40 protein-coding genes, 1 tRNA gene and 1 rRNA gene are annotated in these 57,642 nt (G+C 49.3%); 20 read left to right on the forward strand and 22 right to left on the reverse strand.

The window, feature by feature from the left end:
* The 8 genes from F4X88_19790 to F4X88_19825 form a co-directional block, all read right to left on the reverse strand.
* Positions 1 to 1,949 (reverse strand): 23S ribosomal RNA (locus F4X88_19790); the annotation flags it as partial.
* A gap of 351 nt (positions 1,950 to 2,300) precedes the next feature.
* A tRNA-Ala gene (locus tag F4X88_19795) sits at positions 2,301 to 2,373 on the reverse strand.
* Positions 2,374 to 2,502: 129 nt separating this feature from the next.
* Positions 2,503 to 3,945 carry a proteasome accessory factor PafA2 family protein gene (locus tag F4X88_19800; GenBank protein MYA58525.1) on the reverse strand — a complete coding sequence of 481 codons (1,443 nt, stop codon included), beginning with the start codon at positions 3,943 to 3,945 and terminating at the stop codon, positions 2,503 to 2,505.
* Positions 3,946 to 4,078: 133 nt separating this feature from the next.
* On the reverse strand, positions 4,079 to 4,849 hold the full coding sequence (locus F4X88_19805) for a hypothetical protein (protein ID MYA58526.1): 771 nt from the start codon (positions 4,847 to 4,849) through the stop codon (positions 4,079 to 4,081).
* A gap of 284 nt (positions 4,850 to 5,133) precedes the next feature.
* Positions 5,134 to 5,982, reverse strand: coding sequence for a proteasome subunit alpha (locus F4X88_19810; GenBank protein MYA58527.1), 849 nt, complete (start codon positions 5,980 to 5,982; stop codon positions 5,134 to 5,136).
* The gene (locus F4X88_19815; protein ID MYA58528.1) at positions 5,982 to 6,179 is read right to left on the reverse strand and encodes a ubiquitin-like protein UBact; all 198 of its coding nucleotides are present in this window, start codon (positions 6,177 to 6,179) and stop codon (positions 5,982 to 5,984) included. The genes F4X88_19810 and F4X88_19815 overlap by 1 nt, the downstream gene beginning before the upstream one ends.
* Before the next feature lie 15 nt (positions 6,180 to 6,194).
* Positions 6,195 to 7,721, reverse strand: a complete 1,527-nt coding sequence (locus F4X88_19820; GenBank protein ID MYA58529.1) for a proteasome accessory factor PafA2 family protein — start codon at positions 7,719 to 7,721, stop codon at positions 6,195 to 6,197.
* A gap of 186 nt (positions 7,722 to 7,907) precedes the next feature.
* A complete protein-coding gene (locus F4X88_19825) occupies positions 7,908 to 9,728 on the reverse strand; it encodes an AAA family ATPase (protein ID MYA58530.1) in 1,821 nt (606 codons plus the stop codon).
* Positions 9,729 to 10,023: 295 nt separating this feature from the next.
* On the opposite strand from F4X88_19825, the gene F4X88_19830 reads away from it, so the two are divergent.
* Complete coding sequence (locus tag F4X88_19830) at positions 10,024 to 11,802, forward strand: long-chain fatty acid--CoA ligase (protein ID MYA58531.1); 1,779 nt, start codon at positions 10,024 to 10,026, stop codon at positions 11,800 to 11,802.
* A 122-nt stretch (positions 11,803 to 11,924) separates the two neighbouring features.
* On the opposite strand, the gene F4X88_19835 is transcribed toward F4X88_19830, so the two are convergent.
* The 4 genes from F4X88_19835 to F4X88_19850 form a co-directional block, all read right to left on the reverse strand.
* Positions 11,925 to 12,188: a hypothetical protein gene (locus tag F4X88_19835; GenBank protein MYA58532.1), complete on the reverse strand. Its 264-nt coding sequence runs from the start codon at positions 12,186 to 12,188 to the stop codon at positions 11,925 to 11,927.
* A gap of 473 nt (positions 12,189 to 12,661) precedes the next feature.
* On the reverse strand, positions 12,662 to 13,672 hold the full coding sequence (locus F4X88_19840) for a diacylglycerol kinase family lipid kinase (GenBank protein ID MYA58533.1): 1,011 nt from the start codon (positions 13,670 to 13,672) through the stop codon (positions 12,662 to 12,664).
* Positions 13,669 to 17,835 (reverse strand): S8 family serine peptidase, encoded by a 4,167-nt coding sequence (locus F4X88_19845; protein MYA58534.1) that lies wholly within the window; start codon positions 17,833 to 17,835, stop codon positions 13,669 to 13,671. The genes F4X88_19840 and F4X88_19845 overlap by 4 nt, the downstream gene beginning before the upstream one ends.
* A 175-nt stretch (positions 17,836 to 18,010) precedes the next feature.
* Positions 18,011 to 20,257: an ABC transporter substrate-binding protein gene (locus F4X88_19850; GenBank protein MYA58535.1), complete on the reverse strand. Its 2,247-nt coding sequence runs from the start codon at positions 20,255 to 20,257 to the stop codon at positions 18,011 to 18,013.
* 555 nt (positions 20,258 to 20,812) lie between these two features.
* On the opposite strand from F4X88_19850, the gene F4X88_19855 reads away from it, so the two are divergent.
* The 3 genes from F4X88_19855 to lysA all read left to right on the forward strand — a co-directional run bounded on the left by F4X88_19855 (position 20,813) and on the right by lysA (position 24,692).
* Positions 20,813 to 22,180 carry a sulfatase-like hydrolase/transferase gene (locus tag F4X88_19855; GenBank protein MYA58536.1) on the forward strand — a complete coding sequence of 456 codons (1,368 nt, stop codon included), beginning with the start codon at positions 20,813 to 20,815 and terminating at the stop codon, positions 22,178 to 22,180.
* A gap of 103 nt (positions 22,181 to 22,283) precedes the next feature.
* Positions 22,284 to 23,429, forward strand: coding sequence for a mandelate racemase/muconate lactonizing enzyme family protein (locus tag F4X88_19860; protein MYA58537.1), 1,146 nt, complete (start codon positions 22,284 to 22,286; stop codon positions 23,427 to 23,429).
* A 21-nt stretch (positions 23,430 to 23,450) separates the two neighbouring features.
* Complete coding sequence (gene lysA, locus F4X88_19865; GenBank protein ID MYA58538.1) at positions 23,451 to 24,692, forward strand: diaminopimelate decarboxylase; 1,242 nt, start codon at positions 23,451 to 23,453, stop codon at positions 24,690 to 24,692.
* A gap of 64 nt (positions 24,693 to 24,756) precedes the next feature.
* On the opposite strand, the gene F4X88_19870 is transcribed toward lysA, so the two are convergent.
* Positions 24,757 to 25,773 (reverse strand): prolyl oligopeptidase family serine peptidase, encoded by a 1,017-nt coding sequence (locus F4X88_19870; protein ID MYA58539.1) that lies wholly within the window; start codon positions 25,771 to 25,773, stop codon positions 24,757 to 24,759.
* Between the two features lie 314 nt (positions 25,774 to 26,087).
* Here F4X88_19870 and F4X88_19875 point away from each other — a divergent pair, with 314 nt between their 5' ends.
* Together F4X88_19875 and mutL are read left to right on the forward strand one after the other, a co-directional pair.
* Positions 26,088 to 28,175, forward strand: coding sequence for an ABC transporter ATP-binding protein (locus tag F4X88_19875; protein MYA58540.1), 2,088 nt, complete (start codon positions 26,088 to 26,090; stop codon positions 28,173 to 28,175).
* Positions 28,176 to 28,338: 163 nt separating this feature from the next.
* A complete protein-coding gene (gene mutL / locus F4X88_19880) occupies positions 28,339 to 30,228 on the forward strand; it encodes a DNA mismatch repair endonuclease MutL (protein ID MYA58541.1) in 1,890 nt (629 codons plus the stop codon).
* A gap of 136 nt (positions 30,229 to 30,364) precedes the next feature.
* Here mutL and F4X88_19885 read toward each other — a convergent pair whose 3' ends face one another.
* Together F4X88_19885 and F4X88_19890 are read right to left on the reverse strand one after the other, a co-directional pair.
* Positions 30,365 to 31,051: a hypothetical protein gene (locus F4X88_19885; protein MYA58542.1), complete on the reverse strand. Its 687-nt coding sequence runs from the start codon at positions 31,049 to 31,051 to the stop codon at positions 30,365 to 30,367.
* A gap of 59 nt (positions 31,052 to 31,110) precedes the next feature.
* Positions 31,111 to 32,130, reverse strand: a complete 1,020-nt coding sequence (locus F4X88_19890; protein ID MYA58543.1) for a Gfo/Idh/MocA family oxidoreductase — start codon at positions 32,128 to 32,130, stop codon at positions 31,111 to 31,113.
* Positions 32,131 to 32,383: 253 nt separating this feature from the next.
* Between F4X88_19890 and F4X88_19895 the strand changes: the two genes are divergently transcribed.
* The 12 genes from F4X88_19895 (at position 32,384) to F4X88_19950 (ending at position 45,824) form a co-directional block, all read left to right on the forward strand.
* The gene (locus F4X88_19895) at positions 32,384 to 32,800 is read left to right on the forward strand and encodes an IS1 family transposase (protein MYA58544.1); all 417 of its coding nucleotides are present in this window, start codon (positions 32,384 to 32,386) and stop codon (positions 32,798 to 32,800) included.
* A gap of 31 nt (positions 32,801 to 32,831) precedes the next feature.
* Positions 32,832 to 33,722: an MBL fold metallo-hydrolase gene (locus F4X88_19900; protein MYA58545.1), complete on the forward strand. Its 891-nt coding sequence runs from the start codon at positions 32,832 to 32,834 to the stop codon at positions 33,720 to 33,722.
* Between the two features lie 88 nt (positions 33,723 to 33,810).
* A complete protein-coding gene (locus F4X88_19905) occupies positions 33,811 to 34,845 on the forward strand; it encodes a Gfo/Idh/MocA family oxidoreductase (GenBank protein ID MYA58546.1) in 1,035 nt (344 codons plus the stop codon).
* 144 nt (positions 34,846 to 34,989) lie between these two features.
* Positions 34,990 to 35,208: a hypothetical protein gene (locus F4X88_19910; protein ID MYA58547.1), complete on the forward strand. Its 219-nt coding sequence runs from the start codon at positions 34,990 to 34,992 to the stop codon at positions 35,206 to 35,208.
* 119 nt (positions 35,209 to 35,327) lie between these two features.
* Complete coding sequence (locus tag F4X88_19915) at positions 35,328 to 36,476, forward strand: alanine--glyoxylate aminotransferase family protein (protein ID MYA58548.1); 1,149 nt, start codon at positions 35,328 to 35,330, stop codon at positions 36,474 to 36,476.
* A gap of 116 nt (positions 36,477 to 36,592) precedes the next feature.
* The gene (locus F4X88_19920; protein MYA58549.1) at positions 36,593 to 37,930 is read left to right on the forward strand and encodes a hypothetical protein; all 1,338 of its coding nucleotides are present in this window, start codon (positions 36,593 to 36,595) and stop codon (positions 37,928 to 37,930) included.
* Positions 37,931 to 37,939: 9 nt separating this feature from the next.
* Positions 37,940 to 39,550 (forward strand): bifunctional phosphoribosylaminoimidazolecarboxamide formyltransferase/IMP cyclohydrolase, encoded by a 1,611-nt coding sequence (purH, locus tag F4X88_19925; protein ID MYA58550.1) that lies wholly within the window; start codon positions 37,940 to 37,942, stop codon positions 39,548 to 39,550.
* A gap of 76 nt (positions 39,551 to 39,626) precedes the next feature.
* Positions 39,627 to 39,944 (forward strand): type II toxin-antitoxin system HicB family antitoxin, encoded by a 318-nt coding sequence (locus tag F4X88_19930; protein ID MYA58551.1) that lies wholly within the window; start codon positions 39,627 to 39,629, stop codon positions 39,942 to 39,944.
* Between the two features lie 127 nt (positions 39,945 to 40,071).
* Positions 40,072 to 41,214, forward strand: a complete 1,143-nt coding sequence (locus F4X88_19935; GenBank protein ID MYA58552.1) for an iron-containing alcohol dehydrogenase — start codon at positions 40,072 to 40,074, stop codon at positions 41,212 to 41,214.
* Positions 41,215 to 41,226: 12 nt separating this feature from the next.
* Positions 41,227 to 42,189, forward strand: coding sequence for a phosphoglycerate dehydrogenase (locus F4X88_19940; GenBank protein ID MYA58553.1), 963 nt, complete (start codon positions 41,227 to 41,229; stop codon positions 42,187 to 42,189).
* Position 42,190: 1 nt separating this feature from the next.
* The gene (locus F4X88_19945) at positions 42,191 to 44,449 is read left to right on the forward strand and encodes a hydantoinase/oxoprolinase family protein (GenBank protein MYA58554.1); all 2,259 of its coding nucleotides are present in this window, start codon (positions 42,191 to 42,193) and stop codon (positions 44,447 to 44,449) included.
* Between the two features lie 181 nt (positions 44,450 to 44,630).
* On the forward strand, positions 44,631 to 45,824 hold the full coding sequence (locus F4X88_19950) for a starvation-sensing protein RspA (protein ID MYA58555.1): 1,194 nt from the start codon (positions 44,631 to 44,633) through the stop codon (positions 45,822 to 45,824).
* On the opposite strand, the gene murB is transcribed toward F4X88_19950, so the two are convergent.
* The 6 genes from murB to F4X88_19980 form a co-directional block, all read right to left on the reverse strand.
* Entirely contained in the window at positions 45,811 to 46,731 is a 921-nt protein-coding gene (murB, locus tag F4X88_19955; protein ID MYA58556.1) for a UDP-N-acetylmuramate dehydrogenase, read from the reverse strand. The two genes, F4X88_19950 and murB, sit on opposite strands and share 14 nt — an antisense overlap.
* An 18-nt stretch (positions 46,732 to 46,749) precedes the next feature.
* Positions 46,750 to 47,586 carry a DNA adenine methylase gene (locus tag F4X88_19960; protein ID MYA58557.1) on the reverse strand — a complete coding sequence of 279 codons (837 nt, stop codon included), beginning with the start codon at positions 47,584 to 47,586 and terminating at the stop codon, positions 46,750 to 46,752.
* Complete coding sequence (locus F4X88_19965) at positions 47,579 to 48,721, reverse strand: hypothetical protein (protein MYA58558.1); 1,143 nt, start codon at positions 48,719 to 48,721, stop codon at positions 47,579 to 47,581. Before F4X88_19965 ends, F4X88_19960 begins: the two co-directional genes overlap by 8 nt.
* 133 nt (positions 48,722 to 48,854) lie before the next feature.
* Positions 48,855 to 49,268 carry an ISAs1 family transposase gene (locus F4X88_19970; GenBank protein ID MYA58559.1) on the reverse strand — a complete coding sequence of 138 codons (414 nt, stop codon included), beginning with the start codon at positions 49,266 to 49,268 and terminating at the stop codon, positions 48,855 to 48,857.
* Between the two features lie 12 nt (positions 49,269 to 49,280).
* On the reverse strand, positions 49,281 to 49,757 hold the full coding sequence (locus F4X88_19975) for an ISAs1 family transposase (GenBank protein ID MYA58560.1): 477 nt from the start codon (positions 49,755 to 49,757) through the stop codon (positions 49,281 to 49,283).
* Positions 49,751 to 50,029 carry a transposase family protein gene (locus F4X88_19980; GenBank protein ID MYA58561.1) on the reverse strand — a complete coding sequence of 93 codons (279 nt, stop codon included), beginning with the start codon at positions 50,027 to 50,029 and terminating at the stop codon, positions 49,751 to 49,753. The genes F4X88_19975 and F4X88_19980 overlap by 7 nt, the downstream gene beginning before the upstream one ends.
* A 304-nt stretch (positions 50,030 to 50,333) precedes the next feature.
* Here F4X88_19980 and F4X88_19985 point away from each other — a divergent pair, with 304 nt between their 5' ends.
* Positions 50,334 to 53,135, forward strand: a complete 2,802-nt coding sequence (locus F4X88_19985) for a hypothetical protein (GenBank protein MYA58562.1) — start codon at positions 50,334 to 50,336, stop codon at positions 53,133 to 53,135.
* On the forward strand, positions 53,089 to 54,570 hold the full coding sequence (locus F4X88_19990; protein ID MYA58563.1) for a hypothetical protein: 1,482 nt from the start codon (positions 53,089 to 53,091) through the stop codon (positions 54,568 to 54,570). The genes F4X88_19985 and F4X88_19990 overlap by 47 nt, the downstream gene beginning before the upstream one ends.
* A 329-nt stretch (positions 54,571 to 54,899) precedes the next feature.
* On the opposite strand, the gene F4X88_19995 is transcribed toward F4X88_19990, so the two are convergent.
* Positions 54,900 to 57,128, reverse strand: a complete 2,229-nt coding sequence (locus F4X88_19995; GenBank protein ID MYA58564.1) for an NACHT domain-containing protein — start codon at positions 57,126 to 57,128, stop codon at positions 54,900 to 54,902.
* Positions 57,129 to 57,642 lie beyond the last annotated feature (514 nt).

Below are 57,642 nucleotides of genomic sequence, written 5' to 3' on the forward strand. Positions count from 1 at the left end.
CTCCTCACCTTAACTTTTTGGCACCGGGCAGGCGTCAGTCCCTATACATCATCTTGCGATTTAGCAGAGACCTGTGTTTTTAGTAAACAGTCGCATGGGCCATTTCACTGCGGCTTTTTTCAGAAACCCTACTCAAAGCACCCCTTCTCCCGAAGTTACGGGGTAATTTTGCCGAGTTCCTTAGCGAGAGTTCTCTCGAGCGCCTTAGGATTCTCTCCTCGCCTACCTGTGTCGGTTTACGGTACGGTCACCATGAGTTGTCCACTCGAGGTTCTTTTCTTGGCAGACCGTGGAGACAGTTTGCATCCTTACGGAATCCTGTTCACCCTGAGGAGCATAATGCACCGGATTTGCCTGGTGCGCTCCGACGGGCTTAACCCAGCATATCCATCAGCTGGTAGTCCTTATTGTCTGCGTCTCCCCTAGTTTCGTCCGTATCATGGTGGTGCAGGAATATTATGCCTGCTTCCCATCGCCTACGCCTTTCGGCCTCGGCTTAGGATCCGACTAACCCTGAGGGGATTTACCTTGCTCAGGAATCCTTAGGCTTTCGGCGAACAAGCTTTTCACTTGTTTTATCGTTACTCATGCCGGCATAATCACTTCTAATTCGTCCAGAGCACCTTACGGTTCTCCTTCAGTCCTACTATAGAACGCTCCCCTACCACACCCCATACGGGCCCCTGACGGAACCCTTCTGGAACATCCACAGCTTCGGTAACACGCTTAGCCCCGGAAATCTTCGGTGCAAAGTCGCTCAACCAGTGAGTTATTACACACTCTTTAAATGATTGCCACTTCTACGCCAACATCCTGGCTGTCTCAGCAACAAAACATCCTTTACCACTTAGCGTGTATTTAGGGACCTTAGCTGGTGGTCTGGGCTGTTTCCCTTTCGTCAATAGAGCTTATCCCCTACTGACTGACTCCCATGCTTAGGACAATGGCATTTGCAGTTTAACTGGAGTTGCTAACCTGGTGGGGCCGCGAGTCCAATTAGAGCTCTACCGCCACTGCCGAACGCATAAGGCTAGCCCTAAAGCTATTTCGGGGAGAACCAGCTATCACCAAGTTTGATTAGCCTTTCACTCCGATCCACGGGTCATCCCCCAATTTTTCAGCATTGGTGGGTTCAGGCCTCCACATATTTTTACATATGCTTCACCTTGCCTATGGATAGATCACTTGGTTTCGGGTCTACTCCATGCAACTCAACGCCCTATTCAGACTCGCTTTCGCTACGACTCCACATCAAAGATGCTTAATCTTGCTACACAGAGTAAGTCGCCGGCTCATTATGCAAAAGGCACGCGGTCATGCATGTCACTTGCGTGACTTAGCACTACCACAGCTTGTAAGCTATACGGTTTCAGGGGCTTTTCACTTCCCTAATGGGGGAACTTTTCACCACTTCCTTCACAGTACTTCGTTCACTATCGGTCGCCAGGGAGTATTTAGCCTTAGGAGGTGGTCCTCCTAGATTCCTACAGGTTTGTCTATCCCGTAGTACTTGGGGTACTCGTTGAAAGGCGCCACTTCTTTCGTCCACGGGACTTTTACCCGCTCCGGTTGCTCTTTCCAGAGACATTAGACTAGAAGCACGGTCCTCTCCGGCGTGTCTGAACCCACACCTAACGAACCCCACAACCCCCGATATACAACGCGTTCAGGCTTGAACATATACCGGGTTTGGGCTCTTCCCTTTTCGCTCGCCGCTACTGGGGGAATCGAGGTTTTCTTTCTTTTCCTCAGGGTACTGAGATGTTTCACTTCTCCTGGTTGTCCCTCGTGTAAACACGAGTAGCAGGGATTAACCTGCTCGGTTGCCCGATTCGGGAATCTCCGGATCAAAGCCTATTAAGCGGCTCCCCGAAGCTTATCGCAGCCTGTCACGCCCTTCGTCGACTCCTGGCACCAAGGCATCCACCGTAAGCTCTTAGTAGCTTGATAAGTAATATCAATTATTCTACCGATTTACCCTCTATATACAATTGTCAAAGAACAACACCTATTTAATTATAGGCGATGGAGCTGAACGGGATCGAACCGCTGTCTGTCATACTTATGACAGATGCTCACCTAAATGAGCGACTCCTATGTGCGTCAATGGTAAGTATACCACAAAAAAATAACTTTGTCAAATTTATTTTGCAAAAAAACCTAATTTTCGCCAAAATTCGACCAACTATCGTTTTTTTTTAGCGTGAGAACCGAATCTGCCGTTCGGTCTCCGAGCCTGCCCACCTTGTTCCTCTCGTACTAAAGGCAATTATGCCTCTCCTGAAGACAGCTAACCCGGATGGAGATGAGCGGATTTGAACCGCTGACCTTCTGGTTGCAAACCAGATGCTCTCCCAACTGAGCTACACCCCCAAACGATAGTATGTAGTATACTACAAAAAATTAACTTCGTCAAATTTATTTTGCAACAGAGTTAAGTATACCACAGGAAACGCTGAATGTCAAATTTATTTTACAACGATATATAGAATAATGAAGAAATCAGGTGCGTGGGGGGCGTTTCCGGAGCCGTTTCATCCATCTTTGCGCCTTTGTGATGTTGGTGTCAAACGGTTCTTTCATCTCAAAGTATTCTGTGTGTCCTGCATATATTTGATGCCAGTCAACAATACAAGGCATTCGGTTTTGGGTGAGGGTCCGCATCAGGAATGCCCGAACCTTGGCACGGGTATCTTGGGGTGCGTTGTCAATAGCGTGCTGAATGTGTTCATCGGTGACAACCCGCTGCATGTGTCCCTGGGCCTCCAAGGCGTAGTAGAGTCCGCTTTCCGTATGGATGTTATGATATTCTAAATCTTGACTTTTAATCCAAGGATCCTCCCAATCTAATTTCTCTTCATCAATGAAGGCTTCGAGCAGCCATTTCTTTGCCGCCCAATCGACGCGATCAATAACATTTAGCCACCCGTCTTCGAGGTCATCAAGGATCGACTCCCATGCCGCAAGCACCCATTCGGTTTCCTCGTCCCGTTCGGTAATCAAAGCCTGAACGAAGTTAAGATACTCTCTCTGTAAATCAACAGCAGAGATCGTTTTTCCCGATTTCAGTTCGACGCGCCACGTGAAGGTATTATCGCGTGAGATGTGCCGGATCGCGTAGACGGGATCCGCGAGTTCGAAACCCGGGAGGGGCAATTTTTCGCCATGCATGTCGTGGAATGTTTCAATAGCAGAGAGCAAAAGTGCAGTCGTGCCTACCTTCAGGGCGGTTGCGTATTCTGACATATTGGAATCGCCAACGAGAAGATGGAGGCGCCGGTATTTTGTGTAATCGCTGAGGGGTTCGTCTCGTGTATTGATGATGGCGCGGCTGAACTGGATCCATTCGTATATTTCAGTGACGATGTGATCGGCGCGCTGCGAGATTTGATAGTATTGATGCTCGGCAAGTTCGTCGTGAAAATCACCGAATTCAATCATTTCATCGTAAGCCCCGACTCTGCCCGTCCCTGCGTAAATTTGGCGTGTAACGAAGAAGGGCATAAGTGTCGGGATGACAACACGGTAAAAGGGAACGTCCCGACTGATTTGGAAGTTTTCGTGACATCCGAAGGTTGCACCCGTAAAATGATCAATATTATTTTTGAAAAACGCCGTGGGTAACCCTGTATCCGTGAGGATATTGTTGATGACATGTTCGATGGCTTTATCGTAAGCGATAAGGTCAAAGAGTGTGCCACATTCAGGGGTCGCATACTCCAGATGCCCCATATCGATGTAGAGCCGCCCACCATTGTATAGAAACCCGCCGTTGCCTGGGGGTTCGCCCCAGTCCCGGTAGTGGATATCCCGAAGACCGAGTTCCAACACATCGAAGACGTAATCTCGGACGCGCGCCGCAACCCCTTCAGAGGTCCCACGAACCCGTTCGGTATCCGTCATGCACCCAAATTCAGTTTCGATTCCAAAAATTCTTTTCTTCATTTTTAATTTTACCTTACGGATTTTTAATTTTACCTTGCGGAGGAACAACGGGCGTTTGGACTATCAAATGCGTTCCTTAAAACCGCCTGAGCCGTTGTTGCAGGCTACAGGTTGGTAGAAAAAGGAAAAGAAATTATGGGAGGGCAGTTTCAATTTCCTGAGAGGTTAGCAGCCGAAATTTACTCGTTCCGCGTTGGGTTGTCTCCAAAACCCCTGCTTCAATTTCACCATCTTCTCGTGCAAGCTTGATAATTTCGTGCATCTGGGAAGTATCTATCTGGGTGTCCTCCGATTCGGCTTCCTCCGGTTCCCGTGAACTCAATTCTCTACCGACTGCCCACGCTTCTAAACCCAACTGGAGGGCAGCGGCTAAATCTCTGTCGGCATCTGTAGAAGCCGTCGCGAGATAGTTTTGCATTCCCGTCTCGATGGCTTCTGTTCCGCCGATAACGGTAGCGGTTGTGTCTGTTCGGACGTTCCCGTCGTAGTTGATACAGGTAAAACGGTTTTTACCGTCTGTGCTGCCGAGTTCAGCGAGCAACATTTTAATGATATACGCTTCACCGACAATGGACTCGAACGCTTGTTTAAAGGTATGTGCTAAAACGAAGTTCGTGAGTCGGTGTAGGTTGACATCTTCGGTGGCATTTTGGAAACCTTGGACGCTGGCGGTATCGGTCACAAGCATTCGGAGGCGTTCAATATCGGCGGGATGTCCGATTGCGGAGAGTGCGATTCGGTCATGCACTTCAAAAATTTTGCGTTGTCCTCTACCAATCGTGAGGAGTACCATGCCTTGGTTATAGGTAAGCCCTACAACGGGACTTCCGACCCGAAGTTGGTCTTCAATGTAATCTCGTCGGTCTTGAATCGCTTCTATCCAGCGATACGGTTCATCTCGCATTCTTTTAACTTTCCTTGCGGTTTTTTAATTGTTCCTTGCGGTTAAACGCCGCGGGTTTGTGCTTTGACATCTCGTTCTGAAATTCGCTCTCCATTTCATTACGAGCTGCGCGCTTTGGACGATTTTTTAATTTTTCCTTGCGGTTCGGTTAGGTGCGTTTGGAGAATACTGTGCGCTTCCGTATCCGTCCTCCTTGTGCAAGCCTCTATAGGAAACCTGCAGGACAATGTTACGAACTACGCGCGCTCTATAACAGACCTTGGAAATTCGGTATAGATGCGAGACTAAACAGTCTCTCCGTCGGGTTGTGCTTCAGCGTAACAGGTTTCCAATTCATCGTCAGGAATATCTTCAACGCCGGTGCGTGTCACAGTTTTGATATTTGGGAATATTTGTGCCCTTGCATTGTAACCGCTTGTTGCGGCATCGTACTCGCTGGCTGTGTCCAAAAGGCGTAAGATCGTGATGGTCGCCTGCCGCTCATCCATCTCCCGCAAGGGGGTATCACCGAATCGAGAGAGATAGCGTAAAACGCCGCGGATCCAGATGGAGCCGGAACCGGTCGTGGCAAAATTGACGTTTTCAAAATGTGCACCGAGTGCGTCATAGAAGAAAATCTTGCCGCCATTCTTGTCATCAGCGGTATTCAAATCGTAGAGTGCAAAGATCGGGATAACGCCCCCGATACCTTGAAGTGCCATCGGCAGATTCTCCCGGATGAGCCGCGATAGCATTCGGAGCTTGCCTTCAAGACTCAATTCTTGGAGCTGGCTGCGGCGAAAGTATTGAAACGAATGCTCCAATATTCGGGCGATCTCATAAGCGATTGCGGGTGAACCTGAAATAGCGAGCACAGAATGCCTATCAATCTGTAAAACCTTCTCTGCGCGATCATAGATGACAGAAGTGCCAGCGGTGGCACGCCGGTCACCTGCGATCATAACACCCTCTCGGTAACGAACAGCAACAACGGTTGTGCTATGTGCTATCTCAATGTCAGCACCGTGCTGTGATGTTTCCGACGGCACATCTATTGTCAAAGGATAGTTTGCTTGTTTTAAAAGACTGAGGAAATCCCCTTTATGGTTATCGCTTGATTTAACGCTTTGCGAATTATTAAAAAAAGCGTTCATTACTCCCCCGTTCTTTGGCGATACCGTCTGGACTGATCTTTGTCAACACGGCGCATCCGTTTGAGCAGTTCTTGTGTATCGGGCCGGCTGACTTTCTGTCTTTTGGGTCCCTCGTTATCACTATCACCATCACCGGGACCGATGGGTTTGGTGTCCCTTTGTTTCCGTTCAAGTTGAGCAATCATTTTGGCTGTCATTTTATGTCTCCTTTTTTATAGATGCAACTTCTCAATGAGCGTCTCAACGGTTGGCGATTGATCGAGCACCTCGTTATATTGGCGTGCGATCGCCGCATCCGCGAGGGCATTTAGATTGACTTCGCGGGTGCGTCCGTTTACAGTGAAGGTAATACTATCCCACTGTATCGCCTTTATGGCACTGCTGAATCGATCTACAGCGCGTCCGCGGAAGTATGCCCGTGTGTCAGCAGGTGGATTATGGAGGGCGGCATCAATCTGTTCGTCCGTGACGACGCGCCGCATCGGAATCCCATAGTATAACCCTTCATCAAGATCGATGTTGTGATATTCTAAATCCAAACTTTGGAGCCATGGGTCGTCCCAGGCGACTCCCTCTTCCTCAGCAAACGTTTCAAGCAACCATTTTTTCGCGACCCAATCCAGTCGATCCGTGAGCGACATTGGGTCCGCCTCAAGGGTGTTGAGGGTATCCTCCCACTCGGTGAGCACCCAGTCGGTTTCAGGGAGGAACGAGGTTACCTCGCTATTGCTAAGATACTTCTGTGCGAGGGCAAGATACTCACGTTGATGGTCGATGGCGGACATTGTTTTCCCTTCCGCCGTCATTACTATCCAACGATACGTCTGGTCATGCGATACAGTTTTGATGGTATCAATGGGGTTGACGAGTGCTAAGTGCTCTGGGATCCGTCGTTGTTCAATCAAGGTAATCACAAGTGCTGTCGTGCCGACCTTGAGTGCCGTTGCGTATTCGGACATATTCGCATCGCCCGCGATGCCGTGTAACCTACGATATTTAGAGGCATCCGCATGCGGTTCATCTCGCGTGTTGACGATAGGACGGTTATGCATGGTATCCACACTCGCCTCCACGTGAAAGAAATCGGATCTTTGAGATAACTGGTAGTGTCCTGGGGTCGCGAGTCCGGCTTCTGTTTCAATGCCGATCTTTCCTGCGCCTGCGAAGATCTGGCGTGTAATAAAGAACGGCATGATACCTTGCTTAAGCGTTTCAAACGGTACTTCGCGTGCCATCAGGTAGTTATCGTGGCACCCGTAACTATGCCCATGGAAATCGGTATTATTTTTGTATAAAAGCACCCGTCTTCCGAGTTTCTGACTGCGTGTTTCGGCACACCGTTGAAGGATGCGTTCGCCGGCTTTATCGTGTGCGACGAGGTCGAAGAGACGACTGCATTCAGGCGTTGAATACTCCGGGTGTGCGTGGTCGTTGTAGAGCCGTGCCCCGTTAGCGAGGATGTGATCGCTTTTGATTTCAGCAAAAGAGAGCCGTTCTTTAAGATTGCGGTTCCGGTCGCGTTCTTCCTCTTCCTTCTCATCAGGGTGATTGGAGAGGGCATTCGCCCGAAAGCCGCGTTCATCTCGAAACGGGTCCTCGCCGCGGTAGTCCCACACGGGTCGAAAATCTTCCTGTCGGTAGCTTTTTATGAGCTCAATAGATTGCTTGACGGCATCAAGGTGCGCTTCATTTTCGAGCGTTATTCCGTATTCAGTTTCGATTCCAAAAAGTCTTTCCATATTTTAAACTACGAGCCCCTGGACTGCGCGCCCTTCTATTACGCGCAGGTTTCTGGTGAAGTCCCAACTGGATTTGAGGAGCGATACATCCCAAAATAACAACAAACACATAGCCCGTAATGAAATGGAGAGCGGATATACGGAGAGGCTCGTTTTTTATTCACCTCACCGAACCGCACGGAAAAATTAAATAACGCGTGATCCGGAGGCTTTGCGTCGCTCCTGTTTCTCCGCCTTGATAGGTGTAACTTTGACAACATTCGCTGGATCGTAATCAAGGAGTTTGAGCCAGTCTTCAGTCGCCTCAGTCGGCGGGAAGATTTCGCTTTCACCATATTCTGCTGCGAGAGCATTTAACAGGTCGGCGCGTGTAATACCACTTTCCTTCTCTGGGTTCTGAATCGCACGTTTGAGTGCGGATTCCTTCGCCCGCTGCACAATCGACTCAATAATCGCCCCGCTGCAGAGATGTCCTTTATAGAGGATATCACGTCTGCCACTCCTGAGAGACACTTCAAGGAATCGGTTGTCTTCGTCTTCACGGAACATTTCATCAACGACCTGTGCGATAAGATCTGCAACGGCTTTCTCAGCCGGGATAACTTCAGGCGGTGTTTCACCCTTTCCTGTTTCGGTTTCCTTCTCCGCATCCAAGAGTGAAGCGATGGGAAGTTCAGGAGTGAGATAGATACGGAAGATATCCTTTGCAGCCTCTGCATCTGGACGTGTTACTTTAATCTTTCTATCAATGCGCCCTGGACGTAAAATGGCAGGATCAATCAAATCAGGACGGTTTGTCGCTAAAATAATGACGACATCCTGCAGTGATTCAATACCATCCATCTCTGCACAAAACATCGGGACGAGTGTATTCGAGATACTGTGGGATCTGAGTGCCCGACGGGTCCCCAGTATTGACTCGGCTTCATCGATAAAGACGAAAGCCAGTTTGCCATCCTCTTTTTTCTCACGGGCGATCTGAAAAATTTCTCGCACCTTCCGCTCGGATTCGCCGAGCCACATGTTGAGAATCTCGGGTCCCTTGATATGTAAGAAACAGCCTTCAACATCCTCGCCGCTTTCCCTTCGGAGCCGCTGGGTTAAATTGTAAGCCGTCGCCTTGCCAATGAGCGTTTTTCCACAGCCTGGAGGTCCGTGGAGCAGGAAACCTTTCGGTGCGCTATATTGGAACCGTTCAAAAAGTTCGGGGTGCAGGATCGGCAGTTCAATCGTGTCCTTAATGCGTTGGATAGTTTCCTCAAGCCCGCCGACCTTTGACCAGGGTATATTCGGGACCGCCTCAAGCGCGTAAGCGTCTGTCTCTTTCGCGGCGATATGTTCAAGGGCGACACGGAAATTGGAGTCAATCCGCACCTCATCACCGGGCTTCAGTTTTTCATCTACGAGGTCCGTGGAGCGTTCAAGGATGACGGTTTGAGCGTTCGGTTCTTGACCGATCCGGAGCCGTCCATCCGGCATGACATCGGCGATCTTTGCAATGGGACCTGCATCGTTGTATCCGAGTTCACCGACAACGACAAAAGCGTCGTTCAGTAGGATGCTGAACCCCTTTTTAAGGTTGGACGCTTCCAGTTCCGGATCAATATTCGCATAGTATTCGGAGCCACCGACGATAACGCGGGCAATGTCTTCTTTGGGCAATCCGAGCAAGGTTCCGATCCGGTTCGCCGGTGCAGTGAGTTTTTCAATCTGCTCCTCCATTTCGGCGTGGATACGGAGTGCCTCTTGCTGAATGGCACGGACCCTCTCCTGAAATTCACCTTCATCGCTGAGAATAGAGCGACGGAGTTCCATGAGCCAGCGACGGCGCCGGTCATCTACCGGGGTCTCGGCGATAATGTGGTGAATTAACTGCAAGGAATAGCCAGAACCCATTGCCTCCTCTTCAGGAGTGAGTTCCTCTTCAAGTTCCTCGTCATCTTCAATAAACAGGTCGTTCCCATCGGGACCTGGACCCGCAGTTCTACGATTCTTCTTATCGTACATTTGACATCTCCTCAGACAGCGCGGATGACTTTACGATAGAGTTTACCACATTTCCCACAATTTTACGAATATTTATTTATTTATTTATATCCTACTTAAATTGCGGTATACTGCGATAATTTTCAATAGTTTAGCACAACTTACAACACAAATGCAAGAAAAAAAACAAGTTTAGGTGGAATTTCGTTCGCGAACGATTAACTTGACTTCTGTCAATCCGTATGTTAGGATAGCCATCGGGATTCGGGGATCCCTCCTATAAGAAATTTGCGAGGTAAACAGGAGAAGCAATCTTATGACACTCATATCTCTGTTAGAACACTCAATCCAACACTATGGCAGTAAACCCGCATTGGCGCATAAACCGAAAGGTGGCACCTATCAAGACATCTCTTATGCTAAATTTGGCGAATCGGTGGACGCTTTCCGTAAAGGGTTAAACGCTTTAGGGGTGCAAAAGGAGGATCGGGTCGCACTTCTCTCTGAGAACCGTCCCGAATGGGCAATCACGGATTTTGGTAGCCTCAAAGCCGGTGCGGTAACCGTGCCGATGTTCTCAACGCTGACTGCGGCACAGGTCGGTTATATTCTAAAAGATTCCGGATCAAAAATTATCTGCGTCTCCACGAGCCGGCAGTTGGAGAAGGTAACCGCTATCCGGGATGAAGTGCCGACACTTGAGCAGATAATTGTCTTTGACCCGATTGAAGGTGAACTCCCTGAAGGTGTTATCCAATTTGAGGAAGTCTGCGAACTGGACGGACAGGCAACAGATGCCGACGTGAGCGAAAATGACATCGCAACGATTATCTATACTTCAGGAACAACAGGAGACCCGAAGGGGGTCATGCTAACACATGCGAATTTCATTTCAAATTTACAGGCGTGTAAATCGCTGATTGAGGTCAGTGATGCAGACGTGTTGCTGTCGTTCCTACCGCTATCACACGTATTTGAGCGGCTCGGCGGGCATTATGTGCCATTGTCCTCAGGTGCGAAGGTGGCTTACGCCGAGAGCACGTTCACGGTCGCCCAGAATATGCGGGAGGTTGCCCCGACAGTGATGCTCAGTGTGCCGAGACTCTATGAAACCATGCATGACAGAATCCTGCGTGCCGTGCAGGAAGGCTCATCGCTCAAACAAAAGATTTTTCATTGGGGTGTCTCCGTGGGTTCATCCGTCAGTTCAGCGATTCAAAAGGGAAAAAAGCCGTCTGCAATTTTGCAATTACAACAGAACATTGCGGACAAACTGGTTTTCGCGAAATTGAAGGCGGCAACGGGGGGGCGGCTACGCTTCTTCGTCTCAGGTGGCGCGGCGTTACCACAATCGATCGCCGAGTTTTTCCACGCGGCGGGCATATTGATTTTGGAAGGATACGGTTTAACGGAGACATCGCCTGTCATTAGTATGAACCATCCCGCACAATGGAAGTTTGGAACGGTTGGTGTGCCTGCCCCCGGTGTAGAGGTGCACATCGCTGAAGATGGTGAGATTCTCACCCGCGGTCCACACGTCATGAAAGGGTATTTCAATAACGAAGCCGCGACAGCAGAGGTTATCGACGAAGAGGGGTGGTTTTACACGGGCGACATCGGTCTCATTGATGAGGACGGGTTCGTTAAGATTACCGATCGGAAGAAGAATATTATTGTGCTTTCCAACGGTAAGAACGTCGCCCCACAACCGATAGAGAGTGAATTGGTGCAAAGTCCGTTTATTGACCAGATTATGCTGGTCGGCAACGAACGTAAAAATCTCGCGGCACTGATTGTTCCGAATTTCGACGCACTTAAGGCGTGGGCAGCGGAGAATAACGTTGCAACGGAACGGACGGACGGGGAAACCCCGCCCCTACATGAGACGCGGGAGGTCCAACAACTCATTCAAGGTGAAATCCGAAGTCGGTTGACCGATTTCTCGGACTTTGAACAGGTGCGACGGTTTAAACTCCTTGAAAAGGAGTTCTCACAAGAAGCGGATGAGATGACACCGACGCTGAAGTTGAAGCGGAACGTTATTATGGAGCGATACGGGGATGCGATTGCGGAGATGTATCCTGAGGACGCTTAATCTACATCTATCTCCTGACTGCCATCCGGATGACCGATTACGCTGTGGTCGCCAGACTTAATCACCAGGTATGCTCTTATGCCCCTCTGCTTCATAGTGTTGGACCATAGCCTCCAATGCTTTTAGTCCTTTCGCCTTAGATTCAGATCACCGACATTTTCAAAAGATACATCGGGACTTTCATCTTCGGGCAGTAGCTGCCGGGTGTTATTCACAGTATCGGGTCCTGCGGTGGATGAGTCTCGCGGTGTTTCCGGGGTGGCATCAGATGTTGACGGCGGTTTCGGCAGACTTTCTACAAAGTTTTTCGTTTCCCACTGGACATAAACGACCCCCACACCTATCAACAGTAGAAAGACTATAGAGATAAAAGCAAAAGTTCTCATTGGAAACTCCATTTTGTCGTGAGTTCAGGAGAGTAGCCTCCTGAATTAAGTCTATTAAGCAAATTTCATGCCAATTCGATGAAAAATGGTATTTTCTCAGCGAAAATTGCTAACATTGCAAAAATCTTTTCACGATAGAATGCTTCTAAACCCTTATATCCACAGGGTTTATCAACTGCTGCCTATAACTTCCAAATTTCAATTTATAGTAAAACCCGTAATTACCTTTACACTTTTTTGCATCGGCGAGGTTAGGAAACCTCGCCTACCGGGGGCAGAAGTGTAAACTTATTTTCAAAATCTACTATAAAAGTTTGTTTTGCGGAAAAAAGCAGATGCCCTCGGGCCCTTCAGGTTATCGTCTGGACGCAAAAATTGCGTCACGACACGCAAAAATTGCGTCACTCGGGACCCCAATAGTTTGGCGCGCGTCTTTTCTCGTAAAAAACAGAGTGCAAATCCTTGGGGCAAACTCATGGCACTGTGGGTGCCATTACCGCAAGCCCGTGCTTGATGATCTCAATTGTGGCAGGGGTTTCGCACATCGGCTCGCCATCGGCATACAGCAGCATGGGGGTATCCGTCTCAATTGTTAAAGTGCGGGTCTGGTGCATGGATACGGCAGGATGTGAAACGTGTCCCCCCCAGAAAAGTGTCACCAGTAGCCGTAACACCGTTAGAGAGGACACTGGACGGATAATACAAACATCGAAAAGTCCATCGTCGATGCGAGCCTTCGGCACAATCTGAAACCCACCCCCGTATCGATTTGTGATGCCGGTCGCAGCGAGGAGGAGGGGTCCCTCATGGACACCAAAATCGCCTTCAAGACGGACGAACGGCGGGTCGTAATAGAAAAGCGTCTCTACGGCTGCGTAAGCATAGGAGGCAGTGCCTGCAAACAGCGGTGTGCCCTTCGCCGCCCGACGACTCACCTCCGTATCGTAACCGCAAGTGGCGATGGTAATGAAGTAGTTTTTAATTTTTCCTTGCGGTTCGGTCGGTGAGGTTTGGACATTGAAGCACCTTTCCGTAGATCCTCCCTCCATTTCATTACGGGCTACATCATCTGGATTAACAGTTGACTGCTGGTTGCTATTCTGGTAGCAACATCCTAAATCCACACGGATAGGTGTGCCAGATAAGAGGGTTGCGATTGCGACTTCCGGTTTCAGCGGCACACCTATCGCAGCTGCAAAATCGTTGCCACGACCACACGGGAGCACACCCAAGGTTACATCGGGAACGGTTGCAATACCATTGACGACTTCGTGGAGTGTTCCATCACCTCCGCACGCAATTACGGATCGGATGCCATCGGAGACGGCTTCTTGTGCGAAACGCTTGGCATCGCCGGATGCCGAAGTGAAGGTCAATTGTCCCTGAGCACCAGATTCAGTGAGCGCAGTATACGCCTGTTCAGCAATGCTTTTCGCGTGTCCTTTACCTGAAATGGGGTTTGCAATGAGAATAAAATTGTTCATTTTATGACTGCGATTTTGCCTATCCTTTTTTCGGTCTCAAATTCAAGAACATAGATATAGATACCGGTTGATACGTCTGCGGTGTTGTTGCTCGTAAGCCACCATTCCTTGCGGTTGTGATCCTGATCGGTCACATCCAATGTTTCAAGCAACTCACCGCCTGCAGTAAAAAGTTGGATGCGGGTGCCGATAGGCAACCTATCGAAAGTGATTGCCCCTTTGTCAGCGATGTTAGGACGAACCGGATTTGGATAGACCCGCACCTGCGTCAAGTCAGACACTGCCATTCCGATAACATCGAGGGGTATTTCAAGCGGTTGTGTAGAAGCACGGATAGGATTCTCATCAATATCGACCACATTGGAGACGGTAATCTCATATTGGTCTGTCGTATCAGTGAGCGATTGCCCGAAGTGCTCAAGCAGATTGCCTGTATCAAACGCCAAGAGTGCGCGCCGCCCCATCCTGTCGCGGATAGCGGACACCGGACTCACCCCACCAATCCGCTCAGCGGCGCGTAAGACATAGCGGTTCTCGTTCCCAATCCCGGGATCCATCCGTCGGTCAAAGGTGACGATGACCCAGAAATTTCCACTCGTAGACACCCCATTGGGTATCTGAATTTCAGATTCTGGAAACCGAGTTGGATGTCCATCCCCTCCTGGACGGTGATAGGTCGCCCCAATCAGCTGCGGGGGTTCCCGCGGTGTCGCAGAAACAGGTTCGGTGCGTTCCGTTTCATTCCCGTTTTCGTCTTTCGTTGTGATAGCGTACCAGTAGGTATTATCCTTCGTAACCCGCCTATCGAGAAACCTCGTGACGGTGAGGTTTTCTGACACCTTTTCATAAGCGTTAGTGGCGGGTCCTTCCCTTTTTTCCCCTTGTGCACGGTAGACAGTAAAGGAGCGCGTCTGACCTGTCTGCTCCGTATCCGTTTCGTCGTTCTCCTCGGCATCCCATGTAACGTGAACCGCTTTCTGTGTCAGCGGTCTTGCTTCAACGTTCCACGGCTTAAGCGTATCAATGGCATTCGGGTCGGTTGCGTAGATGGATTCAAAGTGGTAGATACCCTCTTCAAGGTTAACGTAAAATTCATCGAACCCGTTTTGGTTGAGTTCCGCGGTAAGGAGCGCGGGGGTTTCCGCCATCTTTCGGTGCCAGAGGGGGACCATCGCCGTTCCATCCCACTGCATCACATAGAGATTCGGATAGGTCGCGATGACCAACCGATTGTGACCATCACCTTCCAAGTCCGCGATTGCGAGACTATTCCCGCTTCGTCGGTGCGGTGCAATCGCGACAGTCGCAGGACGCGTCCCTTCCGAAAGCACGGCGTAGCCGTTTAACGTATGCGTGAAGACAAAAAACTTCCAGATAAGTGGTCCCGAAGGGTTATCCGGTAGCGACAGTAAACCGCCAACAACAAACTCAGGTAAACCATCACCCGTGAGATCCCCGGTAGCGAGTTGCGTGATGTCCTCAAGCGGAAGTTGTGTCTGCCATTCAAGGCGGAACGTGTTACGGATAGAGGTAGACTCATAAACGAAAAGATCCCCTTCGCTATCCGCTGCTATCAGTTCCGTGCTCCCATCGGCATCAAAGTCGTTAATCGCGAAGTTTTGCGCGAATACATTAGAACCAGCGGACTCGTTCATCAAAACAGCCCTCTCAAGATATGTGCGTGTCGCAGGGTCGTATTCATAAACAAGGAGTCGGTCATTGTTGTTATCCGCCCCGATAATTTCCTTTTGTCCGTCACCATCCAAATCAGCGATCGTGCCACCGGCGAGAAACGGGGTTTCCCAGATGATCTGGTGCGGGTATCCCCGGGGTGTAAGACTCTCCATAAGAAAGGTTCTTGCATCGTCGGTCGCCAAGACTTCGAGCAAACCGTCGTTATCGGTGTCATCTACTGTCCACGTAACGAATTTTTCGAGATTGGAGAGCCCCTCTACGCTCTCAAGGGTATGTGCCAGTTCATACCGCCCGCTTGGAAGCCGTTCATAGACTGCGAGGATAGTGGACGGGCTGGGTAACCCAGCCCCTACGGTGTCAAGCGTTTCCGAGGACACCGGACTCCCGACGATTTCAAGCTGACCGTCTCTGTCGAAGTCTGCGGTGACGCTGGCGATGTGGAGGGGTGGGATATTGAGAAATTTTTCAGTGAATCCGCTCGGCGAGATATAGCCAGCGACAACCTCAGTGGTATAAAACGCGCCGCCGTTATCCTCTCTCGTCTTGAGGTTTGTCGTGTTCTCTGCTTCAACAAAAAACTGGTAAGTTCCGCGCTCTAAACCCAGAAATAGGAATTGTTCTACGCCGAGATCGGTTGTCTCAATAGGAGCGAAAGGCGCGAGACTCCCCTTTCGCCGATAATAGAGTGTATTCAGGGTGACATCATCTGTTGCCCATGTAAAAATGGTAAGGGGTCGCTCACCGTAAAGTGTATCCGTTGCGGTAAGGGAAATGATTTGTGGGGGCGTCCGGTCTACACTCAATACGACTTGATCGTGTATCTGTTGTCCATCCGTGGCGGTTGCCGTTAAACGGACGGTATAAGTCCCTTCTGGGACGGTTGTGGTATCCCAAACAGCCAACGTCTCACCGATTTTTTGGGCGTTGGAAGATTGTGTGAAAGGCGTAAATTGGGTTGGAACTGTAGATTCTCCGTAACTGAGCTGCCAAGAACGGAACTTATAGCCACCTGCGGTCCCAACAATATTAATTGAATCCGCGCCGCCACTATTGGTTTCAGGTGCGAGGATACGTGCTTGTAATACACCGCTTGCGAGGAGTGCGCGTTCGGCATTGACAGTGCCCGCCCCTACAAACCTCTCATCCAATGCCTCGCTCTCCTCTTGGTAAACAGGATCGGCGGTGCTAATGAGTATATGTCGCACCTCTTCATGTGTCAGGGCGGGACGTTTGGCGAGTAACAACGCCGCAACACCCGCCACGTGTGGCGATGCCATTGAAGTCCCAGTGAGGAGCCGATATTGGTTATGAATCTGCGTGCTGAGAATCACGTTGCCGGGAGCACCGATGTCCACAGATGCACCAAAATTAGACTGGTAAAACCGTTGCTGATTCTGTTCAGTAGATGCGACAGCGATGACCTTCCGATAGGCAGCAGGAAAGATCGCGGTAGGCTTCTGCGAATTGCCGGCGGCGGCGACAAGGATTGCATCCCGTGCATACGCGTAATCGATTGCGTCCTGAATAACGAAAGAGCGACGCTCACTGCCCCAACTCATATTGACGACCCTCGCGCCGTTGTCAACGGCATAGACAATCGCCGCGGCGGAGTCGTCATCCTGCATCCGAGAACTCCCACCTATCGAGAGTCCAGCGCGTATTGCCATGAGCGGACAGTCCCAAGCCACCCCGGCGATACCGATCCCGTTATCAGGCATAGCCCCGGCGATACCCGCGACGTGTGTGCCGTGTCCTTTCTCATCAATCGGCTCGTTATCGCCTTCAAGGTAATCACCCTCTGCTTGCAAATTAGGCGCGTCGGTAAAATCCCAACCGTAAACATCATCAATGTAGCCGTTGCCGTCGTCGTCTAACCCGTTTTCAGGCATCTCGCCCGGATTTATCCACGCCTTGGGTGCCAGATCATCGTGTCTGTAGTCGATGCCGGAATCAATAATGGCGATTACAACGTTCCTGTTGCCTTTTTCGATTGCCCACGCCTGTGGCAGCTTCATCAACGGTAGGCTCCACTGTTCAGGATACTTCGGATCATTGGGAACGACACCGGTTGCCAGCGTTGGACGGAGGTAATTATACTCGACAGCCTCAACGAGTGGACTCTGTTCGTAAACAGCCCTGAGATCCTCAAGCGGCGCGTCAGGCGCAAATCGCAACAGATAGATACGCTTTAGGTTAGAATTCAGCGACGGACGCTCGATGTAGGAAAATAACGGATGTAGGGATTCAACCTTATGCTGGACGTGCAAGATAGAGATTGGCGCGTTCGCCTGCAACCGATCAAGCTCCGATGCCGAATCAGGCGTTAAGCGGATGAGCAATTCACCCGGAGTTATGTCGGAAGCGGTGTTCGCGAAGGGCAAGTTCTCCGCTTTCATCTGAGAGAATTCGGAGCAGATTGCCATTATTAAAAGTAGGAGGGTTATTAACAAAACCTTGCAGTGTTCCATAATGAATGGCTATCAATTATCAGTCTTGAGTTAAAAGAGGGATATGAGAGTTTGGACACCTTTTTACTCACTACTGCATTATATTAGCATATCATTGAAGAAAAAAACAGCAAAAGCCTTGCCATCAGCGAGTGGCTAATGACAAGGCTTTGTTTATATTCATCCAATGATGGGGTTATTCAAAGAGTTGAAGTCCGCCGTCTTTGACCATAAGGACAATCGGATTGTATATCGCTTCACCGTTCGGGTCAAACGAGAAATTCCCTAAAATCGTCGGGAAATCCGTTGTCTGTGCCAGCGCATCACGAATCGCTGCAGAATCTGCCGCCTGTGCGTTCGCGATCGCCCCGGCGAGAATATAGAGGGTTGCATACGACTGTGCCGCCCACGGTTCGGGTTCAATTCCGTATTTCGCCTGATACTTCTCGATGAAGTCTTGGTTTCCGGGGATATTAGACAGGTTTGTCCATCCTGTAAAAGCTATCGCACCCTCAGCGGCATCGCCTGCATCTTGGATCTCTTTTGCCGTCAAATCAGGTACAATAAGTTGAACAGTCTCGGGGATACCGAGATCACCCGCTTGAATGATAACCTGCGTCATCTCTGCTGACAGCGCAGAGATGAAAAGTGCTTCAGGTGCCATCCCCATTATATTGGTTAATTGTTCAGAAAAATCGGCACCCCCGGTTTCGATGGTTTCTTCTGTGAGAATCTCAACGCCGTTTGCCGCAAGTGCTTTCTTTATCTCCTCGTTGCTACTTGTGGAGTAGGTATCCGCGGCATCATATATCAGTGCCACTTTTGTATAGCCGAGTTTCTTGTGCGTGATCATCACACCACTCGGATTCACGATGTCTACGGCGAGACCGGTGCGGAAGACATAATCCCCAATCGAGCTCAAACCTGCAGCGGAAGAAACTGAACTAAATGCGACTATCCCAGCGTCTTGCGCAATCGGGAAAGCATCTTCAAGGTAATCTGAGATAGCGATCCCGACGATGGCGGGCACGTCTTGATCCGCCAATTGCTGCACGGCTGCGATTGCTCCTTCTTCAGAACTCTGGTCGTCCACAGTAACGAACATGATGTTTCCATGGCCGTGCGTCATGATGTTCTCATGGCTGTGCATATTAATCTCTTCGCGTGCTAATTCAAAACCGCGTTGCATCGGGAGTCCATACGGCTCGGCATCTTTCCCCGTCAGGGATACGACCAGACCGATCGGAATCTCCGCAGCTACCGTTTCAGGGGCTGTCGTTTCAAAGGCGTGAAGTTCGCCATCTTTGACCATTAGAACAACCGGTTCATACATCGCTTCGCCGTTGGGGTCAAACGAGAAATTCCCTAAGATCGTCGGGAAGTTCATCGTCTGCGCCAGTGCGTCGCGAATCGCAGCGGCATCTGTCGATCCTGCGTTCGCAATAGCGTTGGCGAGAATATAGAGCGTCGCATAGGATTGCGCTGCCCAGGGTTCGGGTTCAATACCGTATTTCGCGCTGTAGTTTTGAACGAAGGCTTGGTTCCCGGGGGCATCAGACGTGCTAGACCAATTCGTGAAAGCTATCGCACCCTCGGCGGCCTCCCCCGCTTTTTGGGCTTCGTCTGCAGTCAAATCGGGAACAATGAAAGGCACAGCGGCAGGAATCCCGATTTCTCGTGCCTGAACGATAATCTGCACCATCTCTGGTGCCAGTGCGGAGATAAAGAGGACTTCAGGTGCCATACCCATGATAGTGGTTAATTGTGTAGAAAAATCGGTATCGCCGCCTTGGAAAGTCTCGGTTGTCAGGATCTCGACACCACTCGCCTGAAGTGCTTTGGCGATTTCCTCATTGCTACTCGTGGAATAGACATCCGCGGCATCGTAGATCGCCGCCACTTTTGTATAGCCGAGTTGCTTCTGTGTTGCCACGACACCATTCGGATGCAGTATATTCGTAGCGAGACCGGCGCGGAAGATATAGTCCCCAATCGAGCTCAAACCCGCAGCAGCGGAGATAGAGCTAAAGGCGACGATCCCATTCTCTTGCGCAATCGGAAACGCCTCTTTAAGATGTGTTGAGAGGCCAATCCCGACGAGGGCAGGTACACCTTGATCCACCAATTGCTGGACGGCGGCGACTCCGCCCTCTACAGTGCTTTGGGCATCCACAGTGACAAATGTGATGTTCGCACCAGTGTGCATATTGATCTCTTCTTGTGCCAACTCAAAGCCGCGTTTCATCGGGAGTCCATAGGGTTCGGCAAAGTCTCCCGTCAACGCTACCGCCATACCGATGGTAATCTCTCCCGTCATCATTTCAGGCAGTGTCGTTGTGTCGTCAGGCACCATCTGTGCCATATCGTCGCACCCCGAAAGTCCGATAACTAAGGTAACAATTGCGAATACAAACGCGAATGTTGCAATTCTTGTCAGATTCATGTTAAGTCTCCTCTTTGTAAAATAATAAATTCAGGTGGTTCCATTAAGAAAACATCACCCTCTTCAATGGTTTCATCAGATGAAAAAATTTTGTGTTAATCCCTTATTGATACTCCAAACCTGCTTTGGAGACCATGTCCGATTAGACAACGTTCTGGTGTGGAAAAAATTAATCGTTGCTCATTATTTCATAGTTAGAAACTATTGTCAAGAAAAAACGGGAGATTTAGGAGCATTGCGTCTTAAGTTGTCAGCAGACTTACCCTGAAAGCGGTCAGAGGATTGTTCTTTAACCATCGGTTCTTGGGTTACCTTAATATATGCAATATATACCCGGCGTTATATTGATGCGCATAGGGGCAACTATTGAATATCCTCAAGTATCTCTGCTTGGATAATTTTTTCTCCTTGACATCTATCTAAGAGTCCTCTAAAATTAAAAAAAGCGCGCAGCCTGAAACGAAAAGGAAGGGCTTTTGCGGATTTCTTTAGTGCCGCATCAGATACCGTGAAATTCCAAATCCACGTTGTTTAACCGTAAGGAAAATTAAAAAAATGCCACAAAGTGATACAAATCAACCGAATGTTATCGTCTTTTTCACCGACCAGCAACGCTGGGACACCTCCGGTTTACACGGCAATCCACTTGACTTAATGCCCAATTTTGACCGGATGGCGCAGCGTGGGACACATGTCCGTCGCTCCTTTACATGCCAACCCGTCTGTGGACCCGCCCGCTCCTGTCTACAAACCGGATTATACGCCACGCGCACTGGCTGCTTCCGAAACGGTATCCCATTATCCCCCAACCTCAAGACCCTCGCACACCACTTCGGTGAGGCGGGCTACGCCACCGGATACATCGGCAAATGGCATCTCTATAGCGGCGGCACCGGTCCGGGACCCGTGCCGGCTGAGCATCGCGGCGGGTATGACGACTGGTTAGCGTCCAACGTTCTTGAATTCACTTCCGATGCGTATCAAACGACGCTCTACGATAACGACAATAATCCTGTCGACCTTCCCGGCTATCGCGTAGACGCGCTCACGGATGCGGTGATCCGTTACGTTGATCGGCATCAGAACGAACCGTTTTATCTCTTTACGTCATACATTGAACCCCACCATCAGAACCATCTGGATGATTATCCGCCACCGGATGGATATCGGGAACGGTATGCTGGGAAATGGATACCCCCGGATCTCGCCGCGCTCGGGGGGTCGACGCATCAACATTTGGGGGGCTACTACGGTATGGTGAAAAGGCTTGACGAGGCACTCGGTCGACTGCTTGATGCCCTCAAGAGCCTCCACCTGCTTGACAATACTGTCATTCTCTTTACCTCTGACCACGGGTGTCATTTCAAGACCCGCAACGGTGAATACAAACGCTCATGCCACGAGAGTTCCATCCGGGTCCCGACGGCGTTCCACGGTCCCGGATTCATTGGGGGTGGGCAGGTCCAGGAACTTGTGAGTCTTGTGGATCTCCCGCCGACGCTCCTGGATGCCGCCGGATTGGACGTTCCAGGTGAGATGCAGGGCAAATCCATTCTGCCCCTGCTACGTGGCGAAACAGATGACTGGCAAGAGGAGGTTTTCGTCCAAATCAGTGAGGCGCAGGTCGGACGTGCCGTCCGGACGCACCGCTGGAAATACGGCGTGGATGCCCCGCATAAAAATGGCGGCGCGGATGCCGGGTCAGACCGGTATGTTGAGCAGTATCTCTATGATCTCCACGCGGATCCCTACGAGTTGCGGAATCTTATTGGATTGCAATCGCACGAAATTGTCACAGCGGTCATGCGGGAGCGGCTCATTCGTCGGATGTTAGAGGTAGGTGAAGAGGCACCCACAATCGAACCCGCACCCACGCAGAGAAGTGGACAACGCAGTGTCTCCGAAGCAGAGGCAAGAAGTTAACAAAGAAGGCTAATTAAGCCCTTTGAGATGCTACAGGGGCTTGATTTTAACAAGGAACCGCCTGCGACAACGGCGCAGGCGAGTAAGGTCCATAATTAAAAATATGAAAATTACAGATGTTAAAACCCTGGTCATGGGAACCAGTTGGCGCAACCTAACGTTCGTGAAAGTTGAGACCGACGAAGGCTTAACCGGTGTCAGTGAAGTGCGGATGAACAACCGCACAGACGCACTCGTTGCCTATATTGATGGTGCGAAACGCCGACATGTCATTGGCAGCGATCCGTTCAACACCGAGGACCTCTATCAACGCTTGTTCCGCGACGATTATGGTCGCGCGGGTGAGATCGTTGCAACCGGTATCAGTGTTATTGAGATTGCATGCTGGGATATTATCGGTAAAGCAGTGAACCAGCCCGTCTACCGCTTACTCGGCGGTGCCTGCCGCGATAAGATCAAAGCGTATGCCAACGGCTGGTATCGGGTTGAACGCTCATCCGAAGAATTTCACGCCGCCGCCAAACGTGTACTCGAAAAAGGCTATCGAGCCCTCAAGTTCGACCCGTTCGGTGCTGGGTATTATGAGCTCTCTTATGAAGAGAAGTTGAAATCCGTTGAACTCGTCGAAGCCGTCCGTGATGCCGTCGGACCCGACGTCGAAATTCTTGTTGAGATGCACGGCCGCTTTAGTCCATATATGGCAATCGAGATTTCTGCAGAATTGGAGAAATTCCAACCGAGTTGGGTTGAGGAACCTGTCCCACCGGACAACATCGCGGCACTTGCCAAAGCCGCAGAGAAAATTAACCTCCCCGTCGCTACGGGTGAGCGGCTCCACAACAAATATGAATACCGGGAATTGATTAACTTACAAGCCGCGGATATCCTACAACCCGACATTACCCAGACAGGTGGATTCTTAGAAACCAAGAAAATCGCGGCGATGGGTGATATGTGTTATATGACGGTGGCACCGCATAACGTCGGTGGACCCGTTTCCACAGCAACCGCCTTGCACTTTGCTGCCTGTACCACTAACTTTAAAATTCAGGAACATTTCAACGATTTCTCTGAAGCGTGGGTGAAAGAGGCTGCCACCGGGTGTCCCGAAGTCATTGATGGCTATTTCAGTCTGCCCAATGGACCAGGACTCGGTATGGAACTGAATGAAGACCTCATCGCTGAACATCCGTATCGCGAAGGTTCATTCAACCTCTTTGAAAACGACTGGCACAAACGCGAATATTAAAAGGAGCCTATTCACAAACAGATGAGTTTTCACTATCAAGACGGGTACCTCTACTGCGAAAAATTGCGGGTTAAAGACATTCAAGAGCGGGTACCTTACAGTCCATTTTACCTCTACAGTCTCGCGCAACTGGAGACGAACTACACCGCATATCAGAAAGCACTGGAGGGGATCGATTCAATCATCGGTTATGCAATTAAAGCCAACAACAATCTCGTCCTCCTCAAACGCCTCAGCGCACTGGGTAGCGGTGCTGTCCTTGTCAGCGGAAACGAATTGCAGATGTCCCTCGCGGCGGGTTTCGATCTGAAACGGACGATCCTGAACGGCAACGGAAAAACGCTTGAAGAACTCAGACTCGCCGTTGAACACGGTGTGCTGATTAACATTGACAGCGAATTCGATTTGGCGCACATTCAAGAGACGGCAAAAAACCTTGACCAACCCGCGAATGTCCTTATCCGCATCAATCCCGATGTCGATCCACAGGTACATCCGTATGTCTCTACCGGCATGAAGAATTCCAAGTTCGGCATCCGTAATGAGCGGCTTGATTGGTTTTTAAACGAGATTCGTAAGGATCAATTATTGAATTTAGTGGGGGTCCACTGCCACTTGGGGTCAACGATTAAAAAGGTGCGAATCTTCCGAGACGCTACTGAAATTATGCTTGCTTTCATACATGGGATTCAAGCGGAAGGATTTTCGCCGCGGTATCTCAATATCGGCGGCGGTTTGGGCATTGACTACGAACGCACTGGTGAGGAGATTCCGACCCCCTCCGACCTCATCGATTCCATCCGTGATCTGCTACCGAAGGAAATTACGCTCATTATCGAACCCGGGCGTTCTCTCGTTGGCAATACTTCTGTTTTTGTCAATCGCGTTACGGGTGTGAAGACCAACGGTAACAAGCATTTCATCGTCACCGATGGGAGTATGTCAGAACTGATCCGACCGAGCCTCTACGATGCTTATCAGCATATCCAATTTATCGAACCGATTGAGGGTGCCGTTGAAACCTACGATATCGTCGGTCCCGTCTGTGAATCCGCAGATTTTCTGGGCAAAGGGCGAGCCCTCTCGACACCGCATGAAGGTGCCGGACTTGTCGTTTACGATGCGGGTGCGTATTGTCACGCCATGAGTTCCAACTACAATCTAAAGATGCGTCCCCCGGAGTATCTTGTTGATGGCGATACCGTCACCTGTATCCGCCGGGTTGAAACGCTCGACGATTATCTGCGTCTTTTCGATGTTTAAGGTAGACATGGGTTAGTTTTCCTGTAGGAGGGGACAGTCAGAAAAGCGAAGGAAGCCGCATAGCCTACAACCGTTCTTCCAAGAACGCGATCCCCGGCTCCAAATCAATTTCATGTTCACCCTGAAAGTGATCCAGCACTAATTGATCCCGTCTGCCTGAGGCGGCATAAATTTTCTCCAGTTGTCCGAACGCTGCCAAAGCATCTGACTCGATAAAACACATATCCTCGGAACCGATCTGCACCATGCACGCCCGCGGGGCGATGAGTCCTGCTACGTCTGCGATGTCGCCTGCCTTCCGAAGCCCGAACATGAACTGCGAGCCGCACGTATTCCCACGGCCTCTGTCATTTAACGCGTCTGTCAGTGTGCTGAGGTAACAGACAATAACCGCCGCCTTCACCCGCTGGTCCAAGGCGGAAATATAGGTCGTCATCGTCCCGCCGAAGGAGCATCCCATGCATCCTAAACGCCGCCCGTCAACTTCCGGGAGCGACTGAAGATAGTCCAAACACCGTTGTCCGTCTGAGATATTCAGCTGTATCAGTTGATAACCGAAGTACCCGAACGCCAGATACGCAACATTGCATCCATCGCGACTCGGGCGACGCACCCATTCGTCTCTATCCTTTCGTTCACCGAAGCACCGCCAGTCCGGTGCTAATGTAACAAAACCGCGCCGCGCCAATTCGACTGCGTACTGTTTTTGATAGTCCTCCACAATTCCAACTGCCCCGTCCTTACCGACACCGTGTCCGTGTGCACATAAAACTGCAGGGGCTGGATGCTTCGCACTCGCGCTTTCTGGGATTAAGAGGTATGCCGGGATTGAGGAAAATGGGTCTGGATTAAAAATTATCTTTTTCCGTGTGTAACCGTCCCGTTTTATCTCCTCTAAGGTTTCGACCGCCAACGGCAACGCTTCCGGCGAAGGTCCCAGGTCCTTGACGAGGTTGCGCCGAAAGCGTCTTCTCCATTCTTGCCATTCCGTTTTTGTCTTTCCCTTGAAATGGAGGAGTGGGGGTGTTTTCAGGAGTTGTTCAACGCCTTGCTCTGTTGTCAAAAAACGCCGTGCTACCATTTCGGTTACCTCCAATAACCACCTGTAAGGATTTTCAATAGTGCTTTTCTAAGCATTGTATTTGTTAAGGACGTATAATCTGCTGTTGCTTGAGTGTCTCGATTTCTTCCCTAAGTTCTTGGTATTCTTTCCTGTCTGCAAAAGTTGGCGAGGTGAACGCACAAAAGAGTCTTGAAAGCGCAAGAATGGTTTTCATTGTGATGTCTCCTTTTGGGGATATTAAAGCATATTTAAACTTGTGTGTCAACCTCAAAAAATTTAGGTTTTCTCAATTCCCCTTGACTTTTCACAAAATCCTATGCTATAGTAATCCTATGGACGACACATTGCTGAGCGTACAAAATCTCAAAACCTATTTTCGCACCCCCGAAGGGCTTGCCCGTGCGGTTGATGGCATCTCTTTTGACATCAAACCGAACGAAATTTTCGCACTCGTTGGGGAGTCCGGCTGTGGTAAAAGCGTCACCGCGCTCTCTATAATTCAGCTCATCGCGCAACCTGCTGGGTTCATCGCCGACGGTGCCATCTATTATAAAGGGCAAGACATCACAGGCTTATCTGAAGTTGAGAAACGGAAGATCCAAGGCAACGACATCGCCATGATATTCCAAGAACCGATGACCAGTCTCAACCCTGTTTTCACCATCGGCAATCAGATTTCAGAGGCAATCCAGGAACATCAAGACCTTCGCGGTGCCGCCGCAAGAAATGCAGCAATTGAAATGCTCGATCGCGTCGGCATTCCGGAACCCGCTGCCCGTTACGACGAATATCCACACCAAATGTCGGGGGGTATGAAACAACGTGTTATGATTGCGATGGCGCTCTCCTGTCGTCCAGGGCTCCTCATCGCCGATGAACCCACAACCGCGCTGGATGTCACCATACAGGCACAGATCCTCGAACTTATTCAACGCCTCCAACAGGAATTGCAGACGGCAGTCCTCCTGATTACGCATGATTTGGGGGTCGTCGCCAACATCGCTGACCGAGTTGCTGTTATGTACGCCGGAAAAATTGCTGAGATGGGGACATGGGAACAACTCTACGAGACGCCACAGCACCCTTACACCGTAAAACTCCTCGAATCCACACCGGCGCGGGATAAACGCGGAACAGCGTTGAACACAATTAGCGGCAGAGTCCCGAAAGCGACTGCGTATAATGACGGCTGCCGATTCGCCGATCGGTGTCCAAAGGTCATGGACGGATGCGACACCATTATCCCGACGTTACATGCTGTCAACGGTAGTGAACACAGTGTCGCGTGTCATCTCTACAATCCTGAACCGCCCTTTTCGGTGCAGCTTGCAAACCGAAAACCTGCTATACAGAAGCATGCTACAGTAGTTTCAACTACAAAACTGGCACTTGAAACAGAAGTCGCCCAACAAAGTGAAAGGGTTTCGGAGCAACCAACGGCATCGCATCCGCAACTTCAGGTGAAGGACCTATGTGTCCACTACCCTATTCAGAAAGGTATCTTCAAACGGACGGACGGTTATGTTTATGCCGTTGATGACGTTACGCTTGATATCCCAGGCGGCAAAACACTGGCACTCGTCGGAGAGTCTGGATCCGGCAAAACCTCCTTCGGTAAAGCTATTCTCCGGTTGGGTGTGCCTGTTGAAGGTGACATCGTTTATGATGGCGTTAACATCGCCACGACGACCCGTCAACAGATGCATCCCTATCGGAAAAGAATGCAAATTATCTTCCAAGATCCTTACGCGTCCCTGAATCCGCGGATGCCTGTGGGTCGTATTATTCAGGAGGGGATGCAGACACACGGTATTGGTGCATCTGATGAGGAACGACAGACACGGACCGCAGAATTGATGCGACGTGTCGGCTTATCTCCAGATATGGTAACCCGCTATCCACACGAATTTTCCGGGGGGCAAAGACAGCGCATCGGCATTGCCCGGTGTCTCGCTGTCGATCCGGAGTTCATTGTGTGTGACGAGGCGACCAGCGCGTTAGATGTGTCTGTGCAAGCGCAAATACTCAATCTATTGAAATCGCTACAGGTCGATTTTAATCTCTCCTACCTCTTCATCACGCATAACCTTTCCGTTGTTGAGTACTTTGCGGATGAAGTCGCGGTGATGTACCTCGGTAGGATCGTTGAGCGTGGGACAACAGAGGAAATTTTCGATGCGCCTAAGCATCCTTATACGCGGGCACTCCTTTCCGCCGTCCCGAAGATGGATGCCCAGACAGGTGTTGAAAAGATTCGATTGGAGGGGGATGTGCCTTCCCCAATCAATCGTCCAGTCGGGTGTCATTTTCATCCACGGTGCCCGGAAGTGATGCCGCTGTGTAAAGAAGAATATCCCGGTGTAACCCATTTTACACAGACGCATTCGTGCCGCTGTTACTTGTATAGGGATGCTGAGTAGTGTGGCGAGGTTAGAAACCCCGCCTACCGTTGGATTTTCGCCAGGCCTGGTAGATGCAGTTTCTAACCGCACCGGGCATACCACAATAGCGGTGAACGCTTTTGTGCAATTGCTTGCTACCCTGCAAACTGCAAACGAACAAACCGCAAGGTAAAATTAAAAAATGCCAAAAATTAAAATACTCTCCGCAGATGTTGCCAATAAGATCGCCGCAGGCGAGGTCGTCGAGCGTCCTGCATCCGTCGTCAAAGAACTCATTGAAAACGCCATAGATGCAGGCAGCACCGCTATCCGCGTCGAAATTCGGGCAGGCGGGAAACGTCTTATCCGTGTATCTGATAACGGTATCGGTATGCAACGCGAGGACGCACTCCTCGCCTTAGAACGCCACGCAACGAGCAAAGTGAATCGTATTGAGGACCTTGAGCGTATTCACACCTTTGGGTTCCGCGGGGAGGCTCTCGCAAGTATCGCCTCCGTGTCCCAATTTGAACTCCTCACTCGCACGGCTGACGCGCTTGAAGGAACGAAGGTGGACGTTGAGGGCGGTGTTTTCCGGTCTGTGCAAGAGAGCGGATGCTCCCCCGGCACCCACATGTCCATCAACAACCTCTTTTACAATGTCCCCGCACGCCTGAAATTCCTCAAAACCGATACGACTGAGATGAACCATATCACGAATCAGGTGACATGGGCGGCACTCGCGCATCCGAAGATCCACTTTTCACTGACGCACAACGGCAGATCGATACTTGATGTCCGTTCCTGTGATTCATACCTCGAACGCGTTCGCCTCCTCTACGGCAGAGAGTTCGCCGAAAACCTCATCGAATTTACAGAGGCACTGCCCGACCTGAAGATGTATGGTCTGCTCGGTAAACCCGAATTTACGAAGCCGAACCGAGAATATCAACTCTTTTTCCTCAATCAGCGACCGATACGCAGCCGTATCATCGGCGCAGCATTGACAGAAGCACTTAATGCCATGGTTGCCAAAGACAGGCAGCCTGTCGCGCTCCTTTTCCTAACCCTGGAACCCGATACGGTCGATGTAAATGTACATCCTGCCAAAATCGAGGTGCGCTTTCGGAACGAGCGGACAATTTATAGCGGAATCGTCCGGATGCTCCGTGACGCGCTCCATAAAACAAAATATATCCCCAAAATTGAAACCCCCATTGAACCGACGCGCTCCGACGGAGATACTGAAAACCGTGATGTCAGTCGGCCGCAACGGGTACCCCCACTGGGCTCCCTATCGGGTCCTGGAAGAGGGCAACGAACAACACCTATCCCGCAGGTGCAGCACAGGCAAACACCGCCTGCCACACCACAGGAGACAGAGAAGGGAGATCAGGCTTCGGAAGCGCAAACGCCGTCTACGCAGCACGGGCAAGGTACCCGCGCCCCTACGATCGTTGTGCAGCCACCGCAGCAGCGGATGCCTGATGATGCAAATCTCAGTCTGCTCGACTTCGAGAATGTCCAACTCAAGACGATCCTCTTTAAAACCTACATCGTCGTTGAGGCGGGAGATAAAATCTTCTTCATTGACCAGCATGTCGCTGCTGAACGCGTCCTTTATGAACGTTTCGTCAACCAAGTGGAAACCGATGGGATTCCTGTGCAGGGGTTGCTACTGCCGGTGACTTTAGAAGTCACACCGCAGCAGCTGGGGGTCCTCAAAATTCACGGCGACATCTTCAAGAAACTCGGCTTCGATCTGGAGGAGTTCGGTGGGAATACTATCCTCATTCGTGCGATCCCGTCGCCGTTACCCACTCGTATTGCCGCGCAGACCGTTACGGATCTACTTGACAAACTCCCGGAAACCCCCCATACCGAGGTCCAGATTCCAGAGGCGATGGACAATGCCTTGATAACGCTCGCTTGCAAATCGGCTGTCAAAGCCGGGGATACATTGGATACGAAAGAGATGATGAACCTCATCAAGGAGTTGTCTGAGGCGAAACTCCCGTTCAATTGTCCGCACTCCCGTCCTATTATCGTCGAGATGGGGCGCGATGAATTGGAACGCCGATTCCACCGGTAAGCCACACTTGTAGGGTTGCCTGGCACAGCACATACAGAAATCTGGAACATCTGTAATCGAGAAAACTTGAAACCTGTTGGTTCCTCATGTATAATTTACATCCGCCCTATAAGTTAAGACCATAAGTTGAAGTTATTTAGCGACTTCTCACGCCAATCCCTTGGAACGCCTCTGTCGGTAAGTATCTACCTAACACGTTCTGAACGTCCATTTCCGAGAGTTGTTGTGGTGTGATTAAAGCACATTTATTCCGCGAACTCTTGCTCCAAGATGCCTCAAAATCCGTATAATTCAATCGCCGCTTGCTAAGACTGGTCGGATTCTGAAGCGACATTTCGCTCAATTGATCGTTGTAATCGGACAATATTACAATCTCGGGACTTCGACCTTGGAATTGGATCATCACAATAGGGGGCCATCCTTTCGCAATAAATGCCTTTAAGACATCGAGCGAACAGTTGGAGATAATAGCAAGGTTCTGGACGCTACTACGAGTTGTTGCATAAAAATCATCGAGACCTCCTCTGCTCCCAACGTTCGGAGGTTCTTTGAAAGCGTTTCTGACGTAAGGCAGTCTTTGTAACTGGACAGTCGCACTCGCAGGTAAACTAACTTGGCTCTGTTCGGATGGCTGTCTTGTGTTCCTTTCAGCGGCGGCAAGTGCCGTTTCGGGGACGTGGTATTGTCCTTGCGGGGGGGGACCGCAGCTGATTGCCAGAAGCACGAACACAAGCGATACCACACAAGCACACACCGTTGAATATGACGAACCCTTGAGTAACTCTTGACGAAATCCTCTTAAATACGACAAGTAATGTTTCATGATTACTTCCTCCTGACATATAGAAACGGCTTGCGTGAGATATGGTTTACGTGTTGTTCTTAATCGATTCTGACTGCGACTTCCCGTTTTTCCTTCCACGATTCCACAATAGCTTCAGTAATCCGTAACGCTTGCAAACCATCTCTACCCGTTGGCGCAGGTGACTGATCGGTGAGTAAATCATCGACGAGGGCGGCCACCCGTAAGGCAAATGTTCCATTAAACGCAAGTTGTTCGTCTCTAAAAATGGAGGGACGGTATTCTTCGACGACCTGATTATCCCGTCTCATCAAAGTCGCTCGTGTCAAAACATTATCAACGACGATTTCGCCATCGGAACCACAGATTTCGAGTCGCTCAATGGGGTGAATAAAATCGCTATCCCAACTTGCCATCAATGTAGCGACGGTTTCTGTTTCATAACGGAAAGAAATCGCCATGCTGGTATAACATGCATCTTCGCCTTCCCGCGCTTCGTGTTGTCGCGGTTTCGCCATTTGCACACAAACGGCGACAATTTCGCCGCCAAACCATCGAAGTAGGTCAATCGCGTGAGTTTCCAGTTCATAAAGCAGGTAATATTCGCCTTTCCATGTTGAGGCGGGGCCGCCTTGAGATAATTTCATATCCAAGTAGTAAGTCTGCCCGATAGCACCGGCATCAAACCATTTGCGTGCCTGAACATATCCGGGGGCGAACCGGCGGTTGTAATCGATGGCAAGGTAGACCCCTTTTTCGTCTGCCTTCGCGACCATCTGTTCTGCTTCATCAATGTAAAGGGACAATGGTTTTTCAGAGATAACGTGTTTCCCGGCTTCCAGACATTCCATCACAGGTTCAAAGTGCAGGTAATCAGCGGTTACAACGTCTACGAGGTCACACTCTTCATTCGCAAGCATCTCTTTGATGGAAGGGTACCACTTCTCTATGCCGAGTTCTTCAGCACGTGCTTTCGCTTTAGCAGTGTCTATGTCGCATACCGCCACCAATTCCGCACCCGGATGCTGAATATACCCCAGTTGATGACGATGCCCGATGCCACCGCACCCAACCGCTGCTACTTTCAGTTTCCCTGCCATGATTGTATTCTCCTTTACGCGCTGGGACGCGTCATGAGCATAGTCTGCTCTTACCAAAGTTCTGATGGAGACTGACAACCTTCTACTCAAAACTTTGCTTCTGTATACTGTAGTGGCTTACAAATTTCGACCTAAGGATATGATATACAATGCAAAAAAAAATAACAAGGGAAATTTTCCAAGGGTCTATTGCGAAAGGAGTCGTTTTTGTGTTATACTGTTTCCTATCACATTTTAAGGGAGGGACACCGCGATGAACTGTCCGCGCTGCAAACGGAAAGATGCTGTCAAAAATGGGAAAGTTAGGGAACGCCAACGCTATAAATGTAAATCTTGTGGATTTCAGTTTACACGGCTTACCTCCCGTGGGAGACCCCCATGGCAGAGAGCCTTAGCGGTGTTTCTATACTGTCGCGGGATTTCTATCAGCACTATCGCGCGGAAGTTTTCAGTATCGCCGAGTACCGTCTTCAAATGGATTCGGAAGTTCGGCACACCCCTCGGACCTACCCCGGAATCTGACGCAGATGGGGCGGTTCTTCTGGATGAGGCTGAAATAGCGAAGTATCTGAAAACGCAAAGCGAAAACTGTGACTCTGGAAAGATTTTTGTCGTTATACCGGAAGACGTGTCGTCTGAGGATGTAATCGTCGGCATAAAACGAGATTGACAATCTCGCCAATCTATTAACCAATAACCAAATGAAAAATATATTTTTGAGATGGTGGGGATGCGGCGCGTTTGACGTGCGTTTTGGAGATGTGAATATTGCTTTCGATCCATACTTGTTCGATCGGAACTTAGCGAATACTCAACCCATATACGACTACATCTTCATATCCCACGAACACTTTGATCATTGTCACCCCGTAACCTTACAGAAATTGTGTCGCGGGACGCGTTTCAAAAAATTATTCGTCAACCTCGGTTGTATGACCCCCGCACAACCCATCGCTGAGAAATACGGTGATGCCGCATTTGCACGGGATCTACCGATTACCAAGCATGTCCCCGCGGATAAGGTCCAGGTTCTCTACCCAAAATATCTCAGCGAAAAACAGGGACTCTCTCGCGCCTTTCAGGGGTCAGATACGCTCGATCTCGGGGATATTCGCGTCGAAACGATTGAAAGCGGCGAGAACCAAACGCCGAATCTACCGACAAACGGGTATCTGATAACACACACAACGAAGGATGTCTCTGTCTTACACACTGGCGATTTGCACGAACCCTATCCAGCGTTGGTGAACCTTCAAGGCAAGGTGGATTTCCTTATCCACATGAAACTCGGTCTCGGCGAAGGACTTGCGTCTCGACTCATAGAACTTGTGGACTTAATCCAACCGCGTTTCGTGATACCCACGCATTACCGAACCGATCGAAAATCCGACCCGATACCAGCCGGACATTGGCCCCCAAACGTCACCGATGAAATGGCGTTTATCGAATCAATTCGTGAAATAGTCGGAAATAGAACGCACCTCCTCCCTTTCACCGCAGGCATAGAATACGAAGTAGAAATGCCAGAAAAACGGGTTATCTGGAAATGGGACTGGTTCAACACATGGGACGTTCCCCCTTGGCGGGAATAAAATTCCTTCAACTCGAGCGATTTTTTGAATGGCGATGGCGTCGTGAATGTCCAGGATTTAGTACGGGTTTCATGATACTTCGAGCAGAATTAATTGGAGAGAATATATCGTGTCAACAACATCGCGCGTTCGAGTCGCTTTCTATGGATGTGGGAACTTCGCGAACCGAACCCGAATCCCGAACCTATTACAGACACATTCAGTGGATATCGTCGCTGCGTGCGATAGCAACTCACAAGCGGCACAGGAAACCGCCAAACGTTTCAAGATTCCAAACGTCTATCAAGACGCTCACGAAATGCTTGACACCGAGGCAATTGATGTGCTATACTCTATCGTGCCGGCGTACGTCCGAACCAATGTTGAGTCAACCGCTGCAGAAAAGGGGATCCACATCTTCAGTGAAAAGCCGCAGGCACTCACGATGCAGGTGGCACACCGAATCAACACTGCCATTCAGCAAGCAGGCGTGATTAGCACCGTTGGGTTTCGTGAACGCTATCGTCCAATCTTCCAAGAAGCACGCCGATATTTGCGTGACAAGCACGTCGTGCATGTCCGGTTTCAGAGTTTTGGAGGATTACCACCTTCAACGGTGGGGAGTCCCAAAACATGGTGGGAGGAGATGGACAAATCTGGGGGCAGTGCCCTCGATTGGGGGGTTCACGCAACCGATTATACCCGATTCATGACGGGGTTGAACGTTGCGAAATCTCAAGCGTTTTATTGTGAACGTCCGACCTACGCGAATGCGCTGTCTACAAGTTTCAATTACTGTCTTGAGAACGGTGCTACGATGACGCTCAACTTTGTCGCAGCGGGTTCGGGTCCCAAAGATGAGCCGAGATTTACTATCTTCTATGAAGGCGGATGCCTCGAAATTCACGGATACGATAGGATTGTGGTAAATGGCGAGGTCCTTTACCAAGCCGACGAATTCGATCCGTGGTTGGAACAGGACAAAACCTTTATCCGTGCCGTTCAGTCTGCGGATTCCAGTCTTCTACAGAGTGATTATTACGATGGGCTTTTCTCTTTAGCCCCTATTTTAGCAGGGTGGGAGTCTTCCCGGCGCGGCGGCGTGTGTATTGATGTCGCGGCGTTCATGGAGGATATCTATTAACGGAGGAATGGAGACAAGGATGGAGAACCGCCTTCCAATCTTTTGGCTCTTTAGAAACGTAAAAATTCCCAAACCCAGCCACAAATTAACCGAAAACCTACAAGAACAACGGACGCAGCAGTCCAGGAGGTCCTAATTAAAAAAATGGATGCCAAATTGAAAAAAATTCAGATTACGCCAATGAAATTCGATAAACAGGGCGAAATACAAAAAGAAGAATTCGCCACGCTCACCATTGAAGTACCGATGGATAGCACAGCACAACGTGCCGAAATTATAGAATTATGTCAACTCCTCGACCAAGAATGGGTTATTGTTAACGTTGAGGGCAAAACAGTCATCGCTGTCAACACTGCCGGATAGACATTTCGTTCGTAGTTGTGCGATTTTGCGGCGTAGTCGCCCCGGTTCATGCCACACGGAAACCTGAATACCGTTGATGCATGCGAGGTGCATTATCGCACGTTCCGAGACCCTTATTCATGATGAAGAAATTACTTTTTACACCCGGTCCGACGCCAATTCCGCCCGAAGCCCTATTGGCGATGGCGCAACCAATTGATTATCACCGCAGCGATGCCGCTGTAACGCTCATTAAAGACATCCTTGAAGAACTCAAACACGTTTTTCAGACCGAGAATGATGTCCTCTTTCTAACATCATCCGGAACCGGTGCTATGGAGGGCGCAGTTGCGAATCTTTTAGCGCGTGAAGACAAAGTCATTGTCATTCGGAGCGGTAAATTCGGAGAACGATGGAGTGAGATATGCACCGCTTACGGCATCGAAGTCCTTCCGATTGATGTGACCTGGGGGGCTTCTGTTGAACCCCAGGCAGTTGAGGCACTCCTAACGGAGCATCCGGATGTAAAAGCGGTTTTTGCAACGCTCTGTGAGACATCGACGGGTGCTTTGCACGACATTGAGGCGTTGGCAGGTCTAACGCGAGTGCGTCCGACACTGCTGGTTGTTGATGCCGTCAGCGCGCTCGCTGCCGACGATTTACAGATGGATAATTGGGGGGTGGACGTTGTTGTGTCCTGCTCCCAAAAAGGCTTGATGACACCTCCCGGTCTGGCGTTCGCTGCGCTCAATCAGCGTGCTTGGGATGCCGTTGCGTGTTCTGATCTTCCGAAATACTATTTTGATTTCCGAAAAGCATACCAAAGTGGTTTGGACGGATCTGTCCCCTACACACCGGCGGTAACACTGCTGGCGGCACTTCAATGTGCCTTAAATCGCTTATGTGCGGAGGGGATCCGCAATACCATTGCCCGTCACAACCGCTTGGCAGTCGCGACCCGAAGTGCGGTGAAAGCACTCGGGCTTTCCCTCTTTGCAGCGTCTCCTGCGAATACTTTGACCTCTATTCGCTTACCATCGGAAATTGATGGGAAGGCATTTATCAATTTGATGCGTGATACGTATGGTGTCACCTATGCGGGCGGTCAGAGTCAGTTGAGTGGGAAAATCGTCCGGATCGCACATCTCGGTTGGATGAATGAGAACGATGTTGTTGTTGCTATCTCTGCCTTCGAGCGAGGTCTCCACGCCATCGGATATGAGGTTCCACTGGGTGCTGGTGTCACTGCTGCACAGGAAGCTTTTAAATGTTCGCGAGGCGAGAAATGAGGCGTTTTTTTATTGAGGGTTTCCTCTTGTATCCGCCTTCACCGTTGTTGCCTGCTGCTATCTTGGATAGAATGAAAAACCGTAGTCCGTAATGAAATGGAGGGGTTTTTGCTTGGGTGTTTCTTCGGATATACGGGAAGGCAGGTCATGATCCGAGTCCGCCTGAGCGAACCGCAAGGAAAATTAAAAACACACTTTTTGATGCTTCTTACGAACACCGAAAAAAGCCGCTGCTCACCCAGACGCTGGAACGTTTGCGTCCCATCTATAGCAAGTCTGAATTGGACGCTTTACGTATTGACAGTATGAGTCGAGAGGGGTTAGCGCAACGTTCTGGACGCGGATTTGTCAATCGGGATATTCTTGAGACCGTGCTCGGCAATTTGCTCGAATGTGTCGCACCGGGATCGCATAACGCGCCGCAGTTGCGTAACCAAAGACGTGAACTCTCAGAAGCGATTGAAGAGGTAGCGGACCAGTTATATGCGATGGTAGCACAATCGTTTTTGGCTGTTACGGACGAAACCCGTCTCGGTGCTGCGCTTGAAACGGCTTTTTCGCTCCTCTGGGAACTGCCACGTCTCAAGAGTCGCGCCCTCTGGAATCGCTTCGCCTCTCTTAAAGATCCCGCTGTCTGGGATGCTTATCTTCTCCACACGGGTATCTCGCGCGAGAAACTCGCCGCGCTTGATTTTCGTTCGCAAATTGACACCGCAATTCAGGAACGCACCTTTGAGCCCTACCAAGACTTTCTGGGAAGTTTGAATCTTGCATCTGTTTTGGATTATCAACTCCAGTTGGTAGGGAGTACGTATCCGGGGTGGCGTGTGCTTTTTTACCACGATGTCGCACACGCTTTAACACGGAGCGATGACCTTGAGGAGGGTCCAAACATTCACAGAATCCCGGTACCGTTGTTGCCGCGCGCCATCTCGGAGCTCGGTGGACGCTACTATCAAGCCGATTTACACCCAGAAACCCAGATAGGTGATGCCAATTTCTTGGAACACCCGCATCGCGGTGTAACGACCGGACAGACGGGCATCATCGGTTCGGGGTGCGTTATCTATCCCAGCACGTTCGGTGGATTGAGTGTCAAAGTGAAACAACGGCATCCCGTCATCGGTGATTTTGTTGAAATCGGCACGGACACGAGCCTGCTCGGACCTGTTCAGGTTTCTGACTATTCCACTGTGGGAACGAATACCGAAATTTATGGATTTGTTGAAATCGAACAACGGTGTCGCATCGGTTCATCAGTCGTTATCGGGACGATCCGAGGCGCGGCGGAGCATCCGGGAAGAATCTATATAGGAGATGAGGTGCGCATCGGCGACGGCACTATCATTGAGAATACATCGGAAATGGACCTGATTATACCCAACCGCTCGCAGATTCCCGCGCGAAGCCACGTCGCAAATGATGGGTTTGGATTCCCAAGATATGTGGTTTGAGGAAAAAAGATGAAAAAAATAGAACGCGCTTTAATCAGCGTCTACGACAAAACAAACCTTTTAGAGATAGCCAATGCCCTATCGCAACGGGGTGTGGAAATTCTCTCTACGGGTGGCACAGCCAGACACCTGCGAGATGCGGGGATTGAAATTCTTGATGTTTCTGACTATACCGGCTTTCCTGAAATGCTTGAGGGTAGAGTCAAAACGCTCCACCCCAAAATTCATGGTGGACTCCTGGCGGATTGGGATAACGCTGAACACACTGCCCAAGCGACGGCACACGGCATTACCGCCATTGACATGGTAATTTGCAATTTGTATCCGTTCGAGGCAACCGTTGCCAAGCCCGACGTGACGCTCCCTGAAGCGATTGAGAACATCGACATCGGGGGGCCGACGATGATCCGTGCCGCAGCGAAGAACTACGGGCACGTTGCCGTCCTCACAGAGGCGAGTCAGTACTCCCAAATTATCGTCGATTTGGATGAAAACGATGGCTGCCTTTCGGAGGCGCGGCGGTTTGAACTGGCAAAAGCAGCCTTTGCCCATACCGCACACTATGATACCGCAATTGCCGCCTATCTCACCAATGATACTTCCCCCCTGATAAGGGGGGATAGGGGGGTTAATCAGATAGAGGGTTCCGAACCAGACGAATTCGCTGATAACCTGACCCTCCGTTTCAAGAAGGAACGCACGCTCCGCTACGGCGAAAATCCACATCAGCGTGCCGCTTTCTACAAAACTGAAGTCAGTCCAGGCGGATGTGCCGCGTGGGCGAACCAACGCAGTGGACAGCCACTCTCCTTCAATAACCTCCTCGATTTAGAAGCCGCCTTAGAGATCGTCAAGGACTTTGAGACCCCTGCGTGTGCGATTATTAAACACAATAACCCGTGTGGATTGGCGACGGCGGGCACTCTGCAAGATGCCTTCACGCACGCCTTGGAATGTGATCGGACCTCTGCCTTCGGTTCGATTGTCGGATTAAATCGGAAGGTGACACTCCAAACCGCAAACATTATCCGCGAAGCCGCGAATGCGGGTGTGAAAATTGACGCAATTATCGCACCGAGTTATACCGAAAAAGCACTCCGAGCATTGTCTCGTGTCAAACGTCGCCCGATTCTTGAAGCCGGATCGCTCTCGGCGCCGGAACCTGTCTTGCAGATTCGCAACATTACGGGAGGTGTGCTGGTCCAAGACCAGGATGTCCATGCCTTAGATGCTAACGATTTAGAGGTCGCAACCTCTCGTGCGCCAACGGCAGCAGAGATAGAATCCCTCCTTTTCGCGTGGAAGGCGTGCAAACATGTCAAATCGAATTGCATCCTCCTTGCCAATGGTACACAAAGTGTCGGTATCGGCGCAGGACAGATGAGCCGAGTCGATGCCGCCATCATCGCTATCCGGAAGGCGGGTGAAAAGGCGAAAGGGGCGGTGTTAGCCTCGGATGCCTACTTCCCATTCCCCGATGGTGTTGAAATCGCCGGTGAGGCGGGCATCAGTGCGATCATTCAGCCCGGCGGCTCTGTCAATGATGCACCTGTGATTGAAACGGCTGATGCCTACGGCATGGCAATGGTCCTGACAGGTGTGCGCCATTTCCGGCATTAGTGATCGCATTGCAGTAAGGAATTGAGTGAAATTGACTTACAAGACAAATACCCTAAAAACATTGAGGAATTTTTGAATGGCATGGGTAACCACTAAGGAGCAACGCATGAAAACATACTCATTTCAGGTTGTCTTAGAAAAGGACAAATGGCCCGATGAGCCAGATGAAAACGCTGTCTGGCGGGCATATATTCCAGCATTAGAGCATAAAGGTGCAGCCAGTTGGGGGTATACTCAAAGAGAGGCTTTAAAGAATCTTCAAGACACAGTTGAGCTGCTTGTTGAATATCTATTGGAGCAAGGAGAAGAAATCAATCTTGATTCGCTCTTGCAGCATGAAAAGAAAGATTCTTCTGAATCTTGTTCACACATACAGGCGCTGTTGGTACGCTAAAAGTTATCATTGAGGAGCAGGCGCGATGGACTGAGACAGACCTTCAACGTCTTGGACTGCTTTAATCCTGCTATACCCAACCGAATAATAAATCATTATAGGGAATTAAAAATTGTCTGCGACATTAATGCTTCCATCCACAATAATTACAGGCGCAGGCGCGTCCGAGAACGTTGGCGAACAGGCGAAGCACCTCGGCGCGACGAATGCACTCATCGTGACGGATCCGGGTATCGCTAAGATCGGATACGCCGACAAGATCGCACAAAATTTACGTGCTGCTGGTATAAGTAGCACATGCTTCTCCGATGTAACACCCGATCCAACTTTACAGAACGTGCAAGATGGCTTAAAGCAATATGCTGATGAAGTCTGTGATGTCATTGTAAGCATCGGTGGCGGAAGTGCGATCGACTGCGGAAAAGGCATCGCTATGAAGTTGACGAACGACGGGGACTTCGCCGATTACATGGGGGTGGACAAGATCCCGAATCCGGGTGCCCCTCTCATCGCGATACCGACCACAGGCGGAACAGGCAGTGAAGTCTCCAAAGTTACTGTCATCACCGATACTGAGCGGAATGTCAAGATGATGCTGAGTAGCCCGTGTCTGTTGGCATCTGTTGCCCTTGTGGATCCGATGCTATCCCTGACAACCCCACCGCACCTGACCGCGGCAGTCGGTGTGGATGCCTTGACGCACGCAATAGAGGCATACATTTCCAAACGCGCCCAACCGATAACCGATGCCCTCGCCTTGAAGGCAGTTGATATGATTTCGGGTTCGTTGCGGCAGGCATGGGCAGACGGTGAAAACATCCCCGCCCGCACGGATATGATGATCGGGGCGTCTATCGCAGGAATGGCGTTCAGCAATGCCTCTGTGGCTTTAGTTCACGGGATGTCGCGCCCCATCGGTGCGTATTTCCACATCCATCACGGATTGTCAAATTCGGTATTGTTACGGGATGTGATGGCATTTAGCGTCGTCGGTGCCCCTGCCCGCTTTGCCGATATTGCGTTTGCCATGGGTGAGCCGATCGATGGATTGTCTCCGATGCAGCAAGCGGACGCAGCGATTGACGCTGTGGAACGGCTTGTCACTGATATTCAGATGCCACGACTCGGTGGAATCGGCATTGAGAGGGAGAAGTTCGAGGCGGTCATTGAACAGATGGCAGCGGACGCGATTGCGAGTGGAAGTCCTGCTAACAATCCACGACAGGCTACGGTTGAAGAGATCGTCGCACTATACCGTCAGTGTTTTTAGAAAAAGGAATGAATTGTGAACAAGCTTAAGATCGTTGTTCCCGGTGATTCACCACCGCAAATCCAAGGTTCACCACATCTGGAACGTCTCGAACCGTATGGCGATGTCGTTCTTTATACCGACCGACCTGAAACCCCCGAAGAGAAAATTCGCCGTGCTGAAGATGCAGATATTCTCATCAATTCACGCGGCATTGTCAAGTGGCCCGCGGAAATTCTCTGCCAACTTCCCAAACTCAAATTGATTTCGCTCTGCTCCATCGGCACTGATATGATTGGGCTTGATGAAGCGAAAAAGCGTGGAATTACCGTTTGCAATCAACCCGGACGCACCGCCCCGGTTGTAGCGGAACACGGGTTTGGGCTGATGTTCGCCCTCGCCAAACGATCGGCATTCCTCACGGCGTCTATGAAGGCAGGTGAATGGCCCCGGATGGACAACGTCTATCTTCAAGGAAAGACCTTGGGAATTATAGGCACTGGGCATATCGGAGCAGAGATGGCACGCCTCGGCACCGCAGTTGGGATGAACGTTATCGCCTGGACGTATCACCCTTCAGCGGCACGCGCTGAAGAATTAGGCGTTCAGTTTGTTTCTCTGGATGAACTGCTCCAGACTGCCGATGTTGTGAGTCTGCACGTCAGGCTGACAGAGGAGAGCCACCATCTCATTGGGGAACGTGAACTCGGTTTGATGAAACAGGGCGCGCTCCTTATCAACGTCGCACGTGGCGGCGTTATTGATACAGACGCGTTGGTTGTTGCGTTGAACGGTGGACACCTCGGGGGTGCCGCTATTGATGTCTATGATCAGGAACCACCCCCTGCGAACCACCCGCTTTTGGAATGTGAGCAGGTAATTTTGACCCCACATTGTGCGGACATGACCCCTGAGGGTGTTGAACTTCTTAATGAGGGCGCGGTGGACAATATCATCGCTTTTCTGCAAGGCACACCCCAGAATGTGGTTAAATAAAATGGAGCATCGACCAGATTTGATAGTTAAAAATATTGGGGTTGATACGGGTGGCACCTTCACGGACATTGTGATGCGTGTTAATGGCGATCTGTTCACACACAAAGTCCTGTCCACGCCGCAGAATCCCGCCCTCGCCGTCATACAAGGTGTGAGTGAAATCTTGCATCAGCACGACACCGATACTGAACGGAAGCCGGATATTGTCCACGGATCAACAGTCGCAACGAACGCACTTCTTGAGCGCAGGGGGGCGCGTATTGCCCTCGTCACGACGAAGGATTTTGAGGACATTTTAGAGATAGGGAGACAGGCACGTCCGGACCTCTATGATTTCTGCGTGGAACGACCCGCGCCGCTTGTCCCTGCCGATAGACGCTTCGGTATATCGGAACGCACACTGCACACGGGTGAAATCCAGACCGAGATTGAACCCAGCGATTTAGAAGCTCTCACGTCTGAACTCTCCGCATTAGAACTCGATGCCATCGCCGTCTGTTTCCTCTTTGCCTACGTCAACCCACACAACGAACAGATTGTTGCGAACTATCTTTCACGACTCGGTATACCCGTCTCCTGTTCACACGAGGTCTTGCCGGAATATCGAGAGTATGCGCGGTTCAGCACCACTGTAGCGAACGCGTATATCCGTCCCACTTTGGAACGGCATCTCTCTACGCTGATCGATTCTGACTTGCTGCGCAGTTTTAGCGAAACCGTAGCCTGTATTGTCCCGCAAGCCCACACGCGGCTTGCGCCAATGGAGGGCGGCTCGAACACGAAAAACGTTGAGAAACAGAGTGCCGATACTTATCCGCAAGGAAAAATTAAAAAACCTTTCCGTTTGATGCTTTCTAATGGCGGTTGTATTTCAGCCAAGATTTTTCAGCGTAGCTTGCAAGCTGAAAACTTGCGATACAGCCGTGAATCCGCGGGGATCCGCACGGTCCTGTCCGGGCCCGCCGGTGGTGTTATTGGTGCGTATCAAGTCGCCAAGGCTGCTGGCTACGACCAAATCATCACATTTGATATGGGGGGCACTTCAACGGATGTGAGTCTCTGCAATAGCGGTATTTCCCTCACGACCGAGAGCACGATTAGTGGACTCCCGATCAAAGTGCCACTGATTGATATTAACACTGTCGGTGCCGGGGGCGGTTCTATTGCGACTGTGGATGCAGGCGGTGCACTACGCGTGGGACCGGAAAGTGCCGGCGCAGATCCAGGTCCGATATGTTACGGAAACAATGGGACAGATGTGACAGTAACCGATGCAAACCTTTACTTAGGACGTATCGCCGCGGCCCAGTTCTTAGGCGGTGCGATGTCCCTTGATGCCGATAAGACCCGCACACACATTGAAGAATTTGCAAAGCGTCTTGGCGTTCCACTCCTACAAGCGGCGGATGGCATCCTGAAGGTCGCTAACGCCGCGATGGAACGCGCCATCAAAGTCATTTCTGTGGAACGTGGGTTTGATACGCGCGATTTCACACTCGTCTCCTTCGGGGGGGCGGGCGGTTTGCATGCTGCATTTATGGCGGAGAATCTCGGTATCGAGACCGTGCTGATTCCACCAAATGGCGGTTTGCTCTCCGCTTACGGGATGCTCTTCGCAGATGTCGTTAAAGATTACTCACGGACAGTGCTATGGCAGTTTGAAAAGAACAGTGAAGGTAGCGAAAATCTTGTTAAAGCATTGAACACCGGTTTTGGCACACTCCTGACCCGCGCAGAAAATGAGATGGAGATTGAGGGATTCGCGCCGCACCAACTTAAAATTGACCGTTCGCTCGATATGCGGTATCAGGGACAGTCTTATGAGTTGAATATCGCCTGCCCCCCTGATAAGGGGGGATATGGGGGGTTGACGGAACATACGTCTTCAAACGAAATAGTGGAAACCCTTGTTGCGAAATTTCACGCTACGCATGAGGTGCGTTTTGGTTATGCCCGGACCGATGCCCCAGTGGAGGTGGTGAACCTTCGACTTACAGCCACTGGAGAGACCGACAAACCGCCCATCGCATCAGTTCCGATCGCTGATGCTGATGCCGCTGAAGCATTTACGGTCCAAAATCCTGTTATCTTTGAAGGTGAGGTGCTCCCAACCAATTTCTACCGCCGTGAGGCGTTGCGTCCTGGCAATCGAATCGCAGGTCCCGCGATTGTCACAGAATTTAGCGCGACAACAGTAGTCCCCCCAGATTTCTTCGCCGTTGTTGATACCTACCAGAATCTTGTTTTATCGAAAGAGTAGAGGTAGACAAATTCCTTTGACACGGCACATCCCCTTTGATATACTTTATTTTTATAGCACCCAGATTGTAGCCTGCAACATCGGCGTAGGCGGATCTACGCGGAAGCACGTCATCTGCGCAACTTACCTGACCGAACCGCAAGGTAAAATTAAAAGCCGAACCGCAAGGTAAAATTAAAAAATGAAGATTACGGATGTAAAAACGATTTTGACGGCACCGAATGGTACTCGGCTTGTCGTTGTTAAGATTGAAACGAGTGAACCCGGTTTATACGGGATCGGGTGTGCGACGTTTACACAGCGTCCGCTCGCTGTAGCAACCGCCGTCGATGAATATCTCAAGCCCTTTCTCATCGGAAAAGATCCGACGAACATAGAGGACATCTTCCAGACCAGTTTCGTCAGCTCCTATTGGCGGAATGGTCCAGTGCTGAACAACGCTCTCAGCGGTGTAGACATCGCCTTATGGGACATCATGGGCAAGCGTGCCAACATGCCTGTCTACCAATTGCTTGGCGGTAAATGCCGAGAAGCGGCGACACTTTATGCACACGCAGGCGGTGGCACTTTTGAGGAGGTGGAGGAAAACATCCGCCGTTATATGGAGCAGGGCTATCGCTATGTCCGCGCACAGGTGGCAATACCGGGATATTCGACGTATGGGGCAGGTGCTGGGAGACGAAGTTCACCCGCTTTTGAACCGACACCTTATGTCAATACCGTCATCAAACTCTTCGAGCATTTACGGACACATCTCGGCGAGGAGGTAGAACTCCTTCACGATGTGCATGAACGCATCCCGCCCATCCAAGCGATTAATCTCGCGAAAGGACTGGAACCGTATAACCTCTTTTTCCTTGAAGACCCGTTTGCGCCTGAAGACGTTGATTATTTCCAACTCATGCGTCAACAGACGAGTATCCCGATTGCGATGGGGGAATTGTTCAACAACCCGAATGAATACGTTCACCTTATCAAGGATCGGCTTATCGACTTTATCCGGGTGCATATCTCACAAATCGGGGGTATCAGTCCTGCGCGTAAACTCGCCGCGTTCTGTGAATTCTTCGGTATCCGCACGGCATGGCACGGTCCTGGAGATGTTTCTCCTGTTGGGCATGCCGCCAACGTTGCGCTGGATCTCGCATGCTATAACTTCGGTATTCAGGAGCAGCATGTCTTTGGCGAAAACACCAAAGAGGTCTTCCCGGGGTGTCCTGAAATTCGGGATGGCTGTTTTTGGGTAAATGAGGCACCGGGTCTCGGTATTGATGTAGATGAAGAACTCGCAGCACGCTTCCCGTTTCCAGAGCATCCACTCAACGGGGGGTGGGCACCCGTGCGACGAATGGACGGCACGCTTATCCGACCTTAGTGTCGAATCCCAATCGTTTTACCTCGGTGTGGAGGGAGATCCCTGTCTTCTCGCGCACTTGTTCTTGGATGTAGGCGACTAACGCCAGCACATCAGCTGCTGTCGCGTTGTCGATATTGAGAATAAAATTGCCGTGGACCGTGGACACCTCCGCACCCCCGATACGATGACCTTTCAGACCGCTGATGTCGATCAAGCGTCCCGCAGAATCGCCGGGCGGATTTTTGAACATACATCCGGCATTCTCTTCGGCGAAGGGTTGCGTTTCGACTTTCTGCTTGTAAAACGCTTGCATCCGCGTCGTGATTGTATCGGCGTCTCCGGGTTCGAGTCTCAGCGTCGCACCTATGACGCAAAAATAAGCGTCCAAGCCGCTGCGTCGGTATTCAAATTCTGCTTCGGCGTGGGTTAACGGGACAAGTTCACCCGTATCATCCATGACCGTGACATCTGTGACGACATCTCCGAAACTACTTCCCCATGCGCCAGCGTTCATAATCAAGGCACCGCCGACGGAACCGGGGATACCGAGCGCAAATTCCACACCACTCAGACCACCTCGAGACATCACCTTTGAGAGTCTCGGCAGCGAAAGACCTGCGCCGACCGAAACGACGTTCCCATCGACCTGTAGTTTCGCCAACTCCCCGATTAACCTGATACCGATGCCGTTGAAGCCGGTATCGCTCACCAGCAGATTTGAGCCGCGACCGATAATCGCGACTGGAACCTCCCACTGCCCATGAAAACGTGCCCATGCTGCTAATTGGCTTACCGTGCTAACTTCGATGTAAGCGGTCACTTCGCCACCGATGCCGAAGTAGGTATGCTTTGCGAGCGGTTCCCCAAACCGGATCCGTGAACCTGAATCCTTTACGATGTCCAGCAGCGCATCTTTCCACTCCATATCGCCATTCCTCTCAACTCAGTAATTTTTGATAAACAACTCTCTTCCTTTTGCTGCACTTCCTTGCCGGTAATTATTCATCCCGTATTGAAGCGTCCATTCCTGAATCTCAGCAAAATCGAAAAGGTTCCTGATGACAGGCGAGTCGTCATAAGTGATCAACCATTTGTGTGGGCACTCCCTCATGTTCTCAGCGAATTGCACATGGTCGAAAGCCGTATGCAGTGCACCTCTCACCCCGTATAATTTCGATTCAGTTGCCTTCCAATAGGGCGGATCGAGAAAAATAAATACATCGGGGTCGCCATCTTGAAAAAGTGCCTCGGTATAATCTCCATTCGTAATTTTGACACCGGAGAGATAAGGACAAATGTTTTTCACACGTTCAATGGATGAATCCGTGAAACGCTTCTCATAGGCAGATTGCGAATATCCGCCGGAATCCACCGTGCCAGAAAAGGTAATTCGGTTGAGCACGAAGAAGCGCACGGCGCGTTGAAACTCGCAGAGTAATTCTCGGTTGTGGCTTAGTTTATCCTTTGCCTCTGTTAGTTCTTCAAACAGAGCGCGTCCATCTGTAGCGGTTGAGCGTTTTTCTATGAGTGCGTCAACTAAACTGATCCCATGATCTCTTGCCTGTTTCCAAAAGCAGTAGAGGTCATAGTTAAGATCGTTAATCCAATAGGATTTGATACGATCTTGGAAAAGGCTTCGGATCGCAAAGAAGACGGATCCCCCACCCACAAAAGGCTCTCGAAATTCCGATATATTCACCGGAATCCGCGGCAAAATCTGTTTGAGTGCTCTCGATTTCCCTCCTGGATATCGCAGTGGGCTTTTGGCTAATTTACGCATGGCGACCCGTTATCCATATTTGTAATCTGTTATTTTGACTTGCTTCTTGGTTAAGCAAAATGAGTCTTTTTTGATGTGTTTGCGTCAAACGATTTGCTGCAGAAAAATTAAACACATCCTCTGTAGCGCAGGGTAGAAGCAGGTTACCAATGAGGTCACCTGTTAGTTTCAATCGGGTGGTAAACTGGATATTTGTTCTTTCATCAATTGCCACTTCTTCCATATTCGCAAAAAGAATCAGTTTGAACAGTCCGTCCTTGATGTCATCTTCAGCCGGAAGTTTCCCTCTGCTACTGTTTTTAGATTCTTGTATGACTAACTGATTGTTCTCCCAGTAAACTTCATCAGCGGTTAAATAATATTGTCCCCCAAGATAGTTTGAAATGTCGAAAACGCCTTTGGTATTTTCTTCAAGAGATTCTAAGATGTGCGTTGTTACGGATTCTCTATAGGCAGCTTCGTAGGAGCGTGGGAGACTTGCCTCTTTAAAAGATGCTAAACTAAAATGACCATTCGCTTTAAATTTTTCAAGAGTCTGTAGGTGGTTTTTTGGACTGTGAACGGCGACGTTTCTCTCCCGGGATATTTTCTTGTATCCATCAACTGCATTCAGGTAAGTTGCCTCAAAATCTCTCTCAAAGTGTGTTGTGTTCCAATGTAACGCAGTCATTTGATACCGACTCACCTCAAACAATTTTTCACGGACACTCTCAACATTCAGCGTCTGATCGGTAATTCGGTCAGTTGTGTTTGGTTTTCTCTCCGCATCTTCATACCACGCTAAGATAATATAGATGTTCAAGAGATTCATCCATGAAAATGTGATGAAGTTAATTCGGTCATTATTCTGCGTGCCTGCCCCCTCATCTTTGATAATCGGAATAATTGTTACCTTTTTTGTGTTGAAATGGAACGTGTTATAAATCCGGGCAAAAGGGTAAGAGCGGGTCCGTTTCGGCGAAACCCATTTTGAAAAAGCCAGATTATTTCCTGATGTTCCCAAATCAATGAGTCCGGATGCCTGCGCTTGATTTACATCAAATTGGTTTATATCATACGCTTCAAATTTCTCTGGGTTAAGATGTGGTGTATATGTCGCATCTCTTATGAAGCCTTTCAAATAGAGCGTCGTCACTGAATATCTCCACTCCGAAAATTTATGGATTCCCTTCAAAATATGCCATTACTTTAGAGAGTATAACATAACTCACTTCAATTTTCAAATTGACGGGGAATTGATGACCAGAGCCATTTAGTTTTAAGAATGTTCATTGAATGAGTTTAACTGCGAGTTTAGGTTTTTCTGCGAAGCATCGCAGAGTTTGCGTGATCTTTGTATAGCCATTGAACCGGAAAACAGAAAGGACTGTATTGCGTAAAGCTGCCATGATTTGGGGTATTGCTGCGGTTCGGACCTGTGAGGCATCTTCTCGGAAAACGACGTCTCGTGTCCAATGGAGTTTGTTCTCTATGGTCCAATGTCCCCTTCGAAGTGTGAGGAGGTCTTTAGCGGTGGCTTTCTCTGACGTTAGACTCGTGATGCCATATTGTGTGTCGTGTGTGATTTCGCCTGTTGCGAGATGTTTTCGGTGCGTCTGGTATTCATAGACCTGTGCGAGTCCTGGCCAGTTGAGATGTTCGTTGAGAAGTGTGCTGGCTCGAAGGGTTCGGGTCGTGAGGATGCCGCGTTTTTTTTACTGAGTGGTATGTTCATCAAGATGTGCGTTGGCTTGGGTATGGAGTGTTTGAAACCTTCTCTCTTCAATGGCTTGTGGGTCGTTTTCGGAAAAAGGTTGAAACAGGTCTTTGATGTCATCAAAGACCTGTTTCTGATTCGCTTTCACCGGTAGCACATAGTCGCCGTGATGGTCGATGATGCTTTGGCAAAACCGACGTTGCGTCAAAAGCGCATCCGTCGTGATGACCTTTCCAGCGACATCAAACATTTTCAAGAGTTCCGTAGAGACCGGCACTTCATTAGTCTTTTCACTCACAGCGCATTCTGCGAGAGGAATCCCTAACTCATGCGAGACAGCTGCGAGTAGATGCGTCTGTTGGGTGTCTCGGGTGCCGCTGCCTCGTAAACTTTTCCCGTCTATCGCAACGGCTGTCAGGCGGCTCTTCAACTCAGGTGTCGCTTGAAACACCCGAGAGACCCATTGCGTTAGGATTGCTCTAAACGCACCGGATTCAGACGCTTCAGGAGGTTATGAAACGTCGCAGCACAAGGCGATATCGGGTGTGTGAACCCTAAGGCTTTTGTTAGGGACGGGTGCCTGCGTGCCCAAGCTGCGATCGCCGTGTAGCTGCCCTGACCACACATGAGTCCGACGACGATGAGGCCTAAGATGGATCGCAAGGGATGGCGTTTGCCTTTTTGCTTGCGTGGATCTGGCAGTGTTGCTAACATATCAAGTAAGTGGCAGGAAGATGTTCTTGTCATGATTCACCTAAAAAAATGTGCTATTTTTTACGGTGAAGTATAGCAGATGTTGCGTGAAAAATCACGCAACATCTGCTTATCCGAAAAGTATTAACGATTGTGAAAAAAATCTGCCAAAAAACCTAAAACTAAATGGCTCTGAATTGATGACTTCTTGAACTTGACACACTCACAGATTAATGCTATACTTGATTTAAGAATGGTTAGTTTATAGACAAGCAAGTTGGTATGGACCTTCAAAACCCATCGGGGCAGAATGTTTACAGTTGGAGCATTTATCACAATAACCTGAGAGGACAGCATTTTGGCACTTCAAATAGCAACTATTGGACATTTACGTTCGCTTTTTGCACAGGATCTTGATCCCATTTTCCTGCTTGGTGCTGGTGCTTCCCTTAGTTCCGGTATCCCGCTTGCTGGGGAAATGGTTGAAAGAATCGCAAGGTGGGGATATTGTAGGGAAAACAGTCGTTCTCCTGAGGATCCCCGCATTCGACGTAGTGACTGGTACCGGTGGTTAGAAAACCATAATTGGTATCGAAAAGATAGGCAGCGAGCAGATAACTATCCCGCCACTATAGAAAATATTCTTCAACCGCGCGAAGTGCGACGAGCATTTCTTCTTGAAATTTTAAATACACAAGTGCAAACGAGCGGAGGATATAAGAACATGGCAGAACTTATGGCACGGAAACTCGTTCGCACCGTACTCACAACGAATTTTGACAGAATTTTGCCGGACTTGCGGAAAATAAATCGTCGTCTTCACCATGTTGATGTCATTCAAACGGCATCCGACTATACAAAGTTATCAACCAGTCCGCGGTATCCGCAAATTGTTTATTTGCATGGTTCCGTTGAAAATTACAATGACAAAAACACTTTAACGGAAACAGCGCATCTAGATGAAGCCCTTGTTTCAAGGCTGATACCATTTTTGAGGGACCATCCTTTGGTTGTTATAGGATATCGAGGCGTGGAACCTTCTGTAATGAGACATCTTCTCATCAATAACGCTGCGGCAGCAGAAAATTACCGAAATGGAATTTATTGGTGTGCGCTTGATTATAAAGAAGAAAGTCCTGACACTTTGGCTCCGTTCGTACACGAACTTGCTGGTGAGACTCAAAGAGCGTTTCATGTTGTTCCCATTGATGGATTTGACAGCGTGATGGATAAATTGACAGATTATGTTATTGATCAACAAATTGATTCTACTCATGTTCGAGCAACAATGCAGTCAGAAGAATCTGTTGTCCGTTCCTACGATTTGCAACCTATCAAAGAATCAAGTTTGGACGATTTTGACTGGCCCACTATGAGGTTTCGACTTTCGCAATACTGCGAAAAAATGGGTATCCCCGTTCCACCAACTACGAACGATGATTGGATTACTCAATTGTTGTGCGATCAAGAACTTGCTTCACGTACAGAAGAAGGAAACATTTTCCCAACTGTAGGAGGTTACCTACTCTTTGCTGATATCCCACAGCATCATATCCAACCTGCTCAAGTCGTCGCGCGTTTAAAAGGGAGTCCAGAGTGGCTTGGAAGTGTTCTCGATGTTTCTGATGATGATGCCGAGTTGGATGAAGAAGTAATAGAGCAAGTAATTGAGGGCAACCTTTGGGGGCAGCTTGAAGAGATCTATATCTTGCTCTCTCGCGTCAATCGATCATTCCTTTTAAAAGAAGGAAGGCACTCGAGATCTGTCTATCCTTATCCGCCAGATGCCTTGAGGGAAATGGTTGTCAATGCTCTTGTCCACCGGGACTACGAGACGGACGAACCAATCGTGATGGAGATTGAGGAAACCCATATTCGTGTACGCAACCCAGGGGGATTGGTTGGAGATGTAATAGACCAAGTGATAGATACACCTCAAAAGGAGATAAAAGACGCGTTTGAAACAGAAATCAAAAAGGGAGCACGCGGCATTAGAGGCTATCGGAACCCTGTTGTGGCAGACTTGTTCTATGGTGCAGAAGAGATGGAGAAGGCCGGCTCAGGGCTAGCGGATGTATGGCAGGAAAGCGAGAAAAATGAAAATGCAGTGAGCTTTGGACCTATTGAAAACAATACGGCTTTCGAGATAACAATCTCCCGTCGCCCAGAGGTTGCTGATGAGGTTACCAAAACTGCCTCCAGTGCTCGTCATTTCACTCGCTATGCAAGCAATCTCCTTGAGGTTGTCAGTCTTCCTGATGTCATTTGGCATGCTGGGACCGATATGCACAAAGCAAAGGAAGTCTGGGAAAAAACGGGAGCGGATTGGTTACCGCCATTCATGCCTTATAGTGGACAACTTTTTACTTTCCATAATCTTTCAACATCCGCTAATCCGCTCTATGCTGTAATTGACCCAAACGATATTGGAAAGATGATGATTGAGGAGTTTACTAATAATTACGGCGAGCAACGCCTCATCTGGCTGATTAATGAATGTTTCTATAGACACCTTGAAGCACAAGGGCTCTGGGTGGATAAAGACCGTATGCGCGCATATTTTCCTCGAACTGACGAGGGACCTCGAAGAATCAGATACCAAGCACGTTCACGTCAGGCAACCCGAACGGTTGTAAAAAAAAGAAATCGTTACTGGGAGCATAAGTCTTTTTGGTTTCGATTTGAACGCTTTGGCGATGTATGGACGCTTGTGTTGCTTCCAAGTTATGTTTTTACTACTAACGGGAAAGCAGCACTTTTGTCAGGGGATTTAGTTAACAGGTTTTCTACAAAGCGACAGAGTCGGGACTATAATAAGGTCATCCATAACGATCTCGTGTTCTGGACGCAGGTGCTCTCGAAAGGCAAATATGGCACTTTCGCACTGAATACAGGTCCAGACAATGTCCAAACGGAAATAATTTCAGCAAACGAGAAGCACAAACTGGATAGAAGCCAAATCCGCATTAGAGCCAACTTGTCAGCGACCGTTGCACCTGATTTTGGAGATAATGCATGGGGCATTGAATCGCATAAGAAACTGGATGCAAGCCAATTAGCACAGTTGGAATCTGAATTCTCAGAAGCAATTCCACAATTGGCAGGGGAAACAGATGTTAATTCAGATGAAAGTCACCCAATTACCGACACCCAATATTGAACTCGGTTCACCGGGCACATTCAGTGATCCGAAAATAGGTCTCACTGAAGCGGGCCCCTTTGATCTTCGTTTTGGTCCCGCACGCAAAAGAGATATCCGCGTCGGTCTGGTTGGCAACGCCGAATTGCTAAAAAACGGAATAGAATGGCTTGAACGTTGCGGCACTCCGATTCCGTCAGACATTAAAGATTCTACACAGTATCTGGATTTTCCCGGATTTGAATCTGTTTTCCGTGCTTCGCTTGCCTTGAGCGGACAGTGGATGATAGAAATCGGTAGTGATAAATTGGGAGTCGCACTCTCGAAAAATAATCCATCCCGCTTTGAGGCAGTATTGGATCTTTATGCCGATGCAGTAGAGGAGTTAGCCGATAATGCCGATACCCACCCTGATATTGTTATATGTTGTCTGCCTAAGGAGGTGGTTCAAACTTGCTGGAGTATTTCAAGTTCTTTGACTCCAAGGCAACGGCGGCTTATTAAGGAACGTTATATAGCGCGTGAACAAGGACAACAACTTTTATTTGATGATATAGAAGAGACCGAGTCAGATCTATTGAATCGGGATTTCAGACGAGCATTGAAAGCTCGAACGATGGAATTTGAAATTCCAATTCAAATTGGGACAAGTAATTTGTTTGAAGATCAAGATACTAATCAAGATGCTGCCACACGATCTTGGAACATGAGTGTTGCTCTCTATTACAAAGCCGGTGGGATACCATGGCGTTTTAAGGCAGACGGACCAGAAACCTGCTTTGTGGGTATTAGTTTTCATCACCTGCGAACCCTTCAACAACATTTCGTCTATTCAAGTTTAGCACAAGCCTTCTCAACCCGTGGCGAAGGGTTTGCCCTGCGTGGCGAAGCTATTCCTTGGCATGAAAAACAGGGACGCAATGTGCATCTAACAAAGAATCAGGCGGCCAAACTTGCAGATCGAGTTCTTCAAGAATACAGTGAACAGACAGGTGGTAATCCACAGCGTATTGTGCTTCATAAGACATCAAGATTTAACGACTCAGAACAAAAAGGTTTTCACCATGGTTTTCGTGATATTCCAATAGTGGAATTAATTAATATTATGCCGGCACAATTTCGGCTCTTAACGTATGGAACATACCCACCAAGGAGAGGGACTCTATGTACAGTGAATGAGACAGCCACATATCTGTTTACCACAGGTTACATGCCTGAATGGCGGACATATCCTGGTCCACACATTCCTGCCCCTGTAAGACTTATGAGTGAGGATGATATTGACATGCATCAGGCCGCCTCAGATATCCTAGGGCTTGCCCGTATGAATTGGAATACAGCAAGCATGAGCAGTGCTCACCCCGTGACCCTCTTTTTTTCCCGGAGAGTCGGGGGTATTATGGCAGAAGTGGGTCCAAACTGTGAACCGAATTCCTCATTTCGTTACTATATGTAAATCCTCAAGGATTAATCTAAATCTTTTCTCACCTCTAATTCCCCTTACGCCATTGTGTGTAAAGTTTTTGTCGGGAAGAGGGGTCGTGGTGCGTATTCGGGCACTATGTGTTAGAAATCCGATCCTTCTAACTGCTGGCTGCCTTTGTAGGAGGGATCCCGATTGCCGACTCTCTGACTAATTAACCCGGTAGTGTGGGTGTTTCCCCAAGTTGAACGTATAGAAGAAAAAGTCAAAATCTTCAAACATCCTTTCTGTTTTTATGAGGCGTAATGTATCGGACATCGCAGTGAAACCCAAGACATCTGTGCTACAATCCAGTTAATCTTTCAACCTTCCAACCTTTCTGCATCCCAATTGAAAAATCGATCTTCAATTTCCTGCCATACTTTAGGTGAAACACGTCCAGCTGCTTCTTTGCACGCAATGATGAGGTCCACCGCTCGGGAATACTGAAAATAGTTCTCTAATTCTTTGTCTGAAACCGCAAGCATGTCGCTGGTTATACCCAAAACAGAGAGCCAAGCGTCGCGAATAGATTCTGCTGGTGGTTTAATAGATTCCCCTCTCCCTGCTCTCCTGATAAATTTCCGCTGTTCGTTGAATCGTGCGACCATTCGCTGTAAATCCACGCCTTTGAAGATTTTCATCTGTTCCATACGTTTGACAAGTGTTATGCGTTCCCGTAGCTCTTCATCAAATCGATCTCTGTTCGCAGCGGAGAAAAGTCGGTAAAAATAAAGGTCCACATACCGGTAGAGATCTTGGTAGAGATTTTGGTGAAGGTCTTGGTGGAGGTCTTGATAAAAGTATAAGTAAAGGCCTAGGTTTGGGCCTAGGTGGAGACTTTGGTAGGAGTCTGGGTTGAGGTATCGATAGAAATGAAGGGCGTATTTAACATTCTCCTTAACTTCTTTCTTAATTGTATTAGACCAATGTAGAGAAAAGTATTGATCGATCACAAATGCTCGTTTAGTAAGTCCACTGTATTGGTTGTCCGTGCTGTCTGTAATACGTTTTGCCCATCGGAACAGCGATTTGAGCCCATCAGTGTTTGTCGACTTAGAAGCTTCCACTTCCATTGCCACAAGCAAATCGTCTGCCTCTCGCATTAAACCAGCAGTCAGTAGGAATACCTCACGCCAATGTTCATCGTGTAGATGCCCCGTCACTAATCCTTGGATTGATTGGGGATGTCCTACGATATAATTCGCCGTTAAATACTCCTGAAACGTCAAGTGAGAGAAAGAATAGGAACCCCTGACGCGTTCAACGAAAAGCCCCTGATCTATAAGAATTGTATCCAAAATTTTGGGAGCATTGAATGTTTCCAGTGTATTCGCATTGCCCTCCCCGAATTCTCGAATCTGTGTAATGAGTTCGTTTTTACTAAAAAAAAGACGGTTCGCCTCAAAATTTTTCGCCGCAATTTCAGAGAGCATCCTCTTTTCATCCGCAATATCCAAATATTGATTTATTGACGCGCCTTGATGAACTAATTTTTCAGCTGCCCACTCTTCGAGAAAAACGCTGAGTGCCTTTTCATAAAGACTTGACCGGTTTCTTGGTAAAGTTTGCGATCTATCGTAGACCGTACACAGAAGCGTAAGCAGTAATGGATTTCGTGCCAACTCTTTGGTTGCTGAATGCTCGCTTGCATTCAGCATCATCCAGCAGTGCTTAGCTGTTTCCATATCATCGTGGAGCTGCCGACGATACTCATCAGGTGTTGAATCGAACCAATTTTTGATATACGTCTGAATCTGTGAATCATCAAAATCTGCCATCTCAACTTCAACAAAACGCCTAAATCCTCCTTTGTACGCCGCTATCCGGCAAGAGGCGATAAAGCGGTTTTGGCTATATTGATCGACGAAATCCCCAATTTTAAGAATGACATTGTTAACATTTGAAGTTGGGACCTCGTCAAGCCCGTCGAAGAGTATCAGCAGTCTACCCGATTTCAACGCAGCGTTTGTCATCAATTTTGGATCTGGATAACCACATACTTCAAACTCGTAAGCAATCAGTGTTTCAATATCTATTTGATCCTCGGTGAATCTCTTCAGTTCAAGGAAGACAGGAATACTTTTGTGTTCAAAATTCCCATTCTTTCCCTTGAGTGCTTCAAGTCCAACTTTTCGGAGAAACGTGGATTTTCCAACACCGGGACCACCAAGCAACATTAGATACTGTTCGTCATTGGCAGCTTGTGTTCCATTCTGGCGTTCATCCGAGGTTGAATCAAAATGTAGTCTACTTCTTTCTCGGAACGCTTGTTCAACCTCTTCGGACGATCTATACCGTAATGCTGTGTGCTGATTTAAGAACTGAACTGTCACATAGACCTCATCAAGCAGTATTGGTTTCCGCATCTCGGCACAGGAGACTTTGATTTCGCCGTGCCGATGTCTATAGTTTTTCTCATACTGGTGACAGGCGTTAGCGATTTTTGCCTCTAATGTGTCATACCCCTTTCCAGTTAACTCACAGACGTTTTTGAAGATTTCTGTTACAACTCCTGATTTGAGAAGTTCGGTTGCAATTTCAAGATCCATTGTTTACCTCCATGTTTTAATTCATGTTAGTCAACAGGTTACCGCACACGGCGTGTGCCTACTGCTTTAATGCAGGCAATCCATCAACAATATCCACCGTCTCTAAACTGACCGTGATAACCTGCCCAATGAGACGAAGTATATATTCCGGGTCTTCCTCGCAATTCGGATTGTTGACGATGCCGCTCCGTTTGTCCACCTTGACACGATACTGATCCACGACCCATTCCAGTGCAGACCGATTCCCTAACCGATAATCAAACACCTCCGGAGGGATGCCCTCTAACGTGAGAAAGTCGTTGTATTTCAACTGCGTTTTGTCTTTGGAGAATTTCATCCGCTCTACAGTCAAATCTACTTGCATTCCCGGTGTCTCTATAGGATTGAGTTTATCGTATTCGAGCTGCGATTCGTAGTTGATGTGGAGGTCTGCCAATCGCGCACCAGCGTTGGCAAATCCCCAGAAGTCTTCGGCAAAAGGGATGTGTGGTAAATCCCGCTTCAGGTTTTCCTG

Source organism: Candidatus Poribacteria bacterium, from assembly GCA_009839745.1.
GTDB lineage: Bacteria > Poribacteria > WGA-4E > WGA-4E > WGA-3G > WGA-3G.

Bases quoted from the DNA above. Each gene is read 5' to 3' on its own strand.
- F4X88_19990 (MYA58563.1), top strand. From the start codon at position 53,089: ATGTTAATTCAGATGAAAGTCACCCAATTACCGACACCCAATATTGAA.
- F4X88_19870 (MYA58539.1), bottom strand. From the start codon at position 25,773: ATGGTAGCACGGCGTTTTTTGACAACAGAGCAAGGCGTTGAACAACTC.
- F4X88_19945 (MYA58554.1), top strand. From the start codon at position 42,191: ATGGAGCATCGACCAGATTTGATAGTTAAAAATATTGGGGTTGATACG.
- F4X88_19875 (MYA58540.1), top strand. From the start codon at position 26,088: ATGGACGACACATTGCTGAGCGTACAAAATCTCAAAACCTATTTTCGC.
- F4X88_19910 (MYA58547.1), top strand. From the start codon at position 34,990: ATGGATGCCAAATTGAAAAAAATTCAGATTACGCCAATGAAATTCGAT.
- F4X88_19930 (MYA58551.1), top strand. From the start codon at position 39,627: ATGGCATGGGTAACCACTAAGGAGCAACGCATGAAAACATACTCATTT.
- F4X88_19890 (MYA58543.1), bottom strand. From the start codon at position 32,130: ATGGCAGGGAAACTGAAAGTAGCAGCGGTTGGGTGCGGTGGCATCGGG.
- F4X88_19805 (MYA58526.1), bottom strand. From the start codon at position 4,849: ATGCGAGATGAACCGTATCGCTGGATAGAAGCGATTCAAGACCGACGA.
- F4X88_19995 (MYA58564.1), bottom strand. From the start codon at position 57,128: ATGGATCTTGAAATTGCAACCGAACTTCTCAAATCAGGAGTTGTAACA.
- F4X88_19825 (MYA58530.1), bottom strand. From the start codon at position 9,728: ATGTACGATAAGAAGAATCGTAGAACTGCGGGTCCAGGTCCCGATGGG.
- F4X88_19820 (MYA58529.1), bottom strand. From the start codon at position 7,721: ATGGAAAGACTTTTTGGAATCGAAACTGAATACGGAATAACGCTCGAA.
- F4X88_19980 (MYA58561.1), bottom strand. From the start codon at position 50,029: ATGACAAGAACATCTTCCTGCCACTTACTTGATATGTTAGCAACACTG.
- F4X88_19840 (MYA58533.1), bottom strand. From the start codon at position 13,672: ATGAACAATTTTATTCTCATTGCAAACCCCATTTCAGGTAAAGGACAC.
- F4X88_19900 (MYA58545.1), top strand. From the start codon at position 32,832: ATGAAAAATATATTTTTGAGATGGTGGGGATGCGGCGCGTTTGACGTG.
- F4X88_19850 (MYA58535.1), bottom strand. From the start codon at position 20,257: ATGAATCTGACAAGAATTGCAACATTCGCGTTTGTATTCGCAATTGTT.
- mutL (MYA58541.1), top strand. From the start codon at position 28,339: ATGCCAAAAATTAAAATACTCTCCGCAGATGTTGCCAATAAGATCGCC.
- F4X88_19895 (MYA58544.1), top strand. From the start codon at position 32,384: ATGAACTGTCCGCGCTGCAAACGGAAAGATGCTGTCAAAAATGGGAAA.
- F4X88_19885 (MYA58542.1), bottom strand. From the start codon at position 31,051: ATGAAACATTACTTGTCGTATTTAAGAGGATTTCGTCAAGAGTTACTC.
- F4X88_19950 (MYA58555.1), top strand. From the start codon at position 44,631: ATGAAGATTACGGATGTAAAAACGATTTTGACGGCACCGAATGGTACT.
- murB (MYA58556.1), bottom strand. From the start codon at position 46,731: ATGGAGTGGAAAGATGCGCTGCTGGACATCGTAAAGGATTCAGGTTCA.
- F4X88_19835 (MYA58532.1), bottom strand. From the start codon at position 12,188: ATGAGAACTTTTGCTTTTATCTCTATAGTCTTTCTACTGTTGATAGGT.
- F4X88_19810 (MYA58527.1), bottom strand. From the start codon at position 5,982: ATGAACGCTTTTTTTAATAATTCGCAAAGCGTTAAATCAAGCGATAAC.
- F4X88_19855 (MYA58536.1), top strand. From the start codon at position 20,813: ATGCCACAAAGTGATACAAATCAACCGAATGTTATCGTCTTTTTCACC.
- F4X88_19830 (MYA58531.1), top strand. From the start codon at position 10,024: ATGACACTCATATCTCTGTTAGAACACTCAATCCAACACTATGGCAGT.
- F4X88_19800 (MYA58525.1), bottom strand. From the start codon at position 3,945: ATGAAGAAAAGAATTTTTGGAATCGAAACTGAATTTGGGTGCATGACG.
- F4X88_19935 (MYA58552.1), top strand. From the start codon at position 40,072: ATGCTTCCATCCACAATAATTACAGGCGCAGGCGCGTCCGAGAACGTT.
- purH (MYA58550.1), top strand. From the start codon at position 37,940: ATGAAAAAAATAGAACGCGCTTTAATCAGCGTCTACGACAAAACAAAC.
- F4X88_19845 (MYA58534.1), bottom strand. From the start codon at position 17,835: ATGGAACACTGCAAGGTTTTGTTAATAACCCTCCTACTTTTAATAATG.
- F4X88_19915 (MYA58548.1), top strand. From the start codon at position 35,328: ATGATGAAGAAATTACTTTTTACACCCGGTCCGACGCCAATTCCGCCC.
- F4X88_19960 (MYA58557.1), bottom strand. From the start codon at position 47,586: ATGCGTAAATTAGCCAAAAGCCCACTGCGATATCCAGGAGGGAAATCG.
- F4X88_19860 (MYA58537.1), top strand. From the start codon at position 22,284: ATGAAAATTACAGATGTTAAAACCCTGGTCATGGGAACCAGTTGGCGC.
- lysA (MYA58538.1), top strand. From the start codon at position 23,451: ATGAGTTTTCACTATCAAGACGGGTACCTCTACTGCGAAAAATTGCGG.
- F4X88_19815 (MYA58528.1), bottom strand. From the start codon at position 6,179: ATGACAGCCAAAATGATTGCTCAACTTGAACGGAAACAAAGGGACACC.